Origin of the sequence: Prauserella salsuginis (assembly GCF_024648885.1) — a bacterium.
In the GTDB taxonomy this organism is placed as follows: Bacteria; Actinomycetota; Actinomycetes; order Mycobacteriales; family Pseudonocardiaceae; genus Prauserella; species Prauserella salsuginis.
Genome location: NZ_JANBBF010000012.1, coordinates 460,803 through 518,473 on the forward strand (window position 1 = coordinate 460,803; position 57,671 = coordinate 518,473).

Here is a 57,671-nt window from a genome sequence, read left to right on the forward strand (position 1 = left end):
TCGAGCAGATTAGGGGATCGACACGGCGGTCACCATTGCCGTTTTCGCCATCGACCGTTCTAATATCGGCAACGCTCACGAAAGGCGGTCGTGATGCAGCTGCTGCCGATGGGACTGGCCTATTTCGCGGAGGTCGCCCGGACGGGCTCCGTCACCAAGGCGGCGGAGTCGTTGCAGGTCGCGCCCTCCGCGATCAGCAGGCAGGTCGCCAAACTCGAGGCGGACCTGCGTCTTCCGCTGTTCGACCGTAAGCCACGCGGCATGGTGCTGACCGACGCCGGGGCGCGACTGTTGGCGCACACGCGCCGCAACGAGGCCGAGTCGGCGGCGCTCGTCGACGAACTCCGCGCCGGCTCGGCCCACGACGTGCGGCCGGTGATCGTGGCGTGCTCGGAGGGTTTCGGCAGGCGGCTCGTGCCCCGCGCGATGGCACGGTTTCGCCGCGAGCGTCCCGAGGTGACGTTCGAATTGGACATCGTCTCCCGGCAGGAGGCGACCCGGCGCGTGGCGGAGGGTATCGCCGACATCGCCGTGACCTACGCGATGGGACCGCAGCACGACGTACGGGTGGAGTGCGCGAAGGTCACCGACGTCGCCGCGATCGTGCCCGCGGGCCATCCGCTGGCACGGCGAGAACGCATCGGGCTCGCGGAGCTGTGCGAGTACCCGCTGGCGCTGGCCTCGCCCAGCACCAGCCAACGCGAGCTGTTCGACCTCGGCGCCGGCATGGAGGGCCTGACCGTGACGCCGGTCCTCGTGTGTGACGAACTGGCGCCGCTGCACGAGTTCGTGCGCGACGGTGGCGGTGTCGCGCTGATCGGTGATCTCGGTGACCTGGACCGCGACGGGTCCTCCGACGGCGTGTCCTACGTCCGGCTCGACCATCCGGTGTTCCGCCAGCGGGAGGCACAGGTCCAGACGATGCCCGGCAGGAGGCTGCCTGCGCCGGCCATGCAGTTCACCGGTCTGCTGGTGTCGCTGCTGCGCGGCCAGGCCGGCGACGACCCGGCGGCCGCGGGAGCGGTCTGATCCACGCGCCGCGTGCGCGTGCGGCGGCCTCGGCTCGTGTCGCCGCACGCGGGCACGGATTCCGGCGAAGCCGCCGGCGTGTCCGATCAGGACGCCGCACCGCACCCCGGACGTCCCCTGGAGTGCCTTCGCGCGGGAGATGCGCGCCCGCGGATAAGGATTCGTTCATCTCGGCCCCATGAAGTCCTCATTCGCCGCCCATAGCGTCCTGTCCGGTGAGAGCGCGGGAATCGTGCGACCACCGACCCAGCGCCACCGGGCCAGCGTCGTCCCACCGTTGCCGTCCAGCCAGGGCCGCACTGACACCTGCCGCCGGAACAGCGTCGGCCGTGCACGTGCCGCCCGAACAGTGAGGAGAACCGCACCATGACCGTTTCCACGGAACAGGACCGCACGCTCGTGCCGCCGACCTGGCCCGAGGCAGCGCCGTCCCCGACGCGCCTGAGTCCCGACCGGCTGCGGCGCGCGAAGAAGGCCTACACCACTCGGTTCGTCGCCGCCGGTATCGATGCCTCGCCCGAGGGGTACGGCCTGCTCGACGGTCCGGACGTGACCCCGCAGCCGGGCGAGGTCGTGTTGGCGAGGGTGGAGGCCATCGGGATGCACAAGCGACTGGAAAGCCCCGTCGGCCGCAGGCAGACGCTGTTCCCGGGCGACGAGATCCTGGTCGCCTACGGCCACCGGTACGCCCCCGACCAGTTCGAAGCCGTCGTGCCCGGCGATCTGGGCCCGGCACATCTCGTCGCGGCGGGCGGCATCGCCGCACTGGCGACCGACAAGCACCGGGACATCGAGGACGCAACGGCGATCCGCCCGCTCGGGCTCCTCGCCGACGCCCACGGCGTCGTCGCGCTGCGCCGCCACGCCTCGCGGGCACTGCTGCCGGACACGACCGTCCCGGCCCGTACCGCGGGACCTGCGGTCATCGGCGTGGTCGGTACCTCGATGAATTCCGGAAAGTCCACCACCGCCGGCTCCCTCATCCGAGGGCTGGCCCGGTCCGGGTTGCGGGTCGCCGCGGGCAAGGTGACCGGCACCGGCGCGGGCGGCGATCCCCACGGGTTCGTGGACGCGGGCGCGTCCGAGGTCCTCGACTTCACCGATTTCGGTTTTCCCACGACGTTCCGGCTGGCCCACGACGAGGTGCGCGCCGTCCTGCTGTCGTTGGTGACGCACCTGTCGGACCCGGGGACGGACGTGGTCGTGCTCGAACTCGCCGACGGTCTCTACCAGGAGGAGACGGCCCGGCTGCTCGCCGACCCGCTCTTCGCCCGGGTGGTCGACCGGGTCGTCTTCGCGGCGGACGGGGCGGCCGGAGCCGCGGGCGGTGTGGCCCTGCTCGCGGAGCGAGGGGTGCCGGTCGGAGCGGTCAGCGGGGTCCTCACGTCGGCGCCCCTGGCGATGCGGGAGGCACGGTCCGTGCTGGACGTGCCGGTGATCGACACGCTTTCGCTCGCCGAACCCGACGTGGCGACGGCGTTGCTGTGACGGCCTCCGACGTCCCACCGGACGCGGCGGCTCGGGCGGCACCGGCAGCGGCATCCCTGCCACCGCTGCTCACCGGCCGCAGAAGGACGATGGTCGCGCTGCTCGTGTGCGCCGGACTCGGACAGGCGGCGCTGGCCGGTGTCACCGCCCTGAGCATGCCGCGGCTGTTGCAGGCGACACCGGCGGATCGATGGTTCTGGGTGGGAGTGCTGCTGCTGGCTGCACTGTGCATGAGCGGTGTTCGCGTCGCCGAGTGGATCCTGGCCGAGAAACTCGGCCAGGACTATGTGCACCAGCTGCGCCGCGGTCTGCTGGCCGCGGCGCTCGCGGAGGGGCGTGGTCCGTCGTTGGGGACCACGATCGCCCGCGCGACCAACGACCTCGCCGCGGTGCGCAACTGGATCGCGTGGGGTATCGCCCCGCTGGCCGGTGCGGTGCCGCTGGTCGCGGGGGTGCTCGTCGTGCTGGCGCTGGTGCATCCGGTGTTGGCGGGAGCGGTGGCGGTGCCGATCGTGCTGCTCGTGGTCGTGTTCGGACTGCTGGCGCGGACCGCGTACCTGCGTGCCCGCAGCGTGCGCGCCGCTCGCGGCAGGCTGGCCGCGCAGGTCAGTGACACGGTGGCGGCGGGCACCGTGATCCGCGCGGCCGGCGGCGTCCGCCGCGAGCTCGGCCGAATCGCCCAGCGCAGCGCCGACGTGCGGGCGACCGCCGTCCGCCGTGCCCACGTCGCCGGATACCTCCGCGGCGCCGCCGTCGGCGCGGCGGCGATCGCCACACTCGGAGTCGTCGTCGCGGGCGCGTGGACGGGGCTCGAGCACGCGGTGGTGGCCACGACGATCACGATCGTCGGGGTGCTGACGACGCCGATCCACGACCTCGGCCGCATCGTCGAATACCGGCAGTCGTTCCTGGCGGCCCGCCGGATCCTCGCGCCCGCGCTCGTCACGTCACCGCCCGATGGGAGGCAGGCAAGGACGCAGGCGCCACGCCAGGGCGATCCGGGACCGTCCGGGGTCCACGTGCACGACCTGTGGCTCGACGGCAACCGGGTGCCCGGCCTGGTGGCCGCACCGGGAGCGCGCGTGGTGCTGCGCAGCGAGAATCCCGAATGGGTCGACGCCGTCATCGGCTTGCTCGCGGGCACCACCACGGCCGGTGGCAGGGCGCGGGGCTGGGTACGGGTGTCCGGACAGGACCTCGGGAGTCTGGCGCCGGAGGAGCGTCGGCGGTACGTCGGCTTCGCGGCACGCGGCGCTGCTCTCGAGCGAGGCACGATCGCCCGCGCGGTGCGCTACCGCCATCCCGCCTCGACGGAGCCGGTGGACCGGGAGCTCGCCGCCGTCGGGCTCGCCGAGCGGGTCCGGAACCTGCCGAAGGGGGAGCGGACCACACTGCGCCGCGGGGGAGAACCGCTGTCGCCCGCCGAGCGCGCACGGTTGCAGCTCGCTCGCGCGTGCTACTGGCGGCCGCCGTTGCTGGTCCTGGACCGCATCGAGGAGCAGCTGGGCGCGGGTGGTGCGGACCTGCTGCGGGGCGTGTTGGCCGACTACCCGGGCGTGGTCGTCCTGGCCACCGACGCGGCCGAGGACATCGCCGGCGAACCCGAGGTGTGGGACCTGACCGCGGCGGCGGGCGAGCGGGCCCGCGCGACGTCGGCGGGCTTCGGCAGGGACCGGCATCGCACCGAGGGCGTCCGGTGACGGCGCCCCGGAACGGGCTGCTGCGTCGTCGTGGGGCTGCTGCGTCGTGGGGGCTGCGGAGTGCACGGCCGGAACGGCGACTCCCGCGGAGCCGCTCGCCGGCGGTGTCCGCTGATTGCCTGTCGCGGTCGCGGCGCGCGATCATGCCTCGATGGGCAGTGGATCCTACGACGGGCGTTATCCACCGATCGAGCCGCACGAATCCGGGATGCTGGAGGTCGGCGACGGCCATTCGGTCTACTGGGAGGTGTCCGGCAGCCCCGGCGGCAAGCCCGCCGTCGCCCTGTACGGTGGTCCCGGCACCGGCAGCTCTCCGCGAATGCGGAGCCTGTTCGATCCGGACCGCTACCGCCTGATCCTGTTCGACCAGCGCAGCTCCGGGCGCAGCACCCCGTCGGCGGCCGATCCGGTCGCCGACCTGTCGGCCAACACCACCCAGCATCTCGTGGCCGACATCGAGGCGCTGCGGGTGCACCTGGGGATCACGCGCTGGCTGGTGTGGGGCGCCTCGTGGGGCGTCACGCTCGCGCTCGCCTACGCGCAGGCGCATCCGGAGCGGGTGACCGAGTTGGTGCTCGCGGCCGTGACCGACGGCGACCGGCGCGGCACCGACTGGATCACCCGCGACATGGGCCGCGTGTTCCCGCGTGAGTGGGAACGGTTCCGTGACGGCGTGCCCTCCGCCGAGCGTGACGGCGACCTGGCGGCCGCCTACGGCCGGTTGCTCCACGATCGCGACCCCGAGGTCCGCGCCGAGGCCGCACGCCGATGGTGCGAGTGGGAGGACACCCACATGTCGCTGGCCCCGACGCGGAGCCGTACCTGTCGGTCGCCGACCCGGTGTTCCAGCTGACGTTCGCCCGCCTCGTGACCCACTACTGGTCCCACTGCAGCTTCCTGGACGACGGGCAGCTACTGCGTGACATCGAGCGGCTCCACGGGATACCCGCCGTGCTGATCCACGGACGCTACGACGTCAGCGGTCCGCTCGACACGGCGTGGGCGCTGCATCGCGCCTGGCCCGGCAGCGAGCTGGTGGTCCTCGACGACACCGGACACCGTGGCGGCAGCATGACCGCGGCGATCACCGCCGCCACCGACCGTTTCGCACCTGGGGCGTGAACAGGATCGGCGGAAATGTACGGAGTCGACGACAGGTCAGCGGGCCCTCGGCCCGACAAGCAATGTGTGCCCCCGGTGAGACTCGAACTCACACTTGCACGATTTTGAGTCGTGTGCCTCTGCCAATTGGGCTACGGGGGCGGGTGGGCTGCCGACTGTACTCGACGCGACACAGCGGGCGGCATTCGGGTTACCACGTCCGGCGGCTGCTGTGGTTTCCGGCGTGTGATCACCTTGCGTGGCGAAGGCCATCGTCACGACCGGCCGGGGAACCGGTAACCTGCACCTAGCGGAAACCGCTATGTCTTGCCTGATCGATCGTCCCAGGAGGAGCCCTGTGACCGAAGCGGCTACCGAGGCCAGCGAAGGCGCCGCCGCACCCCAGCGCCGTGTGCTGGTCGCGGAGGACGAGGCGCTGATTCGCCTCGACCTCGTCGAGATGCTGCGCGAGGAAGGCTACGAGGTCGTCGGCGAGGCCGGCGATGGTGAGGAAGCCATCAAGCTGGCGACCGAGCTGAAGCCCGACCTCGTGATCCTCGACGTGAAGATGCCGAAGCTCGACGGTATCGAGGCCGCCTCGAAGATCACGGGTGACCGGATCGCCCCGGTGGTGATCCTGACCGCGTTCTCACAGCGTGACCTCGTCGAACGGGCACGCGAGGCCGGGACGATGGCCTACCTCGTCAAGCCGTTCGCCAAGCGCGACCTGGTGCCGGCGATCGAGCTGGCCGTGAGCCGGTTCGCCGAGCTGCAGGCACTCGAGTCCGAGGTGGCGGGTCTGACGGACCGGCTCGAGACCCGGAAGGTGATCGACCGCGCGAAGGGTCTGCTCATGTCCCAGCAGGGACTGAGCGAGCCGGACGCGTTCCGGTGGATCCAGCGCACGGCCATGGACCGGCGTTCGACGATGAAGGACGTCGCCGAGGCCGTGATCGAGAGCATCGCCGACTGACGCGAGCGGGACCGGGCGCCGTCCCGGGTCCCCGAACCGCACCGGGCCCCGTCACCACACCCGTGGTGACGGGGCCCGTGTCGTCGGAAGCCGCAACGGCCCGCGTCGGAGCCGGAGTCGGCAGCACGGCTCCGTGCTACGTACCGGCGCGATCGGCCGCCTTGTGGAGTGCCTTGCGGGCCGCCTTCGCGACGGCCTTGTCCGAATGGTGCTCACCGACCGCGGTGAGGACGGTGACCGTGTCCGGGTGGTCGACCCGCCACATCGTGTCGACCGGTCCCGTCGCGCCCGCCGGGATGATGTGCTCGATCACCGCGGTGACCACGTCGGACTCGTGCCTGCCGAGCTTGCCCGCGATGGCGTCGACGGCGAGCCAGGCCAGCTCGGCATCGCCCAGATCGCTGTCCTCACCGCGCAGCGCGGCCGTTTCGAGCCGGGCGTGCAACCGGAGGGTGGGTACGTCCTCGACCTCCTGCCAGGCCGCCTCGGCCTCGGCGCCCGCGTGTTCGCGGACCAGCGTGATCGCGTCCGCGCGGCGCGGAGCGTCGCCGTCGGCGGCCACGGCGAGGAGCGCACGCGCCCCGCCGAGCGGCGTGTGGGCGGCGAACCAGACCGGCGCCTCCGCCTGGATCTCCCCGTCGAGGCCGTGGGCGAGGACGTCGATCAGATCGGTGGCCGCCATGTCCTCCGGCGCGGGCAGCAGCGGCATGTCCACACCGGACTCGACGAGCTCGCCGCGCAACGAGGCGGCGGCCAGCGGCGTGAGCCGTGCGACGGTGCCCACGCTCGCGGCGGCCTCGTGGGAGTCGTCGAGCTCCACGGCGCCCAGGTCGGCGAGCCTGCCCAGGAGCACCTCGGCCGGGTCGCCGTGCTGTGCCGACCATGCGCGCCACGCCGCGCCTGCTTCGTCGGCGGGAAGGTCGTCGGTGGCGATGTCGGCCATCATGTCGCTGATCGCGCCTACGGGAAGGCCCACGCGCCAGGTCAGCAGGAGCGGTACGAACCAGGCCGACGTGCCGGTGAAGTCGAGGGTCTCGTCACCCGCTCGGTCGGCGTCGGCGGGCAGGCTCCATGCGAGCAGGGTGTTGAGCGCGTGCCCCCACACCGTGAGCACCTCGTCGTCGTCACCGCCGGGCCATTCGTCGAAGGCGGGGCCCTCCGACGGCACGACCTCGTCCGCATCGCCCGCCTCGTCGTCTTCGGCACCGGAGTCCTCGGCACCGGAGTCTTCGGCGTCGGAGTCTTCGGCGTCGTCGAACTCGACGAAACCGACGTGCGAGGCGAGTTCCGCCACGGTGGGAAGGTCCGTTTCGGACACTTCCGCCGCGTCCGCCGCCGTTGCGAGGTCCTGACTGTCGATGACGGCCTCCGCCAGTGCGCGGGCGCGGGTGAGCAGCGGCGAGCGGCGTGCCTGCTCGGCGAGTTCGTCCTCGGCGGGCAGCCGGACCGGGCCCAGCCGGTCGGGGAGGTTGTAGAGCGTCTTCAGATCCTGTTCGTTCTCGGCCAGCCGCGGCCGGTCGAGCGTGCCGAACAGGGCGGTCTCAGCGTCGTCGAGCTCACCGAGCAGCTCGCCGTGCCTGTCCTCGTCGATGCGCTCGGTGTCGAACGCGAAGTCGAGCATCAGGTCGACGGCGTTGACCACGTCGTTCGGGTCGTCGTCCGGGCGGGCCGCCGGGTACACCTGGAGCAGCAGCCGGGTCATGTCGCCGTCACGGAGTTCGCCGAGGTCGCGCACGCCGCACTCGTCGGCGAGCAGCTGCAGCGCGGTCGTCGCGACGTCGGGGTCGACCTCGAATTCCGGTTCGTCGGCGAGGTAGTCCTCGATGTAGGAGGCCAGTTCGACCACGGGGAGCGGCACGTCGTCGGAGTTCATCCGGTCAGGCTATCGGCAGGTCGCCCGGTAGCCGCCGCCCCCGTGGGCGGGCACCGGGCGCGACGTCGGCCTGTGGTCAGGCCGACGGAGGGGCGTCGCGGACCATGCAGGTCAGCCTGGCGGTGCAGCTGCGCCGGCCCGCGTCGTCGGTGATGACGATCTCGGCGGTCACCGCCGAACGGCCCACGTGCACGGGCGTCGCGACCGCGGTGACGGTGCCGGACGTGACCGCACGGTGGTGGGTGCAGTTCAGGTCGACGCCGACGGCGATGCGGCCGTCACCGGCGTTGAGCGCAGCGACGGTCGAGCCGAGCGCTTCGGCGAGCACGGCGTTGGCGCCGCCGTGCAGCAGCCCGTACGGCTGGAGGTTGCCTTCGACGGGCATCGTGGCCGTCACGCGTTCGGGCGAGAGCTGGCCGAATTCCATCCCGACCTTGTCGTTGAGCTGCTGGGCCGCGATCTCGGGGGTGAGCCCCGCCAGCGACTCCCGAAACGCCTGCTCAGAACCGTTGTTGGTCACTCGTCTCTCCTCGGTCTAGGGACAGGCAGCGCTGTCGGACCCTCACCCTAGACTCACGGGTGTGAGTCCAGACGCGAAGACCGATGAACCGTTCGCAGGCACAGCATCGTCGGCGGACGCAGCACCCTCGGCAGGAACAGCTGCACCGTCGGCGGACACCGAACCGTCCGCCGCCACACCGCCGCCCGCGTCGTCGGCTGTGTCCGCGCCCGCCGACGCAGGGACGGGGACTCCGCGACTGTTGCTGATCGACGGCCATTCCATGGCCTACCGCGCCTTCTACGCCGTGCCGGCGGATCGTTTCCGCACGTCGACGGGCCAGGTGACGAACGCGGTCTTCGGATTCACGTCGATGCTGATCAACCTGTTGCGGGACGAGGAGCCGACGCATCTGGCAGTCGCGTTCGACGTCTCGCGGCAGACGTTCCGCACGGAGACGTTCGCCGAGTACAAGGCCAACCGTTCGGCCACCCCGGACGACTTCAAGGGCCAGGTCGAGCTGATCAAACAGGTCCTCGGTGCGTTGACGATCCCGGTGCTGGAGAAACCGGGCTACGAGGCCGACGACCTGATCGCCACGTTGTCGACGCAGGCGACCGGTACGGGCTACGAGGTCCTCATCTGTACCGGGGACCGGGATGCGCTGCAGCTCGTCACCGACACGATCACGGTGCTGTACCCGAAGAAGGGCGTCTCGGACCTCGTCCGGTTCGACCCGGACGGGGTGCAGGAGAAGTACGGCCTGTCTCCGGTGCAGTACCCGGACTTCGCGGCCCTGCGCGGCGACCCGTCGGACAACCTGCCCGGCATCCCGGGAGTGGGGGAGAAGACGGCGGCGAAGTGGATCCGCCAGTTCGGATCCCTCGGGGACCTGGTCGACCGCGTGGACGAGGTCAAGGGCAAGGCAGGTGACGCGCTGCGCTCGCACCTCGACGGCGTACTGCTCAACCGGCAGCTGACGGAGCTGGTGCGGGACGTCCCGCTGGCGGAGGCGCCGGCGGACCTCGAGGTCAAGGCGTGGGATCGCGACGCGGTACACCGGCTGTTCGACGAGCTCGAGTTCCGCGTGCTGCGTGACCGGCTGTTCGCGACCCTCTCCAGCGCCGAGCCCGAGGCCGACGAGGGCTTCAGCGTCAGCGGCGGTGCGCTGGCGCCCGGAACTGTCGCGGCGTGGCTGGCCGAACACGCCCCGGCTGGCACGACCACCGGACTCGCCGTGCGGGTCACCGGCACCTCGATCGCCGCCGACGCCGCATCGCTCGCGCTGGCGGCCGCCGACGGCGAGGGTGCCTACCTGGACCTGACGACACTCGACGCCGACGACGAGGCGGCACTGGGCGCCTGGCTCGCCGACCCCGAGGTGCACAAGACCGGGCATGCGCTCAAGGCTCCGCTGCACGGCCTGCTGGCGCGTGGCTGGCGCGTGCGTGGCCTGAGCATGGACACCGAACTGGCCGCGTATTTGGTGCGCCCCGGTCAGCGCACGTTCGAACTCGCCGATCTGGTGCTGCGCTATCTGCAGCGAGAGCTGCGCTCCGACTCCTCCGGCGGTGAGGGACAACTGTCGTTGCTCGACGCCGCCGGCGGTGCCGACTCCGATGACGACGCGGAACTCGTGCACGACGAGTTGACGCGCGCCCGGGCGACCGCCGAACTCGCCGAGGCGCTGGCCACCGAGCTGGACGGCATCGGCGGTGCCCGGTTGCTGGCGGAGGTCGAGCTGCCCCTGCTGTCGGTGATCACCGAGCTGGAGGCAGCGGGTGTGTCCGTCGACCAGGAGCAGCTGACGACGCTCGAGGCGCACTACGCGAGCCGGGTGAAGGAGGCGACGGAAAGCGCCTACGGCGTCATCGGTAAACAGATCAACCTCGGCTCACCGAAGCAGCTGCAGGTCGTGCTGTTCGACGAGCTCGGCATGCCGAAGACCAAGCGCACCAAGACCGGATACACGACCGACGCCGACGCGCTCCAGACGCTGTACGAGAAGACCGAGCACCCGTTCCTGCAGCACCTGCTGGAGCACCGTGACGCCGCCCGGCTGCGCAGCACGGTCGAAGGTCTGATCAAGGCGGTCGCGCCCGACGGGCGGATCCACACGACCCTGCACCAGACCATCGCCGCGACGGGCAGGTTGTCGTCGGTGGACCCGAACCTGCAGAACATCCCGATCCGCACCGACGAGGGCAGGCGGATCCGGGAGGCGTTCGTCGTCGGTGCGGGCTACGACCAGCTGATGACCGCCGACTACAGCCAGATCGAGATGCGGATCATGGCGCACCTGTCCGGCGACGCCGACCTGATCGAGGCGTTCCAGTCCGGGGCGGACTTCCACGCCGCTACGGCCGCCGCCGTGTTCGACGTCGATCCGGCCGAGGTGACCGGGCCGCAGCGCGCCAAGATCAAGGCGATGAACTACGGCCTGGCGTACGGGCTGTCGGCGTACGGGCTGTCGCAGCAGCTGCGGATCTCCACCGAGGAGGCCCGCGGCCTGATGGACGACTACTTCGCGCGGTTCGGCGGGGTCCGCGACTACCTGCACACCGTGGTCGACGAGGCCGCGAAATCCGGTTACACCCAGACGATCTTCGGCAGGCGGCGGTACCTGCCCGATCTGACCAGCGAGAACCGGCAGCGGCGGGAAATGGCCGAGCGGATGGCGCTCAACGCCCCGATCCAGGGCAGCGCCGCCGACATCATCAAGGTGGCCATGCTCGGCGTGTACGGCGCGCTCGCGTCGTCGGATCTGCGCAGCCGCATGCTGTTGCAGGTGCACGACGAGCTGATCCTCGAGATCGCCGAGGGCGAGCACGCCGAGGTGGAGCAGCTGGTGCGCCGTGAGATGGGCGCCGCATGCGAACTGGCCGTGCCGCTCGAGGTGTCGGTCGGGTTCGGCCGGTCGTGGAACGATGCCGCGCACTGAATGACGCCGCGCACTGAACGACGCCGCGCACTGAACGACGCCGCGCACTGAACGACGCCGCGCACTGAACGACGCCGCGGTGGCTGAGTGCTGCGCGGGCGGTGCTCCGCCGATATCGTGCTGGTCATGACGCGCCGCGCGCTGCTGCTGGCCGGGACCGGGATGCTCCGCAGGGTCACGAAGGAACTCGCTGTCGACGGCTGGCAGGTCGTGCTGCCGAGCCGGCGGTACGCGCCCATCCCGACCGGCGATCCGGACGTGCATGCCGTGCGCTGGACGGCGGGCCACCGCCACACCACGGTCGGAGCCGGGCGCGCGACCTGGGTGCAGGCGCAGTGGGACGCGCCCGCCGAGCTCGCCAGGAAGGCGGGCGAGGTGCTCACGGGACCCGCTGATCTGCTCGTCGCATGGGTGCACGAGTCCTACCGGGCCGCGGTGCTGTCGGCCGTGGAACCGTTGTTGTCGGACACGGCGCCCGTGGTCGAGGTGGCCGCCTTGTCGATGCACGGCGACGTCGTCGCACCGCCGGAACCGCACTACCCGCACCGGCCGACCCAGCAGGTGCTACTCGGGTCCACATCGGACGTGGCCGTGGGCAGGCCGCTGGGACACGAGGAGATCGAACGGGGAGTGCTGGAGGCGGTCCGCCGGGCGCTCGCCGGCAGCCTGTCCTCGGCGCATCAACTGGGGGAGCGCAGGCCGGCGCGCAGATCCTGACACCGCTGCGGGCAGCGCCGCTGGGGCCGCGCCGCTGCGGGCTCATCCCGGCTCGGCCCGCGCGGCGAGCAGGGTGAGCACCGAGTCCCGTACCTCCGAGCGGTCCCGGTGCGGCTCGAAGACCAGCCAGTCGAGCGCCGTCACGAGCAGGGTTCCGAACAGGGCCGTCGCCGCCCGGCGCACCGGCACGCCCGCGGGGAAGCGCCGCGTGGCGGCGACCCGTTCCAGCTGCCGTTCGAGGATCGTGAGGATCTCCTCCCGGAGCGGCGCGAGCGTCTCGGCCCAGTTGCCCGGTGTCCGCCAGAGCTCGCTCACGAGGATCTGCGAGAACCCCGGGTACTGCTCGATGAACGCCAGCGCGGCGTCGATCAGCGCGGCGAGCTCGGCCGACGGGTCGCCGGCCACTTCGTCGACCGCGGTGGTCAGCCGCTCGGCCAGCTCACCGATGCCGTAGCGCAGCAGAGCCTCGATGAGCCGGTCCTTGCTGCCGAAGTTGTAATACACCGTTCCCTTGGCGACTCCGGCCGCGGCGGCGATGTGGTCGACGGTGACGCCCGCGATCCCCGTGCCGCGTGCCAGTCGCATCGTCGCCTCGAACAGCCGCCGTTGGGTCGCCTCCGCTCGCGGGGTCACAGTGCCAACTCCGGCTTGAGGTGGCTCACCGTCCACATGCGACGTCGTCGTGCCGCCAAGGTCGACGCCGTGAGCGCGGCCGCGAGATAGGCGACGAGGACACCGACGTCGAGCAGCACCTCGGCGGACGCCCCGCTGTAGAGCAGATGGCGCAGTCCGTCGATCACATACCCCATCGGCAGCGCCGCGTGCAGCGGTTGAAGGGCGTCGGGCAGCGTCTGCCACGGGAAGGTCCCGCCCGCACTGACGAGCTGCAGCACGAGCAGCACGAGGCCGAGGAACTTGCCGACCGCGCCGAAGAGTGCGTTGAGCGCGTGCACGATCGCCGTGAACGTCAGTGACGTCAGGACGGCGAAGCCGAGTGCCGCGACCGGGTTCGCGACGTGGATGCCGACGAGCCAGGTGACGGCGGCGAACAGGACGACCACCTGTGCCGTCCCCAGCAGTGCCGCCGACAACCAGCCGCCGAGGGCGACCCGCAGCGGCGAGGCTCCCGCCGTGAGCGCCCGCGTCGACAACGGGCGCAACAGCAGGAACAGCACGAAGGCGCCGATCCATGTCGCCAATCCGATGAAGAACGGCGCGAGTCCGGCACCGTACGTGCCGGCGCTGGCCATGTTCGCGTTGTCGACGGCCACGGGATCGGCGATCGTCCTGGCCGTTGCCTCGCGCGTGTCCTCGTCGGTGTTCGGGATCTGGTGCAGTCCCTCGTTGAGACCGTCGCGGAGCTCGTTCGCACCGCTGAGTAGCTGTTTCGTGCCGTTGAGGGCGTCCTGCTCCCCGGTGTCGAGGCTGGAGGCGCCCTTCGACAGCTTCGCCGCGCCGTCGGCCGCCTGTGAGATCCCGCCGGACAGCTGTGGGGCGCTGCCCGCGAGGCGCTGCGCACCGTTGGCGACCTGCCGGGAACCGGTGGCGAGCGTGTTCAGTTGGGTGGACGTCTGCTGGATCCGGTTGTCGGCCTCGTCGACCGGGCTGCGCAGGTTCCCCAGCACGCCCAGTACGTGCTGCACCTCGTTCTCGTCTAGCCCTCCTTCGCGGAGGCGCTCGCCGAGCTGGTCGTTCACGTTGTTCAGGTTGTTCTGCAGATCGGTCGAGCCCTGCGCGAGTGCCGACGCCGTCGCGGCGATCTGCTCATTGCCCGCCGCCACCTTGTTGGCGCCGGTGGCGAGCTGCTGCGTCTGCTCGGGCAGGTTCTCGGTGTTGGACTTCAGGGTCGACAGGCCCGACGAGAGCTGGTTGCTGCCCGTGGCCAGCTGCGAGGCGCCGGTGGCGAGCTGCTGCTGACCGTCGCGGAGTTCGAGTGCGCCGCCGGCGAGTTCCCGCGCGCCGTTCGCCGCCTCCTCCGTGCGTTCGTGGATGGTCGAGAACCCGACGAGGAACCGGTCGGCCGCTTGCGTGCCGACCTTCTCGGCGATCGTGTTCCGGACCTCCTCGGCCACCTGGTCCGCGATCGTGTGCGAGAGGTAGTTGTTCGTGTCGTTGGTGGTCAGAGTGATCCCTGCCTGGCGCGGCTCGAAATCCTCACTCGAGGTCAGCGCCTTGCTGAAGTCGCGGGGGATCGTGATCGCGAACGCGTAGTCGCCGTTGCTGACGCCGGTGTGTGCCTCGTCTTCCGAGACCTCGTGCCAGTCGAAGTCGCCGGAGCGCTGCAGTTCGTCGGTGACCTCGCGGCCGACCTCGCGGTGGTTCTCGCCGGTCCCGCTGCCGGTGTCGTTGTTGACGATCGCGGCAGGCAGATTGTCGAGCCTGCCGTACGGGTCGTAGTTGGAGTACAGATACAGCGAGGCGTAGAGCAGTGGCACGAGCACGAGCGCTGCGATGGCGAGCTTCGGCAGCGTTCCCGTGGTGAGCCTGCGCAGTTCGTTGCGGGCGAGGTGGACGGCGTTCACGAGTGAGCCTCCGGCAGCGGGCGTGCGGGGTCGGGTCGGTCGACGCGGCCGATACGGACGGGGCCCGCGGGCAACGCCGAGTCGGTGGCGGTGGCGGCCAGCACGACGACGGCCAGTCCTCGTTCGGCGTGTTCGCGGGCGACGCGCAACCAGCTGTCGATCTCGCTCGTGTGCCGGTCGGGGCGGTCGAGTACGAGCATCCGCACGCCCTTACGGGAGGCGGCGAGCGTGGTAAGCAGCCGTGTGCGGAGGTCGGCGTCGAGGTGTTCGAACCGGGAATCCGCGTACGGCGCCGCGTCGTGGTCGGTGAGCCAGCGGCTGACCGCCGCCTTGTTCGCGGGCCTGCCCGCGAGCGCCAGTTCCTCGCCGACGACGACGCGCAGCGGCAGTGCGTCGTCGGGTTCGCTGACACCGGGGGCGTCGACAACCGCGACCCGGGCCGCCACGGCTCCGGGCGCCGTGATCGGGGAGTCCGCGGATCGTCCGGCTCGTCGGCCGGTCTCCTCACCCGTGTCGGCCCCGCCGTCCACCGCGTCCGTGTCCGCCGCGTCCGTGTCGGCCGTGTCCACGGCATCGTCGGTGGGGGCGTCGCCGGGCTCCGCGTCCTCGGGAAGCGCGACGACTCCGTTGCCGGCGTCGCCGGGGTTGCCCTGCTCGTCGCCGGGGATGTCGGTAGGGGACTCGTCGGCTGGGGAGTCGTCCGGCGTGGCCGGTTCGTCGGTGTCGTCGTGAACGGTGACGGTGCCGGTCGACGGCCGGAGTCGCCCTGCGAGGGCGAGGCCGAACGCCGAGATGCCGGTTCCGGGTTCGCCCTTCACAATGACGAGCTCACCGGAGGCCACGGTGAGCGAAGTCTGTGGCACGAGGGGGCCGTGGGGGCCGTCGATTCCGACCCGGTCGGCGATCAGCTGCATACGTCATCCTTTTGAACTGACTGGTCAGTTCAAATAGTAGAGCGTGCCTGGCCGCGGCGCAGTGTGGGGTGCCGGGCGCGTGTCGCCGGCGGACGGTCAGGAGACCCGCTGGGTGCGGAAGATCGCGGTGCCGGGGAACAGCTTGCCGCGCAGCGGGCTCCACTGGCCCCAGGCCTGGGTGTGTCCCTCCGGCCATTCCGGCTCGACCAGGTCCAGCAGGCGGAAGCCGGTGGACGTCAGCGCGCGGACGTAGTCGCCGAGCGTGCGGTGGTACTCGACGTAGGTGGCGATGCCGCGCCCGTCCTGTTCGACGTACGGCGTGCGGTCGAAGTACGGCTCGACGGCCGTCAGGCCGGTCGGCCCCGGATCATCGGGAAAGATCCACCGCATCGGGTGGGTCACCGAGAACACCCAGCTGCCGCCGGGTCGCAGAATGCGCGCCACCTCGGCGAACACGGTCTCGAGCGACGGGACGAACATCAGGGCCCCGAACGACGAGCACGCGATGTCGAACCCGCCCGCGCGTAGTGGCAGGGCTTCGGCGTTGGCCTGCAGCAGGGTCGGTGCCAGGCCGGTGCGCCGCTCCGCGGCGCGGGCGTGCTGCAGCATGCCCGCCGACAGGTCCAGCGCGACCACGCCGGCGCCCTGCGCGGTGAGCCAGCGGGCGCAGGGTGCGGATCCGCAGCCGAGCTCGAGTACGTCGGCTCCGTCGAGGGCGTCGGAGGGGCCGAGCAGCCGGGCCTGCTCCTCTCGGACGCCTTCCGGGCACCACACGAAATCCGCCTCGCCGAGGAACTCACCGTGCTCGCCGAGATAGGTGTCGGCGTCGGCGTCCCACCAGGCCAGGCTGGCGCGTTCGGCCTCGGCCGAGCCGACGGTGCGGTAGGCGACCCGCGCGGTGCCGAGAGCGCGCTCGGTGTCCGCATACCGTGGGTCGCGCGCGGCGGAACCGGCGGCGGAAGGTGTCTCGGACACGACGGCATTCTCCTCCGCGAAGCGGTGTGATCACGCGTGCACCCCTGATTGTGCGGGTCACAACCGGCCGCGTACGATGATTGTCAGCGCAGTGGGTTTCGCGCTTCCTCTCGCCTCCCGAGTTTCGTGCGAGGTGGTGTGGTCGCGCACCTCGAGATGATCCTCGGCGGCCGTTGCGGCGCAGTGGCGCGATCAGCGTCGGAGACGCCTGGACGAATGCACGGTCATCACCCGGTGACCCGTCCTGCGCTGCCCGACGTCGATGTATCGGCCGTCCCCGCATCACCGAGGCCGGTCACGTCAGATGCCGGGCTTCGGCAAACTGCAAACCCCACGACATCTATCCGCTACCGGAGCAACCCACCTAATGACCATCGACACCACCACCGCCCCGAGTGCCGAGCAGGCCCAGGTCGCCGTCAACGACATCGGGACGGAGGAAGACTTCCTCGCCGCGATCGACAAGACCATCAAGTACTTCAACGATGGTGACATCGTCGAAGGCACGATCGTCAAGGTCGACCGCGACGAAGTGCTGCTCGACATCGGTTACAAGACCGAGGGCGTCATCCCCTCTCGTGAGCTGTCCATCAAGCACGATGTCGACCCGGCCGAGGTTGTCGCCGTCGGTGACGAGGTGGAGGCCCTTGTCCTGCAGAAAGAGGACAAGGAAGGTCGGCTGATCCTGTCCAAGAAGCGCGCCCAGTACGAGCGCGCCTGGGGCACGATCGAGGACCTCAAGGAGAAGGACGAGCCCGTCAAGGGCACCGTCATCGAGGTCGTCAAGGGCGGCCTCATCCTCGACATCGGCCTCCGTGGCTTCCTGCCCGCCTCGCTCGTCGAGATGCGCCGTGTGCGCGATCTGCAGCCGTATGTCGGCCGTGAGCTCGAGGCCAAGATCATCGAGCTGGACAAGAACCGCAACAACGTGGTCCTGTCCCGCCGCGCCTACCTGGAGCAGACCCAGTCCGAGGTCCGCAGCGAGTTCCTCAACGCGCTCGCCAAGGGCCAGGTCCGCAAGGGCGTCGTCTCCTCGATCGTCAACTTCGGTGCGTTCGTGGACCTCGGCGGCGTCGACGGCCTGGTGCACGTCTCGGAGCTGTCCTGGAAGCACATCGACCACCCGTCCGAGGTCGTCGAGGTCGGCCAGGAGGTCACGGTCGAGGTGCTCGAGGTCGACATGGACCGCGAGCGCGTGTCCCTGTCGCTGAAGGCGACCCAGGAAGACCCGTGGCGTCAGTTCGCCCGTACGCACGCGATCGGCCAGATCGTCCCGGGCAAGGTCACCAAGCTCGTCCCGTTCGGCGCGTTCGTCCGTGTCGAGGAGGGCATCGAGGGCCTGGTGCACATCTCCGAGCTGGCCGAGCGCCACGTGGAGATCCCGGAGCAGGTCGTCCAGGTCGGCACCGAGGTCATGGTCAAGGTCATCGACATCGACCTCGAGCGTCGCCGCATCTCGCTCTCGCTGAAGCAGGCGAACGAGGGCTTCACGCCGGACGCCGACTTCGACCCGACGCAGTACGGCATGGCCGCCGAGTACGACGACCAGGGCAACTACATCTACCCCGAGGGCTTCGACCCCGACACGCAGGAATGGCAGGAGGGCTACGACGCCCAGCGTGAGGAGTGGGAGAAGCAGTACGCCGAGGCGCACGCCCGCTACGAGCAGCACATGAAGCAGGTCGCCGAGGCGGCCGCTGCCAACGCCGCCGCGGCGGCCGACGCCGCGACCGGCGTCGAGGGCGGCGACCAGAGCTACACCTCCGGTGGCGGAGCGTCGACGTCCTCGACGCCCTCGACGGGTTCCTCCTCGGCCTCGTCGGAGCAGCAGCCCGCCCAGAGCGGTGGCACGCTGGCCAGCGACGAGCAGCTCGCGGCGCTGCGGGAGAAGCTCTCCGGCGGTGCGTGAGTAGCGTGAACGCCTCGTCGAGGCGTCAGCTCGCGCGCTGAGCAGTCGAACGGTGGCCCCGGTCCGATCGCGGACCGGGGCCACCGTCGTGTGTGCGGCGCCGTCGAAGGGCGTCGCGGGTGACCGGTTGGCCGTCGGCGGTGCTGCAAGGCGAAACGAAAACGGCCCATTGCCGCGTCGTGCGGCAATGGGCCAGGGGCCGTGCGTTACGGAGGAGGGCGCGCCGGGACGTCAGGCGGTAGCGGTCACGTGGTCGTGGACTGTGGTCGCGAGCTCAGGCGGTGGCGCGGGCGGGCGCGGGCGCCCAGGCGCGTTCGTGTGCCGCGGCGCGGGCTCGGCGGCGAAGACCCGCCAGGCTGTGTTTGGCCGGCACGAGCAGTGCGGTCAGCCAGTTGCGCCGGTGCTCGTCGAGCGCCTTCGCGACAGCCTGGTGCATGACGCAGTGCACCAGGCCTGGAGTACCCAGGCGATGTTTCCCGACGTATGTGGTGGTAGGCATCGTTCCTCCGTGTGGGCGATAGCCGTTGCGCGGAAGAGTAGGTAACCAGCGCCGGACAGTGGTGGAACACGTCGGCGTGTCACCCGAATTTGCTGGATAACGGTTTGATCGACGCCGGACGGTGCGTCACTGATGGCAACTGGTTGAATGCGCCCATGCTGCGTGTAGGGCTGACCGGTGGAATCGGTGCGGGTAAGTCGACGGTGGCGGCCAGGTTGGCCGAACTCGGAGCCACGGTGATCGATGCGGATCGCATCGCCAGGGAGGTCGTCGAACCGGGGACCGACGGATTGGCCGAGGTGGTCGAGACGTTCGGCGAGGACGTGCTCACGCCCGAGGGCGAACTGGACCGCGCGGCCCTCGCCGCGAAGGCGTTCGCCGACGACGAGTCACGGGCCCGACTGAACGCGATCACGCACCCGAGAATCGGCAGGCGGACCGTCGAACTGATGGGGCAGGCAACCGCCGACGCCATCGTCGTGCACGACGTCCCGCTGCTGGTCGAAGGCGGCATGGGGGCCAACTACCACCTCGTGCTTGTCGTGGACGCCGACGAGGATCTCCGTGTCCGGCGGCTAGGGGAGAGCCGGGGGATGGACGCCGAGGACGCGCGAGCCCGTATCGCCGCGCAGGCGACGCGCGAGCAGCGCGCAGCCGCGGCCGACGTGTGGCTCGACAACAGCGGAACCGCCGACCTGGTCCAGGCCCAGGTCGATGCGCTCTGGAACGAGCGGCTCGTGCCCTTCGAAGCCAACGTGCGCCGGCGGCGCCCCCGCGCCCCGAAGCCGCCCGCACTCGTCGAACCCGATCCGACGTGGCCCGCGCAGGCCGAACGGCTCCTGTCCCGGGTACGCGCGGCCGCCGGCGACAAGGCCGTCCGCGCCGACCACATCGGGTCGACGGCCGTGCCCGGTCTGGTCGCCAAGGACACCCTCGACCTGCAGCTCACCGTGCGCTCGCTCGACGAAGCCGACCTGATCTCGGAGGCGCTGTCCGACGCCGGATTCGTACGTGCCGAGGGACACTGGTTCGACCAGCCGCAGGACGAGGCGACCGCGCCTGCCCGGTGGGACAAGCGCTTCCACTACGGCGCCGATCCGCAGCGGCCCGTGAACCTGCACGTCCGATCGGCCGAGGGGCCGGCGTGGCGGCTCGCGCTCCTGTTCCGCGACTGGCTGCAGGCCAACCCGGCCGAGGCACGGGTGTACGCCGACATCAAACAGCGGCTCGCCCGTGCCCACGCGGGCGATGCGAGCTCGCTGAACTACTCCGAGGAGAAGCAGTCCTGGGTGGACGCCGCGTTCGTCCGCGCCGAACGCTGGGCGGTCGAGACCGGCTGGGAGGTCTGAACGACCCGGTTCGCCCCACGGCGCTGCGACGGACGGGAGTGGGCCGGGGTCGCCGCACGGGAACCGCCGGCCCTACGGGTGGCGTTTCCAGGTGAGCGTGATGCCCTGGGTCGCGAGCCAGGCGCCGAGGTCGTGGCCGTGGCGGGCGAGCGCGCCCACCGTGCTGTAGGCGGTCTCCAGCGCGCCGGTCGCTTCGCCGCAGCTCACGAGGCCGTCCTGCACCGCCTCCAGCAGCTCACCGGTGTCGATCACATCGACGCCGCGGTGCTGCCGGAGTACGAGATCCAGGTACAGGTCGGTGGTGTGCCAGGCCCCGCCGCGGTCGGTCGTGACACCGACGACGTCGAGGTAGAAGTCCTGGTCCCGTTCGTGACCGGGGTTGAACCAGAAGTCGCTGATCCGCAGTCCGAGGGACGGCAGCAGCCACGACTCGAGGTAGCGGAACTGGCGCCGTCCCGGCGTCGGCCGCGCCATGTACAGGCCGAAGTCCTCGACGCGGTACTCGTCGACGTCGCGCACGACGCCCTTGGGGTCGGTGTTGGTGCCGGCTGCAACGTCGAACGTTTCCCGCTTCGGCGGATGCATGACGGCCATCTTGCTGTGCCGACCGGACCGCGTCGAGCCGGAACGTGCCATCGGCGGCGTGTGGCTAGGATACGAATCCGCTGAATGGGGGTCGAGGCATGTTCGGAATCATCAGGCCGTGCCGGCATCGCTTGTCCGAACGGCTCCGGACGGAGTGGATGGCGCACCTGTGCGGGCTGTGCCTGGCGCTGCGGGACGAGCACGGGCAGCTGGCGCGTACGGCGACCAACTACGACGGGCTGCTGATCTCGGCGCTCGTGGATGCCCAGTCCGACACCGGCCCCGCCCGGCGGACGGCAGGGCCGTGCGCGTTGCGCGGCATGCGCGGTGCCTCGGTGGCCGTCGGCGACGGCGCGCGGCTCGCGGCATCGGTGTCGCTGGTACTGGCGTCGGCGAAGGTGTCCGACCACGTCGTGGACGGCGACGGGATGCTCGGCCGGCGCGCCGTCGGACCGGTCGCCCAGCGCGTCGCGGCCGGCTGGGCGGACCGCGCGGCCGAAGCGGGTGGACGGCTCGGTCTCGACACGGAGGCCCTCGCGTCCTCGATCGGTGCGCAGCCTGCGATCGAACGGGACCTGACCGTCGGCGACTCCGTGCTTGCCGCGACCGCGCCGACCGAGCACGCGACGGCGGCTGCCTTCGCGCACACGGCCGTGCTGGCGGGCAGGCCCGAGAATGCGGACGCGCTGGCCGAGGCGGGCCGCCTGTTCGGGCGTATCGCACACCTGCTCGACGCCGTCGAGGACCTCGCGGCGGACGCGGCGACGGGCACGTGGAACCCCCTGCCGGCGACCGGCACCGACCTGGCCGAGGCGCGGCGGCTGTGCGACGACGCGGTACTGGGGGTCCGGCTCGCGCTCGACCAGGTCCCGCTGAGCCACCACGGGCTCGTGCACGCGTTGCTCGTGCACGAGCTGGAACGGGCGGTCACGCGGACGTTCGGCCATGCGGGCAGCGCAGGCGGCTTCGACGGCCAGGCCGGTGCCGCGCGAACCGGCAGCGAGTCCCGCCACGTGTCGGGTCCGAGCGCCGCGGCGAAAGACAGGCCCGGACCGGTGCAGGACGGGCAGGGCGGCGGGCTGTGGTTACCGAAATTCCGGGTGCCGCCCCACCGGCGCAATCCGGCCCTGGGCTGCTGCGTCGGCCTCTACATGTGCTGCAGCTGCCAGTTCTGCTGCCGCGATCCGTATCCCGGCCCGTGCGACGGAAAGCCGAAAGGCTCCTGCGACTGCGACTGTTGCGATTCGTCCTGCTGTGACTGCTGATGCGACAGTGACAGCTGTTGCCGCTGTGACGGTTGGTGCGGTGACCGGTGGTGCCGCGGCGGATCGCCGTCGCCGGCGAGGTCACGGTGTGCACGCTGAGCGACTGCGACTGCCGGGCGGAAGTTGTCGGTGGGCACGCCTACCCTGGAGGGCGTGGCATTCGCGACCGAACACCCCGTGCTGGCGCACTCCGAGTTCCGCCCTGTCTCCGACATCCCGCGCAAGGGTGGCCGGTTCGAGGTCGTCAGCGAGTACGAGCCCGCCGGTGACCAGCCGGCCGCGATCGAGGAACTGGACCGCAGGCTGACCGCGGGCGAGAAGGACGTGGTGCTGCTCGGCGCCACCGGTACGGGCAAGTCGGCGACCACGGCGTGGCTGGTGGAGCGAGTGCAGCGGCCGACGCTGGTGCTCCAGCCGAACAAGACGCTCGCCGCGCAAATGGCCAACGAGCTGCGGGAACTGTTCCCGAACAACGCCGTCGAGTACTTCGTCAGCTACTACGACTACTACCAGCCCGAGGCGTACGTTCCGCAGACGGACACCTACATCGAGAAGGACTCGTCGATCAACGACGACGTCGAACGGCTGCGCCACTCGGCGACGATGAACCTGCTCTCGCGCCGCGACACGATCGTGGTGGCCAGTGTGTCCTGCATCTACGGTCTCGGCACACCGCAGTCGTACCTCGACCGGTCGTCACGGTTGGCGGTCGGGGAGGAGGTCGACCGCGACGTGTTCCTGCGGGCGTTGGTCGACGTCCAGTACACGCGCAACGACCTGGCTTTCGCCCGCGGCACGTTCCGCGTACGCGGTGACACCGTCGAGATCATCCCCGCCTACGAGGAACTCGCGATCCGGGTCGAGTTCTTCGGCGACGAGATCGACAGCCTCTACTACCTGCACCCGCTGACCGGTGACATCGTCAGCGAGGTCGACGAGGTGCGCATCTTCCCGGCCACGCACTACGTCGCAGGGCCCGAGCGGATGGAAAAGGCCGTGCACGCGATCGAGTCCGAACTCGAGGAGCGGCTGGCCGAGCTCGAGAAGCAGAACAAGCTCCTCGAGGCCCAGCGGCTGCGCATGCGCACGAGCTACGACATCGAGATGATGCGGCAGGTCGGATTCTGTTCCGGCATCGAGAATTACTCGCGCCACATCGACGCCCGCGCGCCCGGATCGGCGCCGGCGACGCTGATCGACTACTTCCCCGAGGACTTCCTGCTCGTGATCGACGAGTCGCACCAGACGGTGCCGCAGATCGGCGCGATGTTCGAAGGCGACATGTCCCGTAAACGCACGCTGGTCGACCACGGCTTCCGCCTGCCGAGCGCGCTCGACAACCGGCCCCTGACGTGGGAGGAGTTCGCCGACCGCATCGGCCAGACCGTGTACCTGTCGGCCACGCCCGGCCCGTACGAGATGGGCCAGGCGGGCGGCGAGTTCGTCGAGCAGGTCATCCGCCCGACCGGACTGGTCGACCCGGAGGTCGTCGTCAAGCCGACCGAGGGCCAGATCGACGACCTGGTGCACGAGATCCGCACCCGCGCCGAGAAGAACGAGCGGACACTGGTCACCACGCTCACGAAGAAGATGGCCGAGGACCTCACCGACTATCTGCTCGAACTGGGCATCCGCGTGCGTTACCTGCACTCCGAGGTCGACACGCTGCGCCGGGTCGAACTCCTGCGGCAACTGCGCTCCGGCGACTTCGACGTGCTCGTCGGCATCAATCTGCTGCGGGAGGGCCTCGACCTGCCCGAGGTGTCACTGGTGGCGATCCTCGACGCCGACAAGGAAGGTTTCCTGCGCAGCGGTACGTCCCTGGTTCAGACGATCGGCCGTGCGGCGCGGAACGTGTCCGGCCAGGTGCACATGTACGCCGACAGGGTCACCGACTCGATGCAGTACGCCATCGACGAGACGAACCGGCGACGCGAGAAGCAGGTCGCCTACAACACCGAGCGCGGTATCGACCCGCAGCCCCTGCGCAAGAAGATCGCCGACATCCTCGACCGCGTCTACACCGAGGCCGAGGACTCCGAGGAGGAGGTCGACGTCGGAGGGTCCGGCCGCAACGCCTCGCGCGGCAAGAAGCCGGAACAGGGCGACAAGGTGCGCAGCTCGGGCGTGCTCGTGGACCGCGAACCCAGTTCGATGCCCCGGGCCGAACTCGCCGACCTCATCCAGCAGATGACCGACCAGATGATGCAGGCCGCCCGCGACCTGCAGTTCGAGCTGGCGGCCCGGCTGCGTGACGAGATCTCCGAGCTGAAGAAGGAGCTCCGCGGCATGGACGCCGCCGGCCAACAGTGACCGGCGGCCGCGGGCGACCTGCGGCCGCCGGCGGTGTCAGCCCGCGCTCGGGTCGGGTTCCAACATGCCGAAGAGCGTGCCTTCCGGGTCACGGCAGTAGACGAGTCTGCCGAGCTCGGGGACGGTCTGTTCGGGACCGGCGAGCGAGCCGCCCGCCTGCTGCACCTCGCGCACCATCAGGTCCAGGTCGTCGACCTCCATCGTGAGCGAACACGTCGTCGAGGCCGCGCCGTTCTCCGGCGGAGGCCCGTCCCGCTGGACGAGAGTGCCGTCGATGCCGGCGCCACTGCCCGTGGTGATCTCCCACGACGCGTTCGGCGCCCATCTTTCGAAATGCCACTCGAAAACGGTCGTGTAGAACGTGATCGCCCGTTCGGGGTCGCTCGCGTAGACCTCGAAGTACACGGGACGAGGCATGGTGGCCTCCTTGCCGGGTGTGGGGCCGCATGCGGCGGTGACGATCCTGTTTCGGAATTGTCGGTCATTCCGGGCCGGATGTCATGCCCTCGGCGTTCGTTGCGGCCCCTCACCGGCGAGCGCGCCGGTACCCGTGCCCCGCCGACGCGCGCGCCGCGCGAAACCCGCGCCTCGCGGCCTCAGCTGGTGACGTCCTTCGTGGCGAATCTGCGCGCGGCGAGAAGTCCGAACACGGTGGCGAACAGCGTCGCCGACAGGGCGCCGGAGGCCATGCGGGTCCACTCGACGTCGGTGGCGATCAGGTCCATCCATGCGAACGAGAAGTGCGTCGGCAAGAAGTCCCGCAGATCGCCGAGCGCGGTGATCCGGTTGAGGATCTGCGACAGGATCGACACCAGCACCGCGCCGCCGACCGCGCCCAGCGGGGCGTCGGTCGAGACGCTCAGCAGCAGGGCCAGTCCCGCCACCCATGCCAGGTGGACGAGCAGGTAGGCCGTCGCCAGCGCGAGCGCGAGGAGGCTGTCCGGGAACGGAATCGAGTCGCCCGTGGGGCTGACAGCCTCGCCCGTGCCGTACCAGATCGTCCCTGCGACGAGTGCCGACACCGGCAGGAGCGCGATCGTCAACGCCGACAGCAGCGCCGCCGCGACCGCCTTCTGCCGCAGCAGCCGGTGCCGGGGCACGGGAATGGCCAGCAGGTACTTGAGGCTGGACCACGAGGACTCGCTCGCGATCGTGTCGCCGAAGTACAGCGCCACGATCATCGGCAGCAGGAACGAGCCGGACACGAACAGTGCCACGACGACGAAGTTCGGGGCGCTGGCCGTGGCCAGGTCGATGAACCCGCCCGAGCGCGGGTTGGCCTCCGCCTCGCCGATCTCGAACGCCGCGACCAGGATGAACGGCAGCAGCATGACGAACGCCAGCAGCAGCTGGGTCCGCCGCCTGCGCAGCTGTCGCCGCAGTTCCACGCCGAGCCGGAGTGTCCGTGCTGCGCGGTAGCCGGTCACGGCCCCGTCCGGTCCGAGTCCCGTGGTCGGTTCGGCACCGGCCACGTCGGTGAGCTCGTCCAGTGCGGCGGGGTCGGTGTGCACGCCGTGTTGGTCCACGGCGTGCGGGTGCGCCTCGGTTCCCGCCGCGTCCGGTGCGGCGCGTTCGACGTCGCTCATCAGCCCTCACCTTCCCCGACGAGTTGCAGGAACGCGTCTTCGAGCCGGCGGCGTGGTCCTGCCTGTTCGACCGACACGTCGCCACGCACGAGCGTTGCGACGGCCGCACTGCGCGGCAGCTCGCCGAGGTCGGCGTGCACGAGGCCGTCGGTGATCTCCACATCGGACACACCGTCGAGCCCGCGCAGGATCTCCGCGGCGCGTTCGGCGTCGTCCACGCGGAACGTCGCCTCGCCGCCCGCCGCGATGATGTCGTGGACCCCACCGGAGGCGATCAGCCTGCCACGGTGCATCACCACCACATCCGTACACGTCTGCTCGACCTCGGCCAGCAGGTGACTGGACACCACGACCGTGCGGCCGGTCGCCGCATACCGGCGCAGCACCTCGCGCATCTGGTGGATCTGGGGCGGATCGAGGCCGTTGGTGGGCTCGTCGAGCACGAGCAGCTCCGGCAGCCCGAGCATCGCCTGTGCGATGGCGAGCCGCTGGCGCATGCCCTGGCTGTAGGTGCGGACCTTGCGGTGCACCGCATCGCCCAGGCCTGCGATCTCGAGCGCTTCGTCGATGTGGGCCTTGTCGGCGGGACGGCCGGTCGCCTGCCAGAAGAGTTCGAGATTCGCCGCTCCCGACAGATGCGGCAGGAATCCGGAGCCTTCGACGAACGAGCCGATGCGCGACAGCACCGGGGCGCCCGGTGTGACGCGGTGGCCGAACACGCGGATCTCGCCCGCTGTCGGCGTGATCAGGCCCATCAACATGCGCAGCGTCGTGGTCTTGCCTGCGCCGTTGGGCCCGAGCAGACCGAGGACCTGTCCGGGCTCGACCCGGAACGACAGGTCGCTGACGGCGGTCAGTCCGCCCGGGTAGGACTTCGTCAGGCCGGAGATCACCATCGGGGTGTCGGCCAGGTCCGGGTCGACCCGGTGCGAACGCCTGCGGCGGATCCTGCCGATCACGCCGACCAGTACCGCGAGGGCGAGCGCACCGCCGATGCCCGCGAGCTGGGCGACGGGCCAGCCGGACGTCGCCGTCGTCCCCGGGACCGCCGGTACCGACAGCTCGGCGGATCGCCCGAGCGCGATGCGGAATCCTGCGGGCTGGTCAGGTGTGTTGTACGACTGGTCCGTCGTGGTGATCACGAGTTGCAGTCGGTGGTCGGTCTCGACCGGCCGGACGATGCCGGGCAGGGTGACGGTCACGTCCGTCGGTGAACCGTCGGCGGCGAGGGGCACCCTGATGGGAGACACGGCGTTGCCCGGCAGGGTGCGGGTTCCGTCGGGGCCGACGTCGTACACCTTGGCGAACAGCACCGCCTCGGACGGGGTGAAGCCGCCGCCCTGCGCGTTCGCGCCGTTCCGGTCCGTCTCATCGGGGTCGGACCGGCCGCCTCCCGAACCGTTCCGCTCGGAGTCGCCGCCGTCCTGTGCGCGATCGCCGTTGCCGGCCCCACCGTCGTTGCCGGTACCGCCGTTGTCGCCGTTGCCGCCGGTGCCGTTGTCGCCGGAGGGTGAGGACCCCGGCATCGATGCGGGCTGCGGCGTGACGGACAGGCGCACGGTCGAGGCGCCCGTGACGAGCAGCTGCTCGGTCATGGGCCGCGAGGTGAACACGGCGGCCTGACCGGGCGGATCGATCGCGAACAGGCCCGACAGCTGGGACGAGCCCGACACGATGCGGTTCAGCCCGGGGATGCCGCTCACCGACGCGGGCGTGCCGCCCGGCGGGCGGACGACGGTCTGGTCTTCGCCGACGAGGCGCACGGCTCGGCGCTGGACGTCACGGCCGTTGACGCCGGGGTAGGAGCCGGCTTCGACGTTGCGGACCGACGGGGCGCCGTCGGGCCGGATCGCACCGGTCACGTCGTAGGAGAACGGGGCCGCGGGATCGTCGCCCTCGCCCGTCAGGTGATGCCAGAGGAAATCGGCCATCAGACCGCGGAGCTGCGAGCCGGGTCCGCCGCCGTCGTGGCCGCCCGCGTACCAGACGACCGACACCTCGCCTCCCGCATCGGCGATCTGGCGGGCGTTGGCGTCGGCCTGATCGAGACCGAACAAAGTGTCGTGCTCGCCCTGCACCAGCATCGTCGGCACGGTGATGTCGTCGGCGACGGACGCGGGGGAGACGCGGTGGAGCAGGTCGAGCGTCTCGGGCTCGGCGGCCCCGTCGGTGGCCACGTCGACGTAGGCCGCGCAGACCTCGGCGCTGAACCGGCCGCAGCCTCGGTCGCCGCCGTCGGTGTTCCCTCCGGAGCCGTCTTGTGGCCGGCCCGGATCGGGAGCCTGCCCCGTGCCGTTGCCCTGGCCCGGTGCTGCGGCCGCGTCGTCGCTGTCCCCGTCGTCGCCGGGTTCGACGGCGTCGGGTCCTGCGCCCGCTGTCGTAGACGGGGCTCCCGAGCCCGCCGAGAAGAGCGTGCCGATCCAGGACCGTTTGAGCACCCCGGTACCCGTGTCCGCGCCGGGCGCGGGGGTCGCGGTCGCGAGGTCGTCGTCGGTGGCGTTGTTCGGCAGCAGCGACTGCCGTAGATCGTTGTACGTGATCGCCGGTGCGATGGCGTCCACGCGCGGGTCCGTGCCCGCCAGCAGCAGTGCCAGCGCACCGCCGTAGGAGGCACCGGTGACGCCGACACGGGGGTCGCCGTCGTCGTCGGAGACCACCTCGGGCATGCCGGCCAGGTGGTCGAGCAGCCGGGAGGCGTCGGCCACCTCGCGATCGGGAGCACCGAGTGAGATCGTGCCGGTGCTGTTGCCGAAACCGCGCGCGGACCAGGTCAGCACGACGAACCCGCGTTCGGCGAGCTCGCGGGCGTCGCGGGCGACGCTGTCCTTGTCACCGCCGAAACCGTGCGGCAGGAGCACGGCGGGTGCGGGCGTCTCCTCCGGCACGTAGACGGTGGTGTCGAGCTGCTCGCGGTCGGCCGAACCGGGCGAGGCCGCGACGTCGATCGTCGCGGCCTGCGTGCGGTAGGTGGGCGGTCGTTCGCCGTCACGGAACAGCAGGAGACCGCCGGCGGCGAGAAGCACGACGACGGCGGCCAATGCCGTCAGGCGTCGGCCGCGGCTGCGGAGAAGGCGGGACACGGTGCTCACACTATTGGGGCGGGACGTAGGCGGTTCGTCCGGGCATGCCCGGTTTCCGGGGTCGGGACTGTCATGTGTGATCGATGTTACGCGTGGGGTGACGAACCGGATGGTGGCTACAAGTAGCGCGGCGCCGCAGCGCGGGGTAAGGATGGAACGGTTGTGTTCCCCACGGAGGGGAGTATTCCGTCACGGCGACGTCGTCAGCACGGCTGCGATCCCGACGCACCCGGCGCCGCCGGCCCACGAGTCTGCCGAAGGCCTGCGGGCGGAAGAGACCTCCGGATAGCACCGTCGCGCTAACCGGAGGAAATCGTCCATGTCCGTGCCGTTCTGGCTGTGGGCCGCCACCATCGGCGGCCTGATCGTGCTGCTCGTGATCGACCTGGTGATCGTCGACCGCAAACCCCACGAGGTCACCACGGGTGAGGCGGCTCGCTGGGTGGTGTTCTACGTCTCCTGCGCCGTGGCGTTCGGCGTCGGGTTGTGGTTGTTGGCCGGGCACGGTCCCGGTGTCGAGTTCTTCACCGGTTACATCACCGAGTACTCGTTGTCGGTCGACAACCTGTTCATCTTCATGGTGATCATGTCGTCGTTCAAGGTCCCGGCGATCCATCAGCACCGGGTGCTGCTGATCGGCATCGTGATCGCGCTGGCCATGCGCAGCGTGTTCATCGCGATCGGCGCGTGGGCGATCGCGCAGGTCGTGTGGATCTTCTTCCTGTTCGGCGGGTTCCTGATCTTCACCGCGATCAACATGGTGCGGCAGAAGGACGAGGACGAGGAGTACCACGAGAACCTGGTCACGCGCCTGACCAGGAAGGCGTTCCGGGTGACCGACGACTACGAGGGGCACCACTCGATCGTCAAGCGCGATGGCAAGCGGTATCTGACGCCGATGGCACTCGTGATCGTCGCGATCGGTAGTGCGGACCTGCTCTTCGCGGTCGACTCCATCCCGGCGATCTTCGGGATCACGCAGGAGGCGTTCCTCGTCTTCACGGCCAACGCGTTCGCGCTGATGGGCTTGCGGCAGCTGTACTTCCTGCTCGGCGGCCTCGTCAGCAAACTCGTGTACCTGTCGCAGGGGTTGGCGATCATCCTGGCGTTCATCGGCGTGAAGCTCGTGCTCCACGCGCTGCACGAGTACCACGTCACGCCCGCGTGGCTGGAGATCAACAACTGGATGTCCCTCGGTGTCATCGTCGTGGTGCTGACGGTGACGACCGTGGCGAGCCTCGCGAAGGCCAAGCGCGATCCGAGCGTGGTCGGCCAGTCGGGACTGAACCTCCATGCCGCGGCGCCGGAGGAGAAGTCCGCCGATCGTGCGGTGCCGGACGACGAGCGATGAGGGCCGGAGCGATGAGGGCCGCGGTGGTGAGGTCGTGGTGATGAGGGCCGTGGTGGTGAGGGCCAGGGCTGCCAGCGCCGCGGTTCGACGGAAAAGGTCGTTAGCGCCGCTAAAGGTCAGGTAGGCTGCGCGTCGTGCGCCCTACCGATATCGAACTGCAGCAGGTCCCCGGCAGGCCCGCCCTGTCAGGGGAGCTCCTCCTCGTTTCCGTCACCCGTCCCGATGTCGCCGCGAACGCCTACGTCGGCGGACTGCACCGCGTCGGCCACGACGGGGTGACGGCCTGGACCCGTGGCGCCGACCAGAGCGGTGCGCGCCGCGACAGCGACGCCGGTCCGGACCACCGCCACGACTCCGCACCGGCGATCTCGCCGGACGGCCGTTGGGTCGCGTTCCTCCGCAGCGAGGGCGGTGACCCCGCGCAGCTGCGTGTCATGCCGGCCGCCGGTGGCGAGTCGTGGGCGTTGACCGCGTTGCCGCTTGGCGCGGGCACGCCCGTCTGGGCTCCGGATTCGCGCCGGATCGCGTTCGTCGCGCGGGTGCCGGAGGCCGGCCGGTACGGCACCGCCGACGGTGAGGGGACCCCGGAACCCGGGGAGGAAGCGCCGCGGCGGATCACGCGATACGACTACCGCATCGACAACGTCGGGTTCCTCCGCGACCGTCCGCAGCGGCTGTTCGTGATCGACGCGCTGGCCGAGGAACCGGATCTCGAACCCCAACCGCTGACCGACGACGCGGCGTCGGTGGCCGACCCGGCGTGGACTCCGGACGGCGAGACGGTGCTGGTGGCCGCGCCGCGCGAGTGGGACCGGGTCGAGACGATGCACGCCGATCTCTACGCCGTGCCCGCGGGAGGCGGGGCGCCGCGCCTGGTCGTGCGGACCGAGGGCCGGGCGGAGAACCCCGCCGTGACCGCCGACGGCACGGTCCTGTTCTACGCGGCCGCGTTCGACGGGTTCGCGCGCGCGGCGACCAACACCGGCCTCTGGTCGGCCCCGCTGGACGGATCGCATCCGCCGCGCAGGCTCACCGACGCCGAATCGGTCGACTGCGTGGCTGTCGCGGGACCGCCCGCGCCGTACGGCGACGACGTGCTCGTGGTCGTCGCCAACCGTGGTGCGGCCGAGCTGCGGCGAGTGCCGCGAACGGGGTCGGAGGCCGCGCTGGTGGAGCTTCCGGTCGTCACCGGGGAGCGGGCGGCCGTGCGGTCGTTCACGGTGGCGGGCGACCGGGTCGCAGTGGTGCAGGCCGGGCCCGAGGACGCGGGCGAGGTGCTGCTCGACGACGGTGACGGTGCGTTCACGACGCTCACGGGCTTCTCCGAACGGCTGCGCCGCCGCGCGATCCGTCCCGCCGAGGAGGTCACGGCGACCTCCGCCGACGGCTACCCGGTACACGGTTGGGTCGTCACACCCGAGGGGGACGGGCCCCATCCGGTACTGCTCGTCGTCCACGGTGGGCCGTTCGCGGCCTACGAGTGGAGCCTGTTCGACGAGGCACAGGTGTACGCCGCGGCCGGCTACACCGTCGTGTTGGGCAACCCGCGCGGCTCGGCGGGCTACGGCGAATCGCACGGCAGGGCCGTACTGCACGCGCTCGGCACCGTCGACGCCGACGACCTGTTGGCGCTGCTCGACGCCGTCCTCGAACGCCCCGACGCCGACGCCGATCGGGTCGGGGTGATGGGCGGTTCGTACGGCGGGTTCATGACCGGCTGGCTCGCCGCGCATCACGGGGAGCGGTTCCGCGCGGCGTGGAGTGAGCGTGCCGTCAACGCGTGGGACTCGTTCGCCGGAAGCTCCGACATCGGCTGGACGTTCACCGACGTCTACGTCGGCGGCGACCCGGACGAACAGCGCAAGCGCAGCCCGCTGACCTACGCGGCCGACGTCCGCATCCCGTTCGCGGTGGTGCATTCCGAACAGGACTGGCGCTGTCCACTGGAACAGGCCCAGCGGCTGTTCGTCGCCCTGAAGAAGGCGGGGGCGGAGACCGAGTTCCTGCTGTTCCCCGGCGAGGGACACGAACTGAGTCGCAGCGGCAAGCCGCGGCACCGGGTGCAGCGGTTCGAGGCCGTGCTCGACTGGTGGGCGCGCCACCTGCCGGTGCGCTGAGGCCGCCCCGACCATCTCGATCGCCTCGTCCGCGGGGACTCGCGGACGAGGCGATCGAGGACGGGACCCGTCGGGTCAGATGGTGAAGGCCAGGTTGCGCACGATCCGCCTGCCGAGTTCCGTGTCTCCGGAGTACTCCACATCGGACAGCCGGTCCTCGGCGGCCACACGGCCACCGGCGAGCCGCGCGAACAGTCCCGCTTCCAGCCGCAGCGTGGCGGTGGCCGGACCCGGGAGCTCGGGCACCACGGCGGCCCTGCCGTCGACGGCGACGTGCACGGTGCGTCGCAGCGGTCCGGTGAGCTCCAGGGTCACACCGGCTCCGTCCGGGGCAGCCGCCCGCTTACCGATGACGAAGCCGAGCGATTCGGCGAGCTCGTCGAACGACTGCTCCGCGCACGGACCGGCCTCGTGCCCCGGCAGGCCGACCGCGTCACGGACGTCCTGCTCGTGCAGCCAGGTGTCGAAGACCCGGATGCGCATGAACCGGCCGTACGTGCCGCGTCCCACCGGGGTCCACGACGGCGCGTCGAAGTCCTCCTGCGTCATCGCCCGCAGGGCCTCGCCGCGGCGGGAGACGACGTCGCGGAACCGGTCGAGCATCCGCGGTGCGTCCCAGTCCCGCATGGACTGCACCCAGCGTTCGTTGAACGCCGCGATTTCGTTGCGTACGTGGGGCAGTTCGGTCACGTCGATGTCCGGGTCCGGCGTCTGCTCGCCGAGCAGCGATGCCTCGGTGCCGATGACGTGCGCGACGACGTCGCGTACGGTCCAGCCGGGCAGTGCGCTCGTCCGGTCCCATGCCGCCGCGGGCAACGACGCCAGTAGGGCGTCCAGTGACTCCCACTGCGCGGCGAGTGCCCCGGTGATCGCGTCCTTGTCGAAGCCGGTCGTCGTGGTCACGAGGTGGTCTCCCGTTCGTCTCCGAGTTCGATGATCCGTCCTCTGTCGACGCTCACCCAGTCCCTGCCGCGCAGGTACGGGTCGAGCGCGTCGGCGATGGCCCGTTCGTCGCGGGCGGCCTTGGGCCGCTGCAACTCGTAGACGTGCGGGAACTCCAGCATGCCGGTGACGACATCCCACAGCCGCACGGCGGCGGCACCGTCGGGTGGGTCCACCAGCACCGGGCCGAACAGGCACTGCCCGTCGGGGAACAGCAGCGTGGGCACGCCGAAACCGCCCGCGTCCAGCACACGCTGGTGGTCGGCCTTGATGTCGTCGTGGGTGGACGGGTCGGCGAGCGCCTCGTTCAGCAGTGCGGCGTCCGCGCCGATCTCGGTGAGCAGCCGCCGCGCCGTGTCCGGCTCGTGCGGTGTGCCGCCGTCCAGGTGGAGCTCCCGGCCGATCCTCGCGTACCAGGCGTCGAGCAGCGCGGCGTCGCGGCGGCGCAGCAGTGCGGCGATGCGCATCAGGGACCAGCCGTACGACCACGACCGTTCCCACGGGTGTTTCTTGCCCTCGAACCGGTTGATCTCTTCCAGGCTGAAGAACCGCCAGTTGACCGTCAGTCCGGTGTGTGCGCGGACCTCCCGGATCCAGCGTGAGGTGTGGTAGGCGAACGGGCACATCGGGTCGAAGTGGAAGTCCACCTCGGACCGCTCGGACTGCACTGTCATACCGCCCCTTCTCGCAGATGCACGTCGATGAGGTCGTGCAGCGTCGTGGCGACGTCGGCCGCGGAGTGACCGCCGACCTTCGCCAGCAGGATCTGGCCCTGGGTGTGGGCGAGCAGGGAGTGCGCCAGCCGGTCGGGGTCCACCCCGTCGCGCAGTGCGCCGTCCTGCTGTGCCCGGTGGCAGATCACGGCGAACTCGCGCTCCCATCGTGCGAAAGCCGAGGCCAGGTGGTCGCGCAACGCGTCGTCGACGGTGGACAACTCGGCGGCGAGGTTGCCGAATGGGCAGCCGACCACCCTGCCGAAGGTGGACTCGAAACGGGCCTGGATGGCTCCCACGGCGTCGGCGACCCCGTGGAGCCGCGCCGCCGCTGACTCGCCGGAGGTGGCCGCGAGCCGGTCGATCAGCGCGTCGGTGTGGAGGTCCACGACGGCCTTCGCCAGCTCGGCCTTCGAGGGGAAGAAGTGGTAGAAGCTGCCTTTGCGCACGTCGGCCGCGGTGCACACGTCGTCCACGCTCACCGAGCCGTAGCTGCGGGACAGCAGCAGCCGGGCGGACGTGCGAACGATCCGCTCGCGGGTGTCGCCGGTCCGTCCCATGGCGAGACCGTAGCGCTAGTTGACCGGTCGGTCAACGGAAATGCCATGGAGGCCGGACGCGAGCGGCGCTGCGCTCGGCGGTTCCGGTGGATGCGGTGATGCGGTGGCGCGGGAGGCTCAGTCGAGGAGGACGTAGCCGAGTTCGCGGCACACCCGCGCCAGCGGTACGTCCAGCCCCGGGTGATCGAGTCCCAGCAGGATGTCGGGTGACGCCGGCAGAGCCGAGCTTGCCGGGGGATCCCAGAGGCACACCGCGGGTTCGCCGCCGTCCATCGACGAGCGGTACCAGAGCCCGTCGAGGTCGGGCAGTTCGGCGCGGACCGCCCGTGCCCACGCCTGGGTGACCTTCTTCGGTCCGCTGGAGATCTCCTGGGACGCGCCGACCCGCGTGGGCCACAGGCCGGACAGGTCGAGCAGGTGCAGCGTGCGGGACGGCCGGACGACGACGAGGTGAGGTCCTCGCGTCCTGCGGTCCACTGTGGACGTCGTCTGGAAGACCTCGGCGATGCTCGTGCGCACCGACAGTCCGAAGTAGAGGACGCCGTGGTCGGGCCGGTGCTCCGGCGTTTCCGCGACGGGGTGCGGATCGAACCGGGCGTGGGCGATCGGCCCCGTGCGGCGGAACGTGTCCCAGCGTTGGGGATGGTTGCCACGTGCCGCGAAGACGCGCACGAGCCGTGTGGCCGGATGGACCGCGACGATGTCCTCGTTCCGGCGGAGGTGCTCGCGGAGGACCTCGCCCGGGGGAGGCAGGGGTAACCGTGCCATGACTGTGCCGACGTGCTCCTCGGTGCGCGGTCGGGGGATGGATGCGGTCGGGAACGGGGCGTAGCCCGACAGGGCTCAGGCGGGCGTTCCGAGGGTAGCGGCCAGTTCGGCGACGCGCGCGGGGTCACCGCCTGCGAGTAGCCAGTCGCGGGGTGTCGCGGGCGTGTCCCCGATGAGCAGGTCGGGCTGTGGCGTGGTCATGAACCCGGCGACGGCCAGCGCGGGCTGGTCGTCGGGGACGGCGCGCAGCACGACGTCGAGGCCGGGTACGGCGCCGTCGGTGGTGAACTGCCATGCGGGCAGTCGCCATCCGCCGTGTCCCTTCCAGCCGGCCAGGCGGTGCTGCTTGAGGCGGTGGCGGACGCGGCTGTCGTCGACGCCGAGCCGTGCGGCCGTCTCGGTGACGGTCAGCGCGGAGTCGGCGAACACCGCCTGTGTGGCGACGGCGTTGGCGCGCGGATCCGGTTCGGCCGCGCCGGCGGCCGACAGGTCGAGGCCCACGTCGGTGAGGACGTCGCGTTGTGCGGCCGAGAAGAAGTGTGCCGGGTCCGGGTCGCCGGGGGACAGGCGTCGTGCGGCCTGCTCGACGAGCGCCAGGAACTCGGTGGCGTCCACCTTGAGTCCGGTGCGGGCGAGCACGTCCTCCAAGGCTGTCGTCGCGCTGGTCATGCGCCCAGGTTAACACGCGCGTGCGCATTCGTGCGCTCGAAAAGGAGGCGAGTCCGGTGGACAGAGTATGCCTACGCAGTTATATTACTGAGGTGGCAAATACGTTCGAAGTGCTCGCGGAGCCACGGCGACGGGAGATCCTGGACCTGCTGCGTGGGAGCGAATGCCTGGTCGGTGAGCTGGCGGGGCGGCTCGACCTGACGCAGCCTGCCGTGTCGAAACACCTGCGCGTGCTGCGGGAGGCCGGATTGGTCTCCGTGCGGCAGGACGCGCAACGACGCTGGTACCGGCTGCGGCCGCAGCCGCTCGCGGAGATCGACGCCTGGCTCGAGCCGTACCGCAGGCTGTGGTCCGACAGTCTCGACGCGCTCGAACGCCACCTCGACGAGATGCCGGACCACCCCGAGACGGAGGAGTAGACGTGACCGACACCCAACGGCGCATCGACGGTGGCTGGCAGCTGCGGTTCGAACGCCGGTACGCCCACCCGCCCGCCAAGGTGTGGCGAGCGCTGACCGACCCCGAGCATCTCAGCGCCTGGTATCCGTTCCCGGTCGCCGAACTCGACCTGCGGGTCGGCGGCATCATCCGGTTCCGCGAACCGGACGGCACCCCGACCGACCTCCACGCCGAGATCACCGAGTTGGAGCCGCATCGCCGCCTGGTCTTCACCGAGTTCGACGAGGAGACCGGTGAGCACCGGCTGCGGCTGACGCTGGAGCCGGACGGCAGCGGCTGTGTGCTGACGTTCGAGCACACGTTCGCGGACAATCCGTGGGCCGAGCAGACCTTCACCGGTTGGCAGGGCTGCCTCGACGCGCTGCAGGCCACGGTGCGCCGGATCGACCTCGGAGCGCTTGACGACATCGACGGCAGGCCCGTGCTGCGGTTCGAGCGCAGCCTGGCCCACCCTCCGGAACGCGTGTGGCGTGCCCTCACCGACCCTGCCGAGGTGGCGCAGTGGTTCCCGGTGGGCGTTGACACCGTCCCCGAAGTCGACACCGTCCCCGAAGTCGGCGCACCGATGCGGTTCACCACGGACATGCGCGGGGAGTTCGCGGAGGGGCAGGTCCTCGAATGCGAGCCGCCGAAGGTCTACGCCTTCCGTTGGGCGCGGTCGGTGTTGCGGTTCGAGCTCGTGGCCGAGGCCGGTGGCTGCCTGCTGCGGTTCAGTCACACGCTCAACGGCACCGACACCACGGGAGATCGGCCGTCGGTGGCACGGCAGGGCCCCGGCTGGGAACAGTGCCTCGACGGGCTCGCCGCCGTGCTCGACGGCACCGCGCCGCCGGACCGCGACAGGCTGTGGTTCCTGGGCCGCGCGGAGACTTACGTCGAGGAGTACCGCCTCGCCGACGGCACGTGGTCGCGCAACGGGGACACCGTCGAGATGCGTGTCGAACGCGATCTCGTGCAGAACCCGGAGGTGGTGTGGTCCACGCTCACCGAGGGGGACCCGCCGGTGGTCGGCGCAGCGGCGCCGGTGCGCTTCACCCACGGCTACCTGGAGCCCGGCGCGGTGACCGGTGTCGAGCAGGGCCGGGCTGTCGACTACGCCGTGGCGGGTGGTGCCGTCCGATTCGAGTTGCGCGACCAGGAGCCGATCGGCACGCGGCTCGTCGTCACGCAGACCCTGCCGCTCTCGGCCGATGCGGCGCTCGCGCTCGCGGCCTGGCACACGCACCTGGAGCTGCTGTTCGCCGCGCTGCACGGCGACGTGCGCTGCCCGTGGCCGGAGGAACGGACCGAACAGCTGCGCCGCCGGTACACCGAACGGGACGGACGGCAGGCTTCGGCAGGGGAGTAGGCCCGCCGGTCGCCCGGTCCCGCGTCGGGCGCAGCGCTCGCGGTGCTGAACGCAGGACACGCGGTGGGCCGGCGGATCTCCGTCCACCGGCCCACCGCGCTGCAGCACTCGTTACGCCCCCGCCTCCCGGAGGAGGATGTCGACCGCCTGGTCGTTGCGCTCGGTCTCCGGCGCGATGTCCTCGTCGTCGGGGTAGAACCCGTCGAGTCCGAAGCCGTCGGCCGGGTACATCTCGAACGTGAAGCTCAGGATCCGGTGCTCGCCCCACATCCAGCCGTTGACGTCGCCGTCGGTGACGTAGAGATCGCTCGACTGCTGCGGGGTGTAGCCGTTGCTGTCGGCCAACTCCCGGCCCACGTCCTGGAACCGCTGTGCCTGCTGTTCGGTCATGTCCTCGGTGACGTCGTCGGTGGTGTGCCCGAACGGCCACAGCACCAGCTCACCGTAGGTGTGGAAGTCGATGTGTCCCTCGAGCTGTTGCTCGCCTCCGACGACGCGGGAGTTCACGAAGTCGCGCACCGCCGCCGTCTCGGGCGCGGAGAACCCGGACTCGCCGCGGTAGGTGTCGGAAGCCGGATCACCGCTGGATCCGTCGCAGCAGCCCCACTTGTAACCCCAGTTGCGGTTCAGATCGGTGCCCTGGCCCTGCCGGTTCTTCCGCCAGCCCTGGTATTGGCCGCCTTCGATGTCGTGCTCGGAGCCGTCCGGGTTGACCGTCGGGATCACGTAGATCTCGCGGCTGTCGACGAAGTCGGTGACGGTTTGGTCGGTGCCGTAGCCGTCGGTGAAGCGCTCGACGATGCGCAGGCACATCTCTGTGGTCAGGTGTTCGCGGGCGTGCTGGTTGCAGGTGAACAGCACTTCGGGTTCGTCGGAGTCCTGCGCTGCGTCGGCGCTGATCTTCATGAGCGGGATCGTGCGGCCCTCGTGGCTGCTGCCGACGTCGGAGAGCTGTGTGATGTCCGGGTGGTCGGCCGCAGCGTTCTCGAGCAGCGTGGTCAGTTCGGAGTAGGTGTGGAATCCCTCGTCGCCCTCGGGGAACTCGTCCGCGGCGGCCCTCGCCTCCGACGGGTCGGGATTGCGTTCGGCGAGCATCGCGTCGAAGTCGCCGATCGTGGTGAGGTCGACCCCCGCACCGCGCAGCTGCGAGGCCTGCGCCGGGTCGGCGACGACGGTGAGCGTGTCGCCGCGGGAGCCGAGGACGTCGACGCCCGACCGGGAGATCGCACCCCGGTCGGCTGCGTCGGGGGTGATCTCGTAGACGCCGCGGTCGGGGGCCGTCGCGCCCTCATCCGTCGCCGGGCCCTGGGCACCCGCGGGTGCCGCCGTGGCGAGCAGTAACAACAGTCCGGTGGTCACGCTGAGTGTCCGACGTGTGATCCGCATGTGATCAGGCTGGTCGCGGACTCACGGGCCGACAACCAACCTAAGTCGCGCGTCGTTCCCATCGGGCGCGCCGCGGATGTCTTGACCTCCAGGGCGCTCGAGGTTGCACGCTGGACTCGGGCCGCCCGGCCGATCGGCCGGAACTCCGGACCGCCGCGCCAGTCGAATCACCCCGCTCGGCCGCACGATCGGATGACTGGGCAGCCCGGGGAGCGGCCAGACAGAGCCGCCTACAAGACAGAGCCACCCGAGTCACCTACCAAGGGGAGCGTCATGACGGAAACGGTCGGACGGGAGATCTTCGAGAGCGCCTACGCCGAGGGGACGCCGGACTGGGTGATCGGCCAGGCGCAGCCCGCGGTCGTCGAGCTGGAACAGGCGGGGCGGATCACCGGCCGGGTGCTCGACGCGGGCTGCGGCGCCGGAGAACACACGATCCACCTGGCCGAACGCGGCCACGACGTGCTGGGCATCGACTTCTCCGACGGGGCGATCGCGTTGGCCCGTCGCATCGCGGCCGAACGCGGCGTGGCGGCCACGTTCCGGGTGGCCGACGCACTCGCCCTCGGCGACGGCGCGGCAGGAGGGGACCTCGGCGCGCCGTTCGACACCGTCGTCGACAGCGCCCTGTTCCACGTCTTCGGAGCCGCCGACCGGCGTCGTTACGCGGACGCGCTGCACCGGGTCACGCGGACGAGCGCGACGGTGCACCTGGTCGCGCTCGCCGAGACCGAGGAGCCGGGTTTCGGTCCGAGGATCAGCGATTCGGCGATCCGGGAGGCGTTCACCGACGGGTGGACGGTCGACGAGCTGACGGCTCACCGGTATCGCGCGGTGGCTCATTCCCAGGAACACGCGGACGGGCTCGGCGTCCGGCCGGGCGAGTTGGTGGATCTGCCCGCGTGGCTGGCACGCATCCGCCGCCACTGAGGTCTCACCAGCAGCGGCGGTTCACCAGCCCCGGTCGCGCCACTCCGCCAGCTTCGGACGTTCGGCCCCGAGCGTGGAATCGTCGCCGTGGCCGGGGTAGAACCACGTCTCGCCCGGCAGCTCGCCGAACACCCGCGTCTCGACGTCGTCCAGCAGCGAGCGGAACTCCTCCTCGGAGTTCGTCTTGCCCACCCCGCCCGGGAACAGCGAGTCACCGGTGAACAGGTGCGGGCCGCCGGTCGGATCGCGGTACAGCAGTGCGATCGAGCCCGGGGTGTGCCCGCGCAGGTGGATCACCTCGAGGGTGGAGTCCCCGACCGAAACCGTGTCCCCGTGCTCAACCAGGTGGTCCGGAGGCACGGGCAGCGGATCGGCGTCGGCGGGGTGCGCCGCGGTGTAGGCCCCGTTCGCGCCCGCCACCGCGCCGAGTGCCTGCCAGTGATCGGGGTGCTGATGCGTCGTGACGATCGTGCGCAGCGTCGGCCGGTCCTCGGCGTGGCCGATCAGATCCGAGATGCGCTCGGGGTCGTTGGCTGCGTCGACCAGCAGTGCCTCGTTCGTCGCCCGGCACACCAACAGGTAAGCGTTGTTGTCCATCGGGCCGACCGACAGTTTCGTGATGGTCAGCGCATCGAGGGTGCGGCGGGCGGCGTCCCCGCCCGGCTCGACGTGACCGGTGTAGGACTCGACGACGTTCACGCTCCACACCGTATTACGTGCCCCGGGGCGGAGGCGACGGGCACCGTCGCTACAGTCCCAGGTCCGGACCAGGCTGCACCGACGGGCGGGCGGCGATGTCGGAGGGGGAGCGACGTGACCTCAGCGGCACCGGACCGGGGCGCCACCACGAACCGGCGTATGAGCTGGGACGTCATCCGGGTCGTCGCGATCACCTTCGTCGTGGCCGGGCATGTCACCGGTGGAGCCGCGCTGATCCCCGACATCGAGGCGTACCCGGTGTCGCTGCGGCTGCCGTTCGGCACGTTCACCCTGCTCGTGCTGTCGGGCTACTTCATGGGGCCGACCGTGCGGAAACTGAGCGCGGGCCGGTGGCTGCAGTCCCGGTTGGCGCGCATCCTGCCGGCCTACATGGTCGCGATGTTGGTCACGTTCCTCGTGTTGCGGATCGTCGCGCCGATCTTCAACGGCGAGGAGGAGGGCCCCTGGTACCTGCCGGGGGCGGGCGATCTGGTGCGGAACCTGCTGCTCGTGCACGAGTGGACGGGGAACATGCACCGCAGGATCGACGCGTCGTACTGGACGCTGCCGGTGCAGGTCGCGGCGTTCGGCGCGGCGGCTGCGCTGTGCTGGTACTGGCGCCGCCACGGGGCGCACCGGTTCCGGCCCGCGGTCGCGGTGTGGGGTGTGATCGCGGTGTCCGCAGTCTCGCCGGTGCTGAGCGGGATCGCCAGGGTCGTGCCGACGGCGACCGGACTGTACTTCGCGCACCTGTTCGCGGCCGGTGCGGCGATCTGGCTGTGGTCGCAGCGCCGGCTCGCCGGGCCGAACCTCGCCGCGATGCTGGCCGCGGTTCTGGGGCTCCAGCTGTTCCGATCGAGTGAGCCGCAGTGGCTGATCGTCACCTGCCTCGGGGTGATGCTCGGGCTGATGTGTCTGGCGGCACGGGGGCCGGACTGGGACCGGGTGCTGGGGCTGCTGCGGAGGCCGATCTCGTGGCTGGCCGGGATCAGCTTCGGCATCTACCTCGTGCACCAGAAGCTCGGTTATGTCGTCGCGCGGGTGCTCACCGGCATGGAGATCGAGCCGTGGTGGCTCCGGATGGGCCTGGTGCTGACGGCGATCGTACTGGCGGCGTGGGCGCTGACCGTTCTCGTCGAACGTCCGCTGTACCGGTTGCTGGGGCCGTCGAAGAGGCGGCAGGCCGAAACCCGCCCGGACGTCGGCACCGGCCGCGCGGGCCGGGATGTGGCCACCGCGGCGGACGCCGGCGAGGGTTCCGGGCCCGGCGAGGCCGCCGTCCCCACCCGCGGGTGAGCCGCGCCGCGCGACGGCGGCGCCGATTCTGTCGGGGGGCCGACCTAGCATGGAGAGCGCCGGGGCCCGCGTTCTGCTCGCCCCGTGTCCGACCTCGCGTCACGCGGGCCCTGTCGCGGCCCGCACCGCCATGCACCAGTGAAGGGACCATCGCCGGTGGCTGACAGTCTTGTAATCCGCGGCGCCCGCGAGCACAACCTGCGCGGGATCGACATCGACCTGCCGCGCGACAGCCTCATCGTGTTCACGGGACTGTCCGGATCGGGCAAGTCGAGCCTGGCGTTCGACACGATCTTCGCGGAGGGGCAGCGGCGTTACGTCGAATCGCTGTCGGCCTACGCACGGCAGTTCCTCGGCCAGATGGACAAGCCCGACGTCGACTTCATCGAGGGCCTCTCGCCCGCGGTGTCGATCGACCAGAAGTCCACGTCGCGGAACCCGCGCTCGACGGTCGGCACGATCACCGAGGTCTACGACTACCTGCGGCTGCTGTACGCGCGGGCGGGCAAGGCGCACTGCCCGCAGTGCGGCGAGGCGATCAGCAAGCAGACCCCGCAGCAGATCGTCGACCAGGTACTGGACATGGAGGCCGACGTGCGCTTCCAGGTCCTCGCGCCGGTGGTCCGCGGCCGCAAGGGCGAGTACGTGGACCTGTTCTCCAACCTCCAGCAGCAGGGCTACGCGCGGGCCCGCGTGGACGGCACGGTGTACTCGCTGACCGAGCCGCCGAAGCTGAAGAAGCAGGAGAAGCACGACATCGGCGTCGTCGTCGACCGGCTCAAGGTCAAGCCGAGCGCCAAGCAGCGGCTCACCGACTCGGTCGAGACCGCGCTGCGCCTGGCCGACGGGCTCGTCGAGCTGGAGTTCGTCGATCTGCCGGAGGACGATCCGCACCGCATCCGCGGCTTCTCCGAGAACCTCGCGTGCCCGAACGGGCACGCCCTCACGGTCGAGGACCTCGAACCCCGGTCGTTCTCCTTCAACTCGCCCTACGGTGCCTGCCCGGACTGCACGGGCATCGGCATCCGCAAGGAGGTCGACCCGGAACTGATCGTCCCTGACGAGGACCTCGCACTCGGCGACGGCGCGGTCCAGCCGTGGAGCGGCGGGCAGAGCGCCGACTACTTCGAACGGCTGCTGACGTCGCTGTCGGAGGCGATGGGCTTCCGCATGGACACGCCGTGGCGCAAGCTACCGGCCAAGGTGCAGAAGGCCGTGCTCTACGGCGTCGACGAACAGGTCCACGTGCAGTACCGCAACCGGTACGGCAGGCGGCGCAGCTACTACGCGAACTTCGAAGGTGTCATCCCGTTCCTGGAACGGCGACACGAACAGACCGAGTCCGAGCACACGCGGGAGCGTTACGAGGGCTACATGCGCGAGGTGCCGTGCCCGTCGTGCCAGGGCACGCGCCTCAAACCGGAGATCCTCGCCGTCACCCTCGAACACGGCGACTACGGCGAGCGGTCGATCGCCGACGTCTGCGCCCTGTCGGTGTCCGAGGCCTCGGAATTCCTCGACGGGCTCGTGCTCGGCGAGCGGCAGGCGATGATCGCCGGAGCGGTGCTCAAGGAGATCCAGGCCCGGCTGCACTTCCTGCTCGACGTCGGACTCGACTACCTCTCGCTCGACCGCGGCGCGGGCACCCTGTCCGGCGGCGAGGCGCAGCGCATCCGGCTGGCCACGCAGATCGGCTCCGGCCTCGTCGGCGTGCTGTATGTGCTGGACGAGCCGTCCATCGGCCTGCACCAGCGGGACAACCAGCGACTGATCGACACGCTCAGCAGGCTGCGCGACCTGGGCAACACGCTCATCGTCGTCGAGCACGACGAGGACACCATCAAGGCCAGCGACTGGGTCGTCGACATCGGCCCCGGCGCCGGCGAGCACGGTGGGCGGGTCGTGCACAGCGGGCCGTACTCGAAGCTGGTGAAGAGCAAGAAGTCCGTCACCGGTGATTACCTGGCCGGCCGCAAGGAGATCCCGGTGCCGGACATCCGGCGGCCGGTGAACAAGAAGCGCCAGCTGACGGTCGTGGGCGCGCGCGAGCACAACCTGCGCAGCATCGACGTCTCGTTCCCGCTCGGCACGATGATCTCCGTGACGGGGGTGTCCGGTTCCGGCAAGTCGACGCTCGTGAACGAGATCCTCGCGACCGTGCTGGCGAACAAGCTCAACAACGCCCGCCAGGTGCCGGGCAGGCACACCCGTGTCAACGGGATGGCGAACGTGGACAAGCTCGTGCGCGTGGACCAGTCGCCGATCGGCCGTACCCCGCGTTCCAATCCGGCGACCTACACGGGCGTGTGGGACCGGCTGCGCAAGCTGTTCGCCGAGACGACCGAGGCCAAGGTGCGCGGCTACCAGGCGGGCCGGTTCTCGTTCAACGTCAAGGGCGGCCGCTGCGAGGCGTGCGCGGGCGACGGCACCCTGAAGATCGAGATGAACTTCCTGCCGGACGTCTACGTCCCGTGCGAGGTGTGCAAGGGCGCCCGGTACAACCGCGAGACCCTCGAGGTGCACTACAAGGGCAAGACGGTGGCCGAGGTCCTCGACATGCCGATCGAGGAGGCCGCGGAGTTCTTCGAGCCGATCAAGCCCATCCACCGGTACCTGTCGACGCTGGTCGACGTCGGGCTGGGATACGTGCGGCTCGGCCAGCCCGCGCCGACGCTGTCGGGCGGTGAGGCCCAGCGTGTCAAGCTCGCCAGCGAGCTGCAGAAGCGTTCCACCGGGCAGACGGTCTACATCCTCGACGAGCCGACGACCGGTCTGCACTTCGAGGACATCCGCCGGTTGCTGGACGTGGTGCAGGGCCTGGTGGACAAGGGCAACACGGTGATCGTCATCGAGCACAACCTCGACGTCATCAAGACCTCGGACTGGGTCATCGACATGGGGCCCGAAGGCGGCAGCGGCGGCGGAACCCTCGTCGCGGAGGGCACCCCCGAGGACGTGGCGGCCAACCCGGACAGCTACACGGGCCGGTTCCTCAAGCCGTACCTCGACCGCTGACCGGCCGGCCCGCCGACGGATCGGGTCACACCGGTCATCGCCGGACGCGAGTGTCGCGCTGCTGGGCCACCACGCGGATTGCTGGGACACTACGGGGCGTGTCGCTGAACCGCTATCAGTTCCGAACCTCGTGGTTGGTGCCGTCCCCGTCGCACGCCGTGTTCGCGGCGCTCGTCGACCTCGCCGGATACCCGGAGTGGTGGCCGGACGTGCGGTCGGTGACCAAAGTGGATGACGACACGGCCGAACTGGTCTGCCGCGCGAGCCTGCCGTTGGCGTTGCGGTTGCGCATGACGCGGGTCGAGGAGAACGAGTCCGCCGGCCGGGTGGCTGTGGCACTGTCGGGCGATCTCGAGGGCACGCTGACCGGACGGCTGGAACCGGGCGGCTGCGGTACACGCCTGGACATCCGGCAGCAGGTCGTGGCGCGGAAACCGGTGCTGCGGACGCTGTCGCCGGTGGCCCATCCGGTGTTCCGGCTCAACCACGCGCTGATGATGCGCCGCGGCCTCCGTGGCCTGCGTGCGTACCTGACGGCGACCACGACCTGACGCCACGCGAGGTCCGCGGGGACCTACCGGCGCGCAAGCCGGTCCCCGCGGCGATGTGGCGGACCCGCGTGCGCCGGGTGGCACGCGGGTCCGCATCACCGCGGCGGATCAGACCGTCGCCGGCTGCCTGTCCTGCCGTTCCGCCTCGGGACCGTCGCCCGTGGCGTCACCGGCGTCGCCGGCACCGGAGCCGTCGGCACCCGGGGAACCGTGGTCGTCGATCAGGGTCGCCTCGTTGAACGGGTCCTGTTTGGTCAACACGCGGTGCAGCTGGTCGCGGTCGAGTCCCTTGGTGATCGATCCGATGAGGACGGTGGCCACGGCGTTGCCCGCGAAGTTCGTCAGTGCACGCGCCTCCGACATGAACCGGTCGATACCGAGGATGAATCCGACACCGTCCACGAGTTCGGGCCGGTGCGACTGCAGACCGCCCGCGAGGGTCGCGATGCCCGCCCCGGACACGCCTGCGGCCCCCTTCGACGCGATGATCATGAACACCAGCAGCGAGATCTGCTCGCCGATCGACAGCGGGCTGCCCTGGGCGGTCGCGATGAACAGGGTCGCCATCGTCAGGTAGATCGCCGTGCCGTCGAGGTTGAACGAGTACCCGGTCGGCACCGTGATGCCGACGACCGGTTTCGAGACGCCGAGGTGCTCCATCTTCGCGATGAGGCGCGGCAGCGCCGACTCGGACGACGAGGTCGACACGATCAGCAGGAACTCGCGGCCCAGGTAGCCGAGGAGCTTGAAGATGTTCACCCGCGCGCCGAGCCACAGCACCGTGCCGAGTACGGCGAAGATGAACACCAGGCAGGTCAGGTAGAACCCGATCATGATCACGGCGAGGCTGCGCAGCGCCTCCCAGCCGGTCTCGCCGACCACCGCCGCGATCGCTCCGAACGCGCCGACCGGGGCCACCCACATGATCATCGCAAGGACCCGGAACACGAGGCGCTGGATGTGCTCGATACCCCGTAGCACCGGCTTGCCCGTGGGTCCCATCTTCTGCAGTGCGAACCCGACCAGCAGCGCGACGAGCAGCGTCTGCAGTACCGAGCCGTCGGTGAACGCCGACACCATCGATTCGGGAATGATCCCGAGCAGGAAGTCGACGGTGCCCTCACCGCCTTCGGACGCCTGGTTCTGGACCTCGGACACGGCGTTCGGGTCCAACTGCATCCCCTCACCGGGGTGCAGGATGTTGCCGACGACCAGGCCGATGCCGAGCGCGAAGGTCGACATGACCAGGAAGTAGCCGACCGCCAGCACGCCGACCTTGCCGACGCTCGCGGCCTTCGCGACCGAGCCGATACCCAGCACGATGGTGCAGAAGATGATCGGGCTGATCATCATCTTGATCAGATCGACGAAACCGCTCCCGAGCGGTTTGAGATTCGTCGCGGTCTCGGGAAACGCGAAACCGACGACGATACCGAGCAGCACTGCGACGATCACGAAGATGTACAGGTAGTGCATCCTGTCTCGGCGTTTGGGCGCCTGCTCGGAGATCTCGGGCTCCGTCGTGGACGATTCGGGCAACGTTGCCTCCTCACGAAATGTCGCCTGCGATGAGGTCGTGACGTGCCGCGTTCCGGCAGCAAGTGCGGACGTGCGTGACCGCCACGGAGATCACCACTGGATTACCGGCGACTATCGGTGGCGCCGTGAGCGAAGTCCACCTTGTGTTCATTTCGTTCGCGGGCGCCTGCTCTCATGGGAGTCGTGCGTGTTCGATCGGCCGCGCCACCGAGACGGTGGAGCCTGGCGCGGCAGCTCCTGGTGTTGCAGCTGGTCGTGGTGGCCGTCCTGGTCGCGGTCGGCGCGGTCCTGGCGTACGTCGACGCCTCGGACGCGACCGAAGAGGCCGCGAGGGAGGAGGTGACGTCGGTCGCGGTGACGCTGGCCGATTCGCCGGACGTGCCCCGGGCCGCTGCACAGCGGGACCCCAGTAGTGCGCTCCAGCCCTTCGCGGAGAAGGTGCGCGCCGACACCGGCGTCGACTTCATCACGATCATGGCGCCGGACCGGACCCGGTTCACGCATCCGGATCCGCGGCGCATCGGGAAGCCGTTCATCGGGACCGTCGGGCCTGCGCTGCAGGGGCGGCTGCTGACCGAGACCTACACCGGCACCCTCGGCCCTTCGGTGCGCGCGGTGGCGCCGGTACGGGATGCGCAGGGCAGGATCGTGGCGCTGGTAGCCGTGGGCATCACGCTGAAGGCGCTGTCGCACGAGCTCACCGGCCGGCTCGTCCTGGTGGCGCTCGTGGCGGGCGGCGTGCTGCTGATCGGCGGTGCGGGCAGCTACCTCGTCAGCAGACGGCTCGCGCGGCAGACCCGGGGCGTCGCTCCGGCGCAACTGTCGTCGATGTTCGAGTACTACGAGGCGATCCTGCGGTCGGTGAGGGAAGGCCTCGTGCTCGTCGACCGCGACGGCGTCGTGGTGTTGTGCAACGACGCCGCGCGCGAGCTGCTCGGCGTGGCGACCGATCCCGCGGGGACCGCCGTGAGCGATTTGGACCTCGCCGCCGACCTCGCGCGCACGTTCGTCTCGCGCGAGCCCGCCACCGACGAACTGCACATCACCGACACGCGGGTGCTGCTCGTGAACACCGCGCCGGTGCACGCGCGGGACCGGGCGATGGGCAACGTCGTGACCCTCCGCGACCACACCGAGTTGCAGTCACTCACCGGCGAGCTCGACACGGTGCGCGGTTTCGCCGAGTCGCTGCGTTCCCAAGCGCACGAATCGGCCAACCGGCTGCACGCGGTGGTCTCGCTCGTCGAACTCGGCAGGACCGACCAGGCCGTGGCGCTGGCGACGGCCGAACTGGAAACGGCGCAGGAGCTGACCGACCGGGTGGTGGGCGCGGTCTCCGAGCCGGTGCTGGCGGCGTTGCTGCTGGGAAAGTCCAGCGAGGCCGCCGAGCGTGGCGTCGATCTCACGCTGACCTCCGACAGTTCGGTGGACGAGACCGCAGTCGCCGTGCCGGCCAGGGATCTCATCACGATCCTCGGCAACCTGATCGACAACGCCGTCGACGCGGCTGTCGACCACGCGGCCGAGCGCGCACCGCGAGTGGCCGTCACGGTGCGGGCCGACGAGACCGAACTGCTGCTGCGTGTCGCCGACAGCGGTGCCGGCCTCGAACCGGACGTCGTACCGGGCATCTTCCGGCGAGGCTGGTCGACCAAGCCGGACGGGACCGCCGGCGACCGGGGGCTGGGGCTGGCCCTCGTCGGGCAGACCGTGCGCCGGCACGGTGGCACGGTCGACGTCTCCCGCGGTGACGAGGGCGCCGCCGACGTGGGTGGTGCGGTGTTCACCGCGCGGATTCCGCTGGGCCGGTCCACGGCACGCACCCCGGACGACACCGCTGCCCCGGACGACACCGCCGCTGGGGACGACACTGCCGCTGCGGACGAGGCCGGGGACGACGTCGGAGCCGCGGACCCGGCGGGTGGAGCCGGCGACCAGGACGGCGGCGCCGGCCGGGACGGCAGTGCCGGTTGAGTCGTACTGGGTAGGCTTCGCGGCAGGATGATTGCGGTGCTGGTGGTGGAGGACGATCCGGTCGCGGCCGAGGCGCACCGTGCGTACGTCGAGCGACTTCCCGGCTTCACCGTCGCCGGGGTCGTCCATTCCGGTGCCGAGACGGTGCGGTTCTGCCGCACCCGGCCCGTGGATCTCGTCCTGCTGGACTTCTACCTGCCCGACACCCACGGCCTCGCCGTGTGCCGCACCCTGCGGGCCGACGGCAACACGGTCGACGTCATCGCCGTTACCTCCGCCCGCGACCTGGGCGTCGTGCGCGCTGCGGTGTCGGCAGGGGTGGTGCAGTACCTGTTGAAACCGTTCACGTTCGCGGCGTTGCGGGACAAACTCGAGAGCTACGCGCGGTTCCGCGACAGCGCCGCCCAGCCCGGCGAGGTCGACGGGCAGGCGGAGGTCGACCGGATGCTCGCCACGTTGCGCACCACCGAGCACGCCGCCCTGCCGAAAGGCATGAGCGGCGAGACGCTCGAGGCGATCTCGGCCGTACTCGCCGATGCCGCGCGCGAGGACGCGTCCGACGACGGCGAGGGCATGTCGGCGGCCGCGGTGGCCGACGCGGTCGGCGTCGCCAGGGTCACCGCGCGCCGGTACCTGGAGTACCTCGCCGACAGCGGACTCGCCCGGCGTAAGCCGCACTACGGCGGGGTCGGCAGGCCCGAGGTGCGCTACGCGGCGATGTCGCGGAAGGCGTGACGGCGGCCGGGATCGTCCTCGGTGGCGGCCAGTCGGGCCGCGAACGCGCGGCACCACGCCCACAACCGCTCCACGTCGACGTCGATCAGGTCCGCGAGCTCCTCAGCCGTGGCGCGCCAGCGCGCGGGGTCGCCGAGGACGACCCAGTCGATCGCGTCTGAAGCCGGGTCGGCGAGGCACGGCCGCGGGTCGATCGCCACGAGCCCGCGCGCCGCGTTCCCGGGCGGCAGCACGTTGCCCGGATGCAGGTCGCCGTGGGCGAGCACGAGCCGCGGCGGCGCCGCGGCGAGTTCCCGTGCCAGCGCGTGCCCCCGTGCGAGCGCCGCGACCTGGTCGGGATCGCCTGCCGCACGGTCCTGCCACAGTGTGAACAGCAGGTCCGTACGGTCCGTCGGCGGGCCGAAACCCCGATCGGCGGCGCGGTCCGCCGAGCTGCTCCCGTGGAGCGCGCGGATCAGGTCCGCCACGTCGTGGAGCGGGGCCGGTGCCGGCCGGTCTGCCAGCGTGGTCTCCGAAGGGAGCGCCTCGAGGAGTAACGCGCCGCCGGCCTCGGCGTACACGGCCGGCACCCGGCCGGTCGGCGCCCACACCCGAAGTGCCGCCGCCTCCGCCGTCGCGATCGCGGCGTCGGGAGTGATCTTGAGGATCGCGGCGCGGCCCGCGGTGCGGCATCGCAGGACCAGCGACGTGTTGCCGCTGCCCACCGGTTCGCCGAGGTCCAGTTCCCAACGTGCAGCCAGGTCGCGCAACAGCCCGGGCATTTCGGCCCACCACGTGTCGGCGGCGGAACCGAACCGCCTGCGGAGGCGGTCCCGTGCGGCCGCGGCACGGGCCGAGAACAGGTCCATCGCCAGTCTTTCGATCCGTAGGGTGGACGGCCATGACGAGCATCAGTACCGGCAGAGCGCCGAAGCCGGTCGCCAACTACTCACAGGCTCGGCGCAAGGGAAACATCGTGCAGGTCGCGGGCCAGGTCGGCATCGACCCGGCGACCGGCGAGGTCGTGGCGGGCGATGTCGGCAGCCAAACCCGGCAGGTGCTGGCGAACATCGAGGCGATCCTCGACGAGGCGGGCGCGAGTATGACCGACGTCGTCATGCTGCGCGTCTATCTCACCGAACCGGCGCACTTCGCCGAGATGAACGCCGCCTACAACGCGCTCGTCCCGGAACCGTTCCCGGCGCGGACCACCGTCTACGTCGGCCTGCCGCCCGGTTTCCTGGTGGAGATCGACGCCATGGCCGTGCTCGGTTAGGCGGCTGCCTTGCTGAGGCGTCCGAGCGGGTCGTCGGCGGCGGATCGGACTCGCGGCAACAGCCGCTCGTCGAGGTGCGGCTCAGTGCACGGGGCCGGTGTACTTCTCGCCGGGACCCTGGCCGGGGGCGTCGGGGACGGCGGACGCCTCGCGGAACGCCTTCTGCAGCGACTGCAGACCGTCCCGCAGGGGAGCGGCGTGCACGCCCAGGTACTCGGCCGAGGCGGTGATCAGGCCTGCCAGCGCGGTGATGAGCCTGCGGGCCTCGTCCAGGTCGCGGCGCGGGCTGGACTCCGGGTCCTCGTCGGCGAGGCCGAGCCGCTCGGCCGCCGCCGACAGCAGCATCACCGCCGCGCGGCTGATGACCTCGACGCTGGGGATCTCCTCGAGCTCACGCACGGCCTCGGCCGGGTCCGCGGCGTCCGGGGAGACCGCCGAGGCGGCCGCTCCGGCTACGGGATTATCGCCGGTTTCCGGTGTGTTGAAAGAGTCGTCGACCACGTCTGGTACCCTTCCATGTGCGACCAGCTCCCGAGCGATCGGGGGCCGCAAGTGGAGCCCCGCTCCCACCCGCGTCGCCGCCATGCGAAGGCGGCCGGGTCCGGTCCCGCAGTATTCGCCGTCCGGTGAATGCCAGCGGAACGTCTCGTGGCAACGCAGCACCGCTGCAAAGCTTCGAGGCCGCGATCGGATTGATGGGCCCCGCACCGAGGTACTCAGAGTACCGGTGACCGGGGCCCGTGGTATGTGGGCACTGTGGGCACCAGGGTCGAACGAGAACCAGCGACACTTGGACCAAGGAGGCCCCATCAGCTCCGAGACGCGCATCAATGAGCGCATCCGAGTCCCCGAGGTTCGCCTCGTGGGACCGAACGGCGAGCAGGTCGGCATCGTCCGCATCGAGGACGCCCTGCGGCTCGCCGAAGAGGCCGATCTCGACCTCGTCGAGGTGGCCCCGCAGGCGCGGCCGCCGGTAGCCCGGCTCATGGACTACGGAAAGTTCAAGTACGAGTCCGCGCAGAAGGCCCGCGAGTCGCGCCGCAACCAGCAGATGACCGTCATCAAGGAACAGAAGCTGCGGCCGAAGATCGACCCGCATGACTACGAGACGAAGAAGGGGCACGTGTCCCGCTTCCTCGCTCAGGGCAACAAGGTCAAGGTCACGATCATGTTCCGCGGTCGCGAGCAATCCCGCCCGGAGCTGGGGTTCCGTCTGCTGGAGAGGCTTGCCGAGGACGTGTCGGATCTCGCCTTCATCGAGTCGAAGCCGAAGCAGGACGGCCGCAACATGATCATGGTGCTGGCCCCGCACAAGAAGACGAAGACCAAGTCGAAGGCGACGAAGGAAGCCGAGGGCGCCGAGTCCTGACCGGCCCCCATCACGGCAGCTCGCCCGGGAGCGATACGGACGCTTCCGGGCGGCCACGTGTGCAGCACGCCGCGAGCCGGCGTGCTGCCGTTCGAAAGAGGGAAGAATGCCGAAGAACAAGACGCACAAGGGGACGGCCAAGCGCGTCCGCGTGACGGGCAAGGGCAAGCTCCGTCGTCAGCGTGTCGGTCGCCGGCACCTGATGGAGCACAAGCCCACCAAGCTCACCCGGCGCCTCGAGGGCACGACCGACGTCGCCGCTTCCGACGTGCCCCGCGTCAAGCGGCTCCTCGGTCGCTGACTTTCCCGCACCCGCCGTAACCACCGGGGCGCCAGGCGCCCCCCGAACGACAGGATGGATCCGTGGCACGCGTCAAGCGGGCGGTGAACGCCCAGAAGAAGCGTCGCGCAACACTCGACATGGCCAGCGGCTACCGCGGCCAGCGTTCGCGGCTGTACCGCAAGGCCAAGGAGCAGACGCTCCACTCGTTCCAGTACTCGTACCGGGACCGCCGTGCCCGCAAGGGTGACTTCCGCCAGCTGTGGATCACCCGGATCAACGCGGCCGCCCGTCAGAACGGCATCACCTACAACCGGCTCATCCAGGGCCTGAAGGCCGCCGGTGTCGAGGTCGACCGCAAGATCCTGGCCGAGCTCGCCGTGAACGACGCCGAGGCGTTCGCCTCGCTGGCCGAGGTGGCCAAGCAGCACGTCAACACCGACGAGAAGAAGTCGGCCTGACCGCGCGCACGTCACGACCCGGGGCTGTCACCGTGTTCACGCACAAGACGCCCCGGGTCGTTGCTGCTCGGCGCCTGACCACGAAGTCGGGCCGCGACGACGCCGGGCGTTTCCTCGCCGAGGGCGCCCAGGCCGTGCGCGAGGCCCTGCGCTTCGGACGGGTGCACGAGTTGTTCGTGACCGAGACGGCTGCCGAGCGGCACGCCGACCTCGTCGCCGAGGCGCCGCGGGTGTCGCTGATCGACCGCCGCGCCGCCGAACTGCTGTCCGAGACGGTCTCACCGCAGGGGCTTATCGCGGTGTGCGACACCGTGACGGTGCCGCTCGACGAGGCGCTCAGCGGGCAGCCACGCCTGGTCGCGGTGCTCTGCGACATCGCCGATCCCGGCAACGCGGGCACGGTGCTGCGCGTGGCCGATGCCGCCGGTGCCGATGCCGTCGTGTTCGCGGGTGACGCGGTCGACGCGCACAACGGCAAGTGTGTCCGCGCTTCCACCGGCAGCCTGTTCCACCTGCCGGTCGCCAGGGAACGAGACACGGCCGCCGTGCTCGAGGCCTGCGGCCGGGCCGGGCTGCGCACGATCGCGACGGACGGCCACGCGGAGCAGGAGCTGCCCGAGGTCTCGCTCGACGGTCCGATCGCGTGGCTGTTCGGCAACGAGGCCCACGGCCTGCCCGCCGAGGTGACCGCGGCCGCCGACGACGCGGTGCGCGTCCCGATCGCCGGTCGTGCCGAGAGTCTGAACCTCGCGACCGCTGCCGCGGTGTGCCTGTACGCCCGCGTGGTCCGCGACGGGTGAGCCGTCCGCGGCGTCCTGTTGTGCGCACCGAGGGTGATCGGTGGCAGCGCAGGGCCGGTCATTAGAATCCGAAGAGGCGTCGGCAGACGCCGCGGGGCATGTCCCGTGTCCTGACGATCTCACCAGCTCACGCGCCGAGGAGACATGTCCGAAGCCAGCGATAAGCAGTCCGCCATCGGGGGAGAGGCGCTTGCACCCGAGACGTTGCAGGCGGCGGTGACCGCGGCCGAGCAGGCCTTCGCCGCCGCGGCAGACCTCGACGAGCTGGCGGCGGTCAAGCCCGCTCACCTCGGCGACCAGGCGCCCGTGCCGCAGGCGCGCCGCGCGATCGGCTCGCTGCCCAAGGAGGAGAAGGCCGACGCGGGCAAGCGCGTGAACGAGGCGCGGCAGGCGGTGCAGACCGCCTACGACGAGCGCCTGGCCGCCCTCAAGGCCGAGCGGGACGAGAAGGTGCTCCAGGACGAGGCCGTCGACGTCACGCTGCCCTGGGACCGGGTGCCCCGCGGTGCCCGGCACCCGGTGACGACGATCGCCGAGCGCATCGCCGACGTGTTCGTCGGCATGGGCTACGAGATCGCCGAAGGCCCCGAGCTCGAAGCCGAGTGGTTCAACTTCGACGCGCTGAACTTCGGCAAGGACCACCCGGCGCGGCAGCTGGCCGACACGTTCTACGCGGGCGAGGAGGACTCCAACCTCGTGCTGCGTACCCACACCTCACCGGTGCAGGCGCGCACACTGCTGCACCGCGACCTGCCCGTCTACATCGTGTGCCCGGGTCGCACCTTCCGTACCGACGAGCTCGACGCGACCCACACGCCCGTGTTCCACCAGGTCGAAGGTCTCGCCGTGGACAAGGGCCTGACGATGGCGAACCTGCGCGGCACGCTCGACGCGTTCGCGAAGGCGATCTTCGGTGAGGAGTCGGGAACGCGGTTCCGCCCCCACTTCTTCCCGTTCACCGAGCCGTCCGCCGAGGTGGACGTGTGGTTCCCGGAGAAGAAGGGCGGCGCGGGCTGGGTCGAATGGGGCGGCTGCGGCATGGTGAACCCCAATGTGCTGCGTGCGTGCGGCGTCGACCCCGAGATCTACTCCGGCTTCGCGTTCGGCATGGGGCTCGAGCGGACGCTGATGTTCCGCAACGGCATCCCCGACATGCGGGACATGGTGGAAGGCGACATCCGGTTCACCGCGCCGTTCGGGACGGAGGCCTGATGGCCCGCCCCGGACCCCGGCACGGCACCGTGACCGGCGCCCGTTCCCACCACCGTTCCGGTAACCCTGCGATGCGGATTCCGATGCGTCCGCACCGTGGCAGCAAGGAGGCGTAGTGCGAGTCCCCGTCAGCTGGCTGACCGAACACCTCGAGCTCGACGACGAGGTCACCCCCGACACACTCGTCGAGGCGTTCGTGAACCTCGGTGTGGAGGTCGAGTCGGTCGAGCGCGTCGGCGAGGTCACCGGGCCGCTCGTGGTGGGCAGGGTCGCCGAGGTCGAGGAACTGACCGAGTTCAAGAAGCCGATCCGCTACTGCCGGGTGGAGATCGGCGAGGCCGGTTCCGACGAGACCGATGACACCGACGAGGCGGACACGGCGGACGCCGAGGGCGACGACGCGGACGAGACCGAGGTCGATGCCGGGCTGCCGAAGCCGCGGACCAACGGCATCGTGTGCGGCGCCACCAACTTCGCGGAAGGCGACCTGGTCGTCGTCGCGCTGCCGGGTGCGACGTTGCCCGGTGACTTCACAATCAGCGAGCGCAAGACCTACGGGCGCCTCAGCCAGGGCATGATCTGCTCGGCCAGAGAACTGGGCATCGGTGAGGACCACTCCGGCATCCTGGTGCTGCCCCCCGGCACAGCCTCGCCCGGCGACGACGCACGCGAGATCCTCGACCTCGACGACACGGTCCTCGAGCTGACGCCGACGCCGGACCGCGGCTACACGCTGTCGGTACGCGGGCTGGCGCGGGAGCTCTCGTGCGCGCTGAACGTGCCGTTCGGCGATCCGGCGAAGCTCGACGTGCCCGAGCCCGAGGGAGAGGCGTGGCCGGTGCGGGTCGAGGATCCGCAGGGCTGCCCGCGGTTCGTGCTGCGCCGCGTGACCGGCCTCGACGCGGGCGCGCCGACGCCGTGGTGGATTCGCCGCCGGCTGCTGCTCGCGGGGATGCGACCGATCTCGCTCGCCGTCGACGTGACGAACTACGTGATGCTCGAGCTCGGCCATCCGCTGCACGCGTTCGACACCGGCGCGATCAAGGGCGACATCGTGGTGCGCAGGGCCGAGGAGGGCGAGAAACTCACGACGCTCGACGACGCCGAGCGTGCTCTCGACCCGGACGACGTGGTGATCGCCGACGACACGGGCGTCATCTCGCTCGCCGGCACGATGGGCGGTGCCACCACGGAGATCGGCACCGAGAGCACGGACGTGCTGCTGGAAGCGGCCCACTGGGATCCCGCGTCGATCAGCCGCACCGCGCGGAGGCACCGGCTGTTCTCCGAAGCCGCGAAGCGGTTCGAGCGGTTCACCGATCCCCAGCTGTGCGAGGCCGCGGTGGAGCGGGCGGCGAAGCTGCTGCGTCAGCACGGTGACGGCAGCATCCAGCCCGGCCGTACCGTGGTCGGCGAGGTCGAGCCCGCGCCCGCGGTGACGATGCCGATCAACCTGCCGGACCGGGTCGCGGGCGTGCGCTACGAGCGCGGCGTCACCGTCGGCAGGCTGACGCAGATCGGCTGCAAGGTGGCCGTGGACACGGCCGACGACGGCACCACCCTCGTGCACGCCGTACCGCCGAGCTGGCGCAGCGACCTGATCCAGCCCGCCGACCTGGTCGAAGAGGTGCTGCGGCTCGAGGGCTACGACAGCATTCCGTCGGAGCTGCCGCCCGCACCCGCGGGACGAGGGCTGACCGAGGCCCAGCGGCGGGAGCGCGCCGTATCGCGGGCGCTGGCCGAGGCAGGTTACGTCGAGGTGCTGCCGTTCCCGTTCGTGTCGGCATCGGTGTGGGACGCGTTGTCCCTGCCCGCCGACGACCCCCGGCGCAGCACCGTCGCGGTGCGGAACCCGCTCGAGGCGGACAAGAACCAGCTGACGACGACGCTGCTGCCGGGGCTGCTCGACACGGTGCAGCGCAAC

At 70.7% G+C, this 57,671-nt stretch carries 48 protein-coding genes, 1 tRNA gene and 1 pseudogene (1 of these 50 only partly in view); 28 read left to right on the forward strand and 22 right to left on the reverse strand.

All coding sequences use genetic code 11. The features are described from left to right. Nucleotides 1-93 precede the first annotated feature (93 nt). The 4 genes and pseudogenes from LY40_RS19990 to pip all read left to right on the forward strand — a co-directional run bounded on the left by LY40_RS19990 (nucleotide 94) and on the right by pip (nucleotide 5,339). Nucleotides 94-1,029, forward strand: a complete 936-nt coding sequence (locus LY40_RS19990) for a LysR family transcriptional regulator (RefSeq protein WP_183787492.1) — start codon at nucleotides 94-96, stop codon at nucleotides 1,027-1,029. A gap of 366 nt (nucleotides 1,030-1,395) precedes the next feature. Further along, nucleotides 1,396-2,517 carry a P-loop NTPase family protein gene (locus LY40_RS19995; RefSeq protein WP_258937808.1) on the forward strand — a complete coding sequence of 374 codons (1,122 nt, stop codon included), beginning with the start codon at nucleotides 1,396-1,398 and terminating at the stop codon, nucleotides 2,515-2,517. Further along, nucleotides 2,514-4,217 (forward strand): ABC transporter transmembrane domain-containing protein, encoded by a 1,704-nt coding sequence (locus tag LY40_RS20000; RefSeq protein ID WP_258937809.1) that lies wholly within the window; start codon nucleotides 2,514-2,516, stop codon nucleotides 4,215-4,217. The genes LY40_RS19995 and LY40_RS20000 overlap by 4 nt, the downstream gene beginning before the upstream one ends. Nucleotides 4,218-4,425: 208 nt before the next feature. After that, nucleotides 4,426-5,339, forward strand: a pseudogene (pip, locus tag LY40_RS20005) (prolyl aminopeptidase). A gap of 67 nt (nucleotides 5,340-5,406) precedes the next feature. Here pip and LY40_RS20010 read toward each other — a convergent pair. After that, nucleotides 5,407-5,480 (reverse strand) — tRNA-Leu (locus LY40_RS20010). Between the two features lie 196 nt (nucleotides 5,481-5,676). Between LY40_RS20010 and LY40_RS20015 the strand changes: the two genes are divergently transcribed. Continuing rightward, a complete protein-coding gene (locus LY40_RS20015; RefSeq protein WP_183787488.1) occupies nucleotides 5,677-6,291 on the forward strand; it encodes an ANTAR domain-containing response regulator in 615 nt (204 codons plus the stop codon). A gap of 136 nt (nucleotides 6,292-6,427) precedes the next feature. Here the strand turns inward: LY40_RS20015 and LY40_RS20020 are convergent, their stop codons facing one another. Together LY40_RS20020 and LY40_RS20025 are read right to left on the reverse strand one after the other, a co-directional pair. Beyond that, complete coding sequence (locus LY40_RS20020) at nucleotides 6,428-8,164, reverse strand: hypothetical protein (RefSeq protein WP_258937810.1); 1,737 nt, start codon at nucleotides 8,162-8,164, stop codon at nucleotides 6,428-6,430. A 76-nt stretch (nucleotides 8,165-8,240) separates the two neighbouring features. Further along, nucleotides 8,241-8,684: a hotdog fold thioesterase gene (locus LY40_RS20025; protein WP_183787486.1), complete on the reverse strand. Its 444-nt coding sequence runs from the start codon at nucleotides 8,682-8,684 to the stop codon at nucleotides 8,241-8,243. A gap of 199 nt (nucleotides 8,685-8,883) precedes the next feature. On the opposite strand from LY40_RS20025, the gene polA reads away from it, so the two are divergent. Both polA and LY40_RS20035 read left to right on the forward strand, forming a co-directional pair. Beyond that, nucleotides 8,884-11,604, forward strand: coding sequence for a DNA polymerase I (gene polA, locus LY40_RS20030; protein WP_258937850.1), 2,721 nt, complete (start codon nucleotides 8,884-8,886; stop codon nucleotides 11,602-11,604). A gap of 126 nt (nucleotides 11,605-11,730) precedes the next feature. Continuing rightward, on the forward strand, nucleotides 11,731-12,321 hold the full coding sequence (locus tag LY40_RS20035; RefSeq protein WP_258937811.1) for a Rossmann-fold NAD(P)-binding domain-containing protein: 591 nt from the start codon (nucleotides 11,731-11,733) through the stop codon (nucleotides 12,319-12,321). Between the two features lie 42 nt (nucleotides 12,322-12,363). On the opposite strand, the gene LY40_RS20040 is transcribed toward LY40_RS20035, so the two are convergent. From LY40_RS20040 to LY40_RS20060, 4 genes are all read right to left on the reverse strand, one after another. Then, a complete protein-coding gene (locus tag LY40_RS20040) occupies nucleotides 12,364-12,954 on the reverse strand; it encodes a TetR/AcrR family transcriptional regulator (protein WP_258937812.1) in 591 nt (196 codons plus the stop codon). Then, the gene (locus tag LY40_RS20045; RefSeq protein WP_258937813.1) at nucleotides 12,951-14,843 is read right to left on the reverse strand and encodes a YhgE/Pip family protein; all 1,893 of its coding nucleotides are present in this window, start codon (nucleotides 14,841-14,843) and stop codon (nucleotides 12,951-12,953) included. Before LY40_RS20045 ends, LY40_RS20040 begins: the two co-directional genes overlap by 4 nt. Then, nucleotides 14,840-15,757, reverse strand: coding sequence for an ATP-binding cassette domain-containing protein (locus tag LY40_RS26580; protein WP_372497760.1), 918 nt, complete (start codon nucleotides 15,755-15,757; stop codon nucleotides 14,840-14,842). The genes LY40_RS20045 and LY40_RS26580 overlap by 4 nt, the downstream gene beginning before the upstream one ends. A gap of 96 nt (nucleotides 15,758-15,853) precedes the next feature. Further along, nucleotides 15,854-16,732: a class I SAM-dependent methyltransferase gene (locus LY40_RS20060; protein ID WP_258937814.1), complete on the reverse strand. Its 879-nt coding sequence runs from the start codon at nucleotides 16,730-16,732 to the stop codon at nucleotides 15,854-15,856. 367 nt (nucleotides 16,733-17,099) lie between these two features. On the opposite strand from LY40_RS20060, the gene rpsA reads away from it, so the two are divergent. Then, nucleotides 17,100-18,641: a 30S ribosomal protein S1 gene (gene rpsA, locus LY40_RS20065; RefSeq protein ID WP_183786591.1), complete on the forward strand. Its 1,542-nt coding sequence runs from the start codon at nucleotides 17,100-17,102 to the stop codon at nucleotides 18,639-18,641. A 274-nt stretch (nucleotides 18,642-18,915) separates the two neighbouring features. Here rpsA and LY40_RS20070 read toward each other — a convergent pair whose 3' ends face one another. Beyond that, complete coding sequence (locus LY40_RS20070; protein WP_183786590.1) at nucleotides 18,916-19,140, reverse strand: hypothetical protein; 225 nt, start codon at nucleotides 19,138-19,140, stop codon at nucleotides 18,916-18,918. 155 nt (nucleotides 19,141-19,295) lie between these two features. Here LY40_RS20070 and coaE point away from each other — a divergent pair, with 155 nt between their 5' ends. Then, complete coding sequence (gene coaE, locus LY40_RS20075) at nucleotides 19,296-20,489, forward strand: dephospho-CoA kinase (protein ID WP_258937815.1); 1,194 nt, start codon at nucleotides 19,296-19,298, stop codon at nucleotides 20,487-20,489. A 72-nt stretch (nucleotides 20,490-20,561) separates the two neighbouring features. Here coaE and LY40_RS20080 read toward each other — a convergent pair whose 3' ends face one another. Further along, nucleotides 20,562-21,083: a ribonuclease FAU-1 family protein gene (locus tag LY40_RS20080; protein ID WP_183786608.1), complete on the reverse strand. Its 522-nt coding sequence runs from the start codon at nucleotides 21,081-21,083 to the stop codon at nucleotides 20,562-20,564. A gap of 89 nt (nucleotides 21,084-21,172) precedes the next feature. On the opposite strand from LY40_RS20080, the gene LY40_RS20085 reads away from it, so the two are divergent. Then, nucleotides 21,173-22,339 (forward strand): DUF5685 family protein, encoded by a 1,167-nt coding sequence (locus tag LY40_RS20085; protein ID WP_258937816.1) that lies wholly within the window; start codon nucleotides 21,173-21,175, stop codon nucleotides 22,337-22,339. Nucleotides 22,340-22,492: 153 nt separating this feature from the next. Next, a complete protein-coding gene (gene uvrB / locus LY40_RS20090; protein ID WP_308216708.1) occupies nucleotides 22,493-24,652 on the forward strand; it encodes an excinuclease ABC subunit UvrB in 2,160 nt (719 codons plus the stop codon). A 36-nt stretch (nucleotides 24,653-24,688) separates the two neighbouring features. Here the strand turns inward: uvrB and LY40_RS20095 are convergent, their stop codons facing one another. The 3 genes from LY40_RS20095 to LY40_RS20105 all read right to left on the reverse strand — a co-directional run bounded on the left by LY40_RS20095 (nucleotide 24,689) and on the right by LY40_RS20105 (nucleotide 29,327). Beyond that, a complete protein-coding gene (locus LY40_RS20095; protein WP_183786586.1) occupies nucleotides 24,689-25,069 on the reverse strand; it encodes a VOC family protein in 381 nt (126 codons plus the stop codon). Nucleotides 25,070-25,248: 179 nt separating this feature from the next. Continuing rightward, a complete protein-coding gene (locus LY40_RS20100; protein WP_258937817.1) occupies nucleotides 25,249-26,238 on the reverse strand; it encodes a DUF2705 family protein in 990 nt (329 codons plus the stop codon). Continuing rightward, a complete protein-coding gene (locus tag LY40_RS20105; RefSeq protein ID WP_258937818.1) occupies nucleotides 26,238-29,327 on the reverse strand; it encodes an alpha/beta fold hydrolase in 3,090 nt (1,029 codons plus the stop codon). The genes LY40_RS20100 and LY40_RS20105 overlap by 1 nt, the downstream gene beginning before the upstream one ends. 310 nt (nucleotides 29,328-29,637) lie before the next feature. On the opposite strand from LY40_RS20105, the gene LY40_RS20110 reads away from it, so the two are divergent. Beyond that, entirely contained in the window at nucleotides 29,638-30,669 is a 1,032-nt protein-coding gene (locus tag LY40_RS20110) for a TerC family protein (RefSeq protein ID WP_183786584.1), read from the forward strand. Nucleotides 30,670-30,803: 134 nt separating this feature from the next. After that, the gene (locus LY40_RS20115) at nucleotides 30,804-32,786 is read left to right on the forward strand and encodes a S9 family peptidase (RefSeq protein ID WP_258937819.1); all 1,983 of its coding nucleotides are present in this window, start codon (nucleotides 30,804-30,806) and stop codon (nucleotides 32,784-32,786) included. Between the two features lie 75 nt (nucleotides 32,787-32,861). Here LY40_RS20115 and LY40_RS20120 read toward each other — a convergent pair whose 3' ends face one another. From LY40_RS20120 to LY40_RS20140, 5 genes are all read right to left on the reverse strand, one after another. Continuing rightward, nucleotides 32,862-33,689 (reverse strand): maleylpyruvate isomerase family mycothiol-dependent enzyme, encoded by an 828-nt coding sequence (locus LY40_RS20120; RefSeq protein WP_258937820.1) that lies wholly within the window; start codon nucleotides 33,687-33,689, stop codon nucleotides 32,862-32,864. Continuing rightward, nucleotides 33,686-34,402 carry a mycothiol-dependent nitroreductase Rv2466c family protein gene (locus LY40_RS20125; protein WP_258937821.1) on the reverse strand — a complete coding sequence of 239 codons (717 nt, stop codon included), beginning with the start codon at nucleotides 34,400-34,402 and terminating at the stop codon, nucleotides 33,686-33,688. The genes LY40_RS20120 and LY40_RS20125 overlap by 4 nt, the downstream gene beginning before the upstream one ends. Continuing rightward, nucleotides 34,399-35,001, reverse strand: a complete 603-nt coding sequence (locus tag LY40_RS20130) for a TetR/AcrR family transcriptional regulator (protein ID WP_183786580.1) — start codon at nucleotides 34,999-35,001, stop codon at nucleotides 34,399-34,401. Before LY40_RS20130 ends, LY40_RS20125 begins: the two co-directional genes overlap by 4 nt. A 117-nt stretch (nucleotides 35,002-35,118) precedes the next feature. Beyond that, on the reverse strand, nucleotides 35,119-35,769 hold the full coding sequence (locus LY40_RS20135) for an RES family NAD+ phosphorylase (protein ID WP_258937822.1): 651 nt from the start codon (nucleotides 35,767-35,769) through the stop codon (nucleotides 35,119-35,121). Between the two features lie 75 nt (nucleotides 35,770-35,844). Then, nucleotides 35,845-36,438 (reverse strand): helix-turn-helix domain-containing protein, encoded by a 594-nt coding sequence (locus tag LY40_RS20140; RefSeq protein ID WP_258937823.1) that lies wholly within the window; start codon nucleotides 36,436-36,438, stop codon nucleotides 35,845-35,847. A gap of 92 nt (nucleotides 36,439-36,530) precedes the next feature. Here LY40_RS20140 and LY40_RS20145 point away from each other — a divergent pair, with 92 nt between their 5' ends. Further along, a complete protein-coding gene (locus LY40_RS20145) occupies nucleotides 36,531-36,857 on the forward strand; it encodes an ArsR/SmtB family transcription factor (RefSeq protein ID WP_183786577.1) in 327 nt (108 codons plus the stop codon). 2 nt (nucleotides 36,858-36,859) lie between these two features. Then, nucleotides 36,860-38,245 carry an SRPBCC family protein gene (locus tag LY40_RS20150; RefSeq protein WP_258937824.1) on the forward strand — a complete coding sequence of 462 codons (1,386 nt, stop codon included), beginning with the start codon at nucleotides 36,860-36,862 and terminating at the stop codon, nucleotides 38,243-38,245. 111 nt (nucleotides 38,246-38,356) lie between these two features. Here the strand turns inward: LY40_RS20150 and LY40_RS20155 are convergent, their stop codons facing one another. After that, a complete protein-coding gene (locus LY40_RS20155; RefSeq protein WP_183786576.1) occupies nucleotides 38,357-39,631 on the reverse strand; it encodes a M14 family metallopeptidase in 1,275 nt (424 codons plus the stop codon). Nucleotides 39,632-39,904: 273 nt separating this feature from the next. On the opposite strand from LY40_RS20155, the gene LY40_RS20160 reads away from it, so the two are divergent. Beyond that, the gene (locus LY40_RS20160) at nucleotides 39,905-40,561 is read left to right on the forward strand and encodes an SAM-dependent methyltransferase (RefSeq protein ID WP_258937825.1); all 657 of its coding nucleotides are present in this window, start codon (nucleotides 39,905-39,907) and stop codon (nucleotides 40,559-40,561) included. A 21-nt stretch (nucleotides 40,562-40,582) separates the two neighbouring features. Here the strand turns inward: LY40_RS20160 and LY40_RS20165 are convergent, their stop codons facing one another. Continuing rightward, the gene (locus tag LY40_RS20165; RefSeq protein WP_258937826.1) at nucleotides 40,583-41,260 is read right to left on the reverse strand and encodes an MBL fold metallo-hydrolase; all 678 of its coding nucleotides are present in this window, start codon (nucleotides 41,258-41,260) and stop codon (nucleotides 40,583-40,585) included. A gap of 114 nt (nucleotides 41,261-41,374) precedes the next feature. On the opposite strand from LY40_RS20165, the gene LY40_RS20170 reads away from it, so the two are divergent. The 3 genes from LY40_RS20170 (at nucleotide 41,375) to LY40_RS20180 (ending at nucleotide 46,122) form a co-directional block, all read left to right on the forward strand. Further along, the gene (locus LY40_RS20170) at nucleotides 41,375-42,556 is read left to right on the forward strand and encodes an acyltransferase family protein (RefSeq protein ID WP_258937827.1); all 1,182 of its coding nucleotides are present in this window, start codon (nucleotides 41,375-41,377) and stop codon (nucleotides 42,554-42,556) included. Between the two features lie 156 nt (nucleotides 42,557-42,712). Further along, a complete protein-coding gene (gene uvrA, locus LY40_RS20175) occupies nucleotides 42,713-45,571 on the forward strand; it encodes an excinuclease ABC subunit UvrA (protein WP_183786573.1) in 2,859 nt (952 codons plus the stop codon). Nucleotides 45,572-45,669: 98 nt separating this feature from the next. Continuing rightward, on the forward strand, nucleotides 45,670-46,122 hold the full coding sequence (locus tag LY40_RS20180) for an SRPBCC family protein (RefSeq protein WP_183786572.1): 453 nt from the start codon (nucleotides 45,670-45,672) through the stop codon (nucleotides 46,120-46,122). Between the two features lie 108 nt (nucleotides 46,123-46,230). Here LY40_RS20180 and LY40_RS20185 read toward each other — a convergent pair whose 3' ends face one another. Then, nucleotides 46,231-47,598, reverse strand: a complete 1,368-nt coding sequence (locus LY40_RS20185; RefSeq protein WP_183786604.1) for a cation:dicarboxylate symporter family transporter — start codon at nucleotides 47,596-47,598, stop codon at nucleotides 46,231-46,233. Nucleotides 47,599-47,844: 246 nt separating this feature from the next. Between LY40_RS20185 and LY40_RS20190 the strand changes: the two genes are divergently transcribed. Together LY40_RS20190 and LY40_RS20195 are read left to right on the forward strand one after the other, a co-directional pair. Continuing rightward, on the forward strand, nucleotides 47,845-49,635 hold the full coding sequence (locus LY40_RS20190) for an ATP-binding protein (protein ID WP_258937828.1): 1,791 nt from the start codon (nucleotides 47,845-47,847) through the stop codon (nucleotides 49,633-49,635). A 27-nt stretch (nucleotides 49,636-49,662) separates the two neighbouring features. Continuing rightward, entirely contained in the window at nucleotides 49,663-50,370 is a 708-nt protein-coding gene (locus LY40_RS20195; protein WP_183786570.1) for a response regulator, read from the forward strand. Here LY40_RS20195 and LY40_RS20200 read toward each other — a convergent pair. Beyond that, on the reverse strand, nucleotides 50,343-51,218 hold the full coding sequence (locus LY40_RS20200) for a phosphotransferase (protein ID WP_258937829.1): 876 nt from the start codon (nucleotides 51,216-51,218) through the stop codon (nucleotides 50,343-50,345). The genes LY40_RS20195 and LY40_RS20200 overlap by 28 nt on opposite strands. A 32-nt stretch (nucleotides 51,219-51,250) precedes the next feature. Here LY40_RS20200 and LY40_RS20205 point away from each other — a divergent pair, with 32 nt between their 5' ends. After that, nucleotides 51,251-51,625 carry a RidA family protein gene (locus LY40_RS20205; RefSeq protein ID WP_183786568.1) on the forward strand — a complete coding sequence of 125 codons (375 nt, stop codon included), beginning with the start codon at nucleotides 51,251-51,253 and terminating at the stop codon, nucleotides 51,623-51,625. 81 nt (nucleotides 51,626-51,706) lie between these two features. Here the strand turns inward: LY40_RS20205 and LY40_RS26430 are convergent, their stop codons facing one another. Then, nucleotides 51,707-52,126 carry a DUF1844 domain-containing protein gene (locus LY40_RS26430; protein WP_372497761.1) on the reverse strand — a complete coding sequence of 140 codons (420 nt, stop codon included), beginning with the start codon at nucleotides 52,124-52,126 and terminating at the stop codon, nucleotides 51,707-51,709. A gap of 244 nt (nucleotides 52,127-52,370) precedes the next feature. On the opposite strand from LY40_RS26430, the gene infC reads away from it, so the two are divergent. The 6 genes from infC to pheT form a co-directional block, all read left to right on the forward strand. Next, entirely contained in the window at nucleotides 52,371-52,994 is a 624-nt protein-coding gene (gene infC / locus LY40_RS20215) for a translation initiation factor IF-3 (RefSeq protein ID WP_183659378.1), read from the forward strand. A gap of 106 nt (nucleotides 52,995-53,100) precedes the next feature. Next, entirely contained in the window at nucleotides 53,101-53,295 is a 195-nt protein-coding gene (gene rpmI, locus LY40_RS20220; RefSeq protein WP_183659239.1) for a 50S ribosomal protein L35, read from the forward strand. A 62-nt stretch (nucleotides 53,296-53,357) separates the two neighbouring features. Next, complete coding sequence (gene rplT, locus LY40_RS20225; RefSeq protein ID WP_183786567.1) at nucleotides 53,358-53,735, forward strand: 50S ribosomal protein L20; 378 nt, start codon at nucleotides 53,358-53,360, stop codon at nucleotides 53,733-53,735. 32 nt (nucleotides 53,736-53,767) lie between these two features. Beyond that, the gene (locus tag LY40_RS20230) at nucleotides 53,768-54,535 is read left to right on the forward strand and encodes a TrmH family RNA methyltransferase (protein ID WP_258937830.1); all 768 of its coding nucleotides are present in this window, start codon (nucleotides 53,768-53,770) and stop codon (nucleotides 54,533-54,535) included. Between the two features lie 144 nt (nucleotides 54,536-54,679). Further along, nucleotides 54,680-55,747, forward strand: a complete 1,068-nt coding sequence (gene pheS, locus LY40_RS20235; protein WP_183786566.1) for a phenylalanine--tRNA ligase subunit alpha — start codon at nucleotides 54,680-54,682, stop codon at nucleotides 55,745-55,747. 115 nt (nucleotides 55,748-55,862) lie between these two features. Next, nucleotides 55,863-57,671 carry the 5' portion of a phenylalanine--tRNA ligase subunit beta gene (pheT, locus tag LY40_RS20240; RefSeq protein ID WP_258937831.1) on the forward strand. 768 nt of this gene lie beyond the right edge of the window, so only the first 1,809 of its 2,577 coding nucleotides appear in the window; its start codon is at nucleotides 55,863-55,865; its stop codon lies off the right edge, out of view.

What these genes read in the sequence shown, in the direction of transcription:
- LY40_RS19990 (WP_183787492.1), top strand. Translation starts at nt 94, where the DNA reads ATGCAGCTGCTGCCGATGGGACTGGCCTATTTCGCGGAGGTCGCCCGG.
- LY40_RS19995 (WP_258937808.1), top strand. Translation starts at nt 1,396, where the DNA reads ATGACCGTTTCCACGGAACAGGACCGCACGCTCGTGCCGCCGACCTGG.
- LY40_RS20020 (WP_258937810.1), bottom strand. Translation starts at nt 8,164, where the DNA reads ATGAACTCCGACGACGTGCCGCTCCCCGTGGTCGAACTGGCCTCCTAC.
- LY40_RS20035 (WP_258937811.1), top strand. Translation starts at nt 11,731, where the DNA reads ATGACGCGCCGCGCGCTGCTGCTGGCCGGGACCGGGATGCTCCGCAGG.
- LY40_RS26580 (WP_372497760.1), bottom strand. Translation starts at nt 15,757, where the DNA reads ATGCAGCTGATCGCCGACCGGGTCGGAATCGACGGCCCCCACGGCCCC.
- rpsA (WP_183786591.1), top strand. Translation starts at nt 17,100, where the DNA reads ATGACCATCGACACCACCACCGCCCCGAGTGCCGAGCAGGCCCAGGTC.
- LY40_RS20070 (WP_183786590.1), bottom strand. Translation starts at nt 19,140, where the DNA reads ATGCCTACCACCACATACGTCGGGAAACATCGCCTGGGTACTCCAGGC.
- coaE (WP_258937815.1), top strand. Translation starts at nt 19,296, where the DNA reads ATGCTGCGTGTAGGGCTGACCGGTGGAATCGGTGCGGGTAAGTCGACG.
- LY40_RS20080 (WP_183786608.1), bottom strand. Translation starts at nt 21,083, where the DNA reads ATGGCCGTCATGCATCCGCCGAAGCGGGAAACGTTCGACGTTGCAGCC.
- LY40_RS20085 (WP_258937816.1), top strand. Translation starts at nt 21,173, where the DNA reads ATGTTCGGAATCATCAGGCCGTGCCGGCATCGCTTGTCCGAACGGCTC.
- LY40_RS20095 (WP_183786586.1), bottom strand. Translation starts at nt 25,069, where the DNA reads ATGCCTCGTCCCGTGTACTTCGAGGTCTACGCGAGCGACCCCGAACGG.
- LY40_RS20100 (WP_258937817.1), bottom strand. Translation starts at nt 26,238, where the DNA reads ATGAGCGACGTCGAACGCGCCGCACCGGACGCGGCGGGAACCGAGGCG.
- LY40_RS20110 (WP_183786584.1), top strand. Translation starts at nt 29,638, where the DNA reads ATGTCCGTGCCGTTCTGGCTGTGGGCCGCCACCATCGGCGGCCTGATC.
- LY40_RS20125 (WP_258937821.1), bottom strand. Translation starts at nt 34,402, where the DNA reads ATGACAGTGCAGTCCGAGCGGTCCGAGGTGGACTTCCACTTCGACCCG.
- LY40_RS20130 (WP_183786580.1), bottom strand. Translation starts at nt 35,001, where the DNA reads ATGGGACGGACCGGCGACACCCGCGAGCGGATCGTTCGCACGTCCGCC.
- LY40_RS20135 (WP_258937822.1), bottom strand. Translation starts at nt 35,769, where the DNA reads ATGGCACGGTTACCCCTGCCTCCCCCGGGCGAGGTCCTCCGCGAGCAC.
- LY40_RS20140 (WP_258937823.1), bottom strand. Translation starts at nt 36,438, where the DNA reads ATGACCAGCGCGACGACAGCCTTGGAGGACGTGCTCGCCCGCACCGGA.
- LY40_RS20155 (WP_183786576.1), bottom strand. Translation starts at nt 39,631, where the DNA reads ATGCGGATCACACGTCGGACACTCAGCGTGACCACCGGACTGTTGTTA.
- LY40_RS20160 (WP_258937825.1), top strand. Translation starts at nt 39,905, where the DNA reads ATGACGGAAACGGTCGGACGGGAGATCTTCGAGAGCGCCTACGCCGAG.
- LY40_RS20185 (WP_183786604.1), bottom strand. Translation starts at nt 47,598, where the DNA reads ATGCACTACCTGTACATCTTCGTGATCGTCGCAGTGCTGCTCGGTATC.
- LY40_RS20195 (WP_183786570.1), top strand. Translation starts at nt 49,663, where the DNA reads ATGATTGCGGTGCTGGTGGTGGAGGACGATCCGGTCGCGGCCGAGGCG.
- LY40_RS20200 (WP_258937829.1), bottom strand. Translation starts at nt 51,218, where the DNA reads ATGGACCTGTTCTCGGCCCGTGCCGCGGCCGCACGGGACCGCCTCCGC.
- LY40_RS20205 (WP_183786568.1), top strand. Translation starts at nt 51,251, where the DNA reads ATGACGAGCATCAGTACCGGCAGAGCGCCGAAGCCGGTCGCCAACTAC.
- infC (WP_183659378.1), top strand. Translation starts at nt 52,371, where the DNA reads ATGTGGGCACTGTGGGCACCAGGGTCGAACGAGAACCAGCGACACTTG.
- rpmI (WP_183659239.1), top strand. Translation starts at nt 53,101, where the DNA reads ATGCCGAAGAACAAGACGCACAAGGGGACGGCCAAGCGCGTCCGCGTG.
- pheS (WP_183786566.1), top strand. Translation starts at nt 54,680, where the DNA reads ATGTCCGAAGCCAGCGATAAGCAGTCCGCCATCGGGGGAGAGGCGCTT.